Source organism: Patiriisocius sp., assembly GCF_051252435.1.
Classification (GTDB): domain Bacteria; phylum Bacteroidota; class Bacteroidia; order Flavobacteriales; family Flavobacteriaceae; genus Patiriisocius.
Genome location: NZ_JBPOFW010000002.1, coordinates 403701 through 461371 on the forward strand (window position 1 = coordinate 403701; position 57671 = coordinate 461371).

A 57671-nucleotide genomic window follows, 5' to 3' on the forward strand; every position below is an offset into this window, starting at 1 on the left:
ATACAACAGCCAATAAGTATGATTTTTATATCTATAATGACCAAACGCTTTCTCCCAGCGTCGTTCCCAGTCTCACATTCGATAATGGCCGAATTTGGAATTACAAAGCAATAGGAAATGAAAATAATTTTGAACTTTCGCAAAATGAAGAAAAATGGCTGTTCAAACAATTAACCGAAAAAATTCAATACGTAGCTTTTAAAGATTTTAGCGCCTACTCAACTGAAAATAGAAACGCGGCCAAAACATTTTTGAAAGAACACAAGAAAAGCTTTACAGCACCCTATCTTATTGTAGATTTAAGAAACAACTCAGGTGGAAGCAAATACTTGTCAGATAAGTTTTTAAAGCCTTTTGAAAAGAGTGGCGCTACGATTTATGTGATTACAAATTCTTTTACAGGAAGCAATGGGGAGCAGTTTGCATCAAAAATTTCAAAAATCGAAAATAGCCTACATGTGGGACAAACAACATTCGGGATTTTAGCCTACGGCATTGATGACGCACCAGAAGGCTTTACTCCTTCAGGTAATTTTTATGTGCAAGGAACCAATATGGACTTCGGAAATGAATATCTCAAATATGAAGGAAGAGGCATTGAACCACAAATAAAATTGGATTTCAAAACAGATTGGATAAACCAAATAGAAACACTAATCAATCAAAATCAATAATTTAGCGTTTTCTGAATCTTTTAAATTTCAGAAAATAAAAATCCCGCAGTTGTGATTAGCTGCGGGATTTATTTTAATTTTTTAATGTCTTTCTTTTAAAACCTTTTCAATATCCTTTAACGAAAATCCCTTGGCCTGCAGTAACATCAAATAATGAAAAAGCAAATCTGCACTCTCGTTCAAGAATAAATTATCATCGTTATCTTTAGCTTCAATAACCACTTCTACAGCTTCCTCACCCACTTTTTGCGCGAGTTTATTAATTCCTTTTCTGAATAGAGACGCCACATAACTATCGGGATTGTCGAGATCATTTCTTCGGTTTTCAATGACTTTTTCTAATTCAGAAATGAAACCAAAACTTGAAATATTCTCTTCGCCCCAACAAGTAGCTGTACCTTTGTGGCAGGTTGGTCCTTTCGGATTTACTTGAATTAATAATGCATCATTATCACAATCCACAGCCAAAGAAACTAGGTTTAAAAAATTTCCACTCTCTTCACCTTTTGTCCATAAACGCTGTTTGCTTCGGCTAAAAAATGTCACTCTTTTTTCTTCCGAAGTCTTTAAATACGACTCTTCATTCATATATCCTAACATCAAGACATTTTTGGTCGTAGCATCTTGAATTACCACCGGCACAAGACCGTCACTATATTTTTTAAAATCTATTTTCATATCCATCTCCCACGGAATGGGAATTTATTTAAATTATTCTTCGTTTTAATTGCTTCGGAAATAGTAGCCAAACATTAAATCTTAGATTCTCAATTTAACTACAATCGCACCGAAACTCCCGCCGTTGCCAGTTCTCTTTTTAGTTCTTGAATCCCTATTTCTTTAAAATGAAACACACTGGCAGCTAATGCCGCGTCTGCTTTTCCGTTAGTAAAAGTATCTGTAAAATGCTGCACCTTCCCTGCTCCACCCGATGCGATTATAGGAATATTCAATAACTCCGAAAGTGTTGCCAAAGCTTCGTCTGCAAAACCATTTTTGGTTCCATCGTTATCCATTGATGTAAATAGAATTTCGCCAGCACCACGAGTTTCAACTTCCTTAGCCCAATCAAAAAGGTTGAGTTCGGTTGGAATCTTACCTCCCATTAAATGTACAATCCATTCTCCATTAATCTTTTTTGCATCGATAGCAACCACAATACATTGCGAGCCAAAAATGGCAGCCAACTCATTAATCAACTCAGGTCGTTTAATGGCAGAAGAATTTATGGAAACCTTGTCCGCTCCATTTTGTAACAGCAAAGCGACATCCTCCACGCTAGAAATTCCACCTCCCACCGTAAAAGGAATATTGATAGTTTTTGCCACATTCAACACCAAATTAGCCAAAGTTTTACGTCGTTCCTCCGTTGCCGAAATATCAAGAAATACCAATTCGTCCGCGCCTTCTTCGCTATATAATTTAGCAAGCTCCACGGGGTCACCCGCGTCTCTCAAATTAACAAAATTTACGCCTTTTACAGTACGCCCATTTTTGATATCCAAACATGGAATTATTCGTTTAGTTAAACTCATTGATAAAATTTTCTAGCTGTTTTAAAGTAATTCTATTTTCATAAATGGCTTTTCCAATAATTGTTCCTTCGCATCCCATTTCAGCCAATTTTGGTAATTCAGCAAACGTTGAAATTCCTCCCGAAGCAATCAATTTAATTTTTGAAACCTTACAATCGTTTAAAATTTTTTGATACAATTTATAAGAAGGACCTTCCAACATACCGTCTTTACTAATATCTGTACAAATTACATACTCAATTCCTTCTCGCTGATACTCTTGAATAAACGGAATCAACTCTTTATTACTCTCTTCCTGCCAACCACTAATTGCTATTTTTTCATTTTGGGCATCTGCCCCAAGTATGATTTTTTCGGCACCATATTTTGAAATCCAACTTTTGAAAGTTTCAGCATCCTTAACTGCAATGCTTCCTCCAGTGATTTGATTTGCACCACTTTCAAAAGCAATTTTTAAATCAGCGTCGGTTTTTAAACCTCCGCCAAAATCAATTTTTAAATTGGTTTTGGTTGCAATTTGTTCTAATACTTTATGGTTAACAATATGTTTGCTTTTCGCACCATCTAAGTCCACAAGATGCAGGTATTCAATACCGTGCGCTTCAAATTGTTTGGCAACCTCTAAAGGATACTCATTATATATTTTTTTTGTGTTGTAATCTCCCTTGGAAAGTCTAACGCACTTTCCGTCAATGATATCTATTGCTGGTATTATTCTCATCTTTTGCCCGTAAAAGCGGGCACCTTTATTTGTCTGGTTGAGCGCAGTCGAAACTTTACTGAAGCAGTATAATTAATAAATTACAAAGAGTTAACTTTCATTATATTTCTAATTTCATCACATCTTCAAAAAATTATGCAACACGTTCTCCCCTGCATTTCCACTTTTTTCGGGATGAAATTGGACTCCATAAAAATTATCCTGTTTTAATGCTGCTGAATAGTTTCCGTTGTAATCTGTTTCGGCAATTGTGTTGTTGCATACTGGCGCGTAAAAACTGTTAACCGTGTACATATATTCATTTTCTGAAATTTCAGAAAAAAGACCACTTTTTAAATTTGAAATAGTATTCCAACCTATCTGTGGCACTTTAACTTTTGAAGTGAATTTAATAACATCGACATCAAAAATTCCAAGTCCTTTTGTGGCGCCCTCTTCTGTGCCGTTACATAATAATTGCATGCCCAAACAGATACCCAAAACAGGTTGCTTTAAATTTGGAATCAATGTATCCAACTCAGAAATTCGGAGTTTTCCCATAGCACTACTTGCCTCGCCGACGCCTGGAAAAATAACATAATCGGCTTCTTTTATTTGGTCAACATCGCTAGTCAAAATACCTTCGTATCCTAAACGTTGCAGCGCAAATTGAATGCTTTTTATATTTCCCGCGCCATAATCTATAATTGCTATTTTTTTCATTTTATATGTTTACAGCATCCCTTTTGTACTTGGCAAAATCATTTTGTCTGCGTCTCTTTTAACCGCAACTTTAATCGCTTTTGCAAAGGCTTTAAAAATAGCTTCGATTTTGTGGTGCTCGTTTGTGCCTTCGGCTTTTATATTGAGATTTGCTTTTGCTCCGTCCGTGAAACTTTTAAAAAAATGGTAGAACATTTCGGTTGGCATTTTCCCAATCATTTCGCGTTTAAAATCGGCTTCCCAAACTAACCAGTTTCGGCCTCCAAAATCAATAGCAACCTGCGCTAAACAATCATCCATTGGCAAACAAAAACCGTAACGTTCAATGCCCAATTTATCACCCAATGCTTGACTGAAAACTTCACCCAAAGCAATAGCGGTGTCTTCAATAGTGTGGTGCTCATCCACTTCTAAATCGCCTTTTACGGAGATATTCAAATCCATTTGCCCGTGTCTGGCAATCTGATCAAGCATGTGATCAAAAAAAGCAATTCCAGTGTCGATATTTGATGTTCCTTTTCCGTCTAAATTGAGTTCGATTTTTATATCTGTTTCGTTCGTTATTCTTTCAATGGTAGCGACACGATTTTTCAGCTTTAGAAATTCATAAATCTTTTGCCAGTCATTGGTTTCAACGGAAATATATGTATCTAAATCATCTCGTTTTACAGTAATTTCCGAAGTACCTAAATTTGTTTCATCATTGATAAAAATTCCTTTTGAACCTAGATTTTTGGCCAATTCCATATCAGTCAATCTATCACCAATGACAAAACTGTTTTCAAGGTCATATTCCTCCGAAAAATACTCGGTTAAAAGTCCTGTGCCCGGTTTACGGGTGTTTGCATTTTCATGCGGAAATGTGCGATCCAAAAAAACTTTATCAAATTTTACTCCTTCATTTTCAAAAGATGTTAGGATAAAATTATGAACGGGCCAAAAGGTTTCTTCTGGGAAAACCTCTGTTCCTAGACCGTCTTGATTGGTAATCATTACCAATTCGTAATCCAATTCTTTTGCAATTTTACCAAGATATGTGAATGCCTTTGGGTAAAAAATCATTTTTTCAAAAGCATCGATTTGTTCGTCGATTGTCTCTTTTATGATGGTTCCATCTCTGTCAATAAATAATACTTTTTTCTTCATAATACAGTCCGCGAAAGCGAATATGTTATACCCTATTGAAATAGGTAATTTGTTAATCTAAATCTTTTAAAATTTGTATCAATTGCTCATTCTCGTTTTTAGTACCAACAGTAATTCGCAACGTATTTTCACAAAGTGCTTGTGTACTTCTATTTCGCACCACAATTCCCTTTTTAATTAATTGCTGATATCTTTTTGTGGCATCGTCTACTTTCAGCAAGACAAAATTGGCATCAGACGGATATACTTTTTCAACGAATGAAATTTCGTTTAAAGCATCCATTAAAATTTCTTTCTGCTCTATAATTGCTTCCACTTCATCCATCACATCTTCAATATTTACAAGTCTTTCAAAAGCGCGTTGTTGTGTAAGTTCATTTACATTATACGGTGGTTTTATTTTATTGAGAACTTTAATGATTGGGGGAGAGGCATAACAAATACCCAACCTAATTCCTGCAAGGCCGTACGCTTTTGACAATGTTTGAGTTACAACAAGATTTGGATATTCGCTCAATTTTGACATCCAACTTTCATTGGGTGAAAAATCAATATAAGCCTCGTCGATTACAACTAGTCCATTAAATTGTTCCAATAATTGTTTGATTGAAATTTCAGAAAAACTATTTCCCGTGGGGTTATTTGGAGAACAGAGAAATAATAATTTTGACTTGTTGTCTTGATTACTTAAAATTTCAGCAACATTAGGTTCAAAATTACTTGTCAATAAAACTTCTCTGTTTTCTATGGCATTGATTCCCGCAAGCACATTGTACATTCCATAAGTTGGTGGTAGCGTAATGATGTTATCTTTGTTGGGCTCGCAAAAAGCTCTGAACAATAAATCCAGCACTTCATCGCTTCCATTTCCTAACAAGATTTGTGTGGGGTTTATTCCTTTTTGAGCGCCCAAAATAGCTTTCACATCTCGCTGTTGTGGGTCTGGATATCGATTGACTTCACTTTCAAAAGGATTTTCGTTAGCGTCGAGAAATACCATATCGCCATCCATATCTTTGTACTCATCACGAGCACTGCTATACGGTTTTAACGCTGCCACATTGGGACGAATTAGCTTAGCGATATCAAACTGTTTTGTTTTCATACTCATTTTTTTAAGCTTTTTAATCGCAAGGTCACAGCATTTTTATGCGCTTGTAGTCCTTCAGCTTCTGCAATTATTTCGATGGAATTTCCAATATTTTGAATTCCTTTTTTTGATATTTTTTGAAATGTAATCGCTTTCAAAAAACTGTCAAGATTAACACCACTATATTGCTTAGCGTAGCCATTTGTGGGTAATGTATGATTCGTCCCCGAAGCGTAGTCTCCAGCACTCTCAGGAGTATAATTTCCTATAAATACTGAACCTGCATTTTCAACGCATTCTAAAAAATAACCTTCGTTTTCCGAAACTAAAATGTAGTGCTCCGGCGCGTATTCATTGATTAAATCAATTGCTTCATCTTCTGTTTCAACAAGAATTAACTTTGACTTTTCAATCGCTTTTGTGGCGATTTCTTTTCTTGGCAGTTTTTCTAGTTGCTTTAAAATTTCGGTCTCCGTGGCAACCATCATTTTTTCTGAAATTGTCACTAAAATCACTTGACTATCTGCACCATGCTCCGCTTGACTCAATAAATCGCTGGCAACAAACGCTGCATTTGCGCTGTCATCTGCGTACACTAACAATTCGCTGGGACCCGCAGGCATATCTATTGCTACTCCAAATTTAGTGGCGATTTGTTTTGCGACCGTGACAAATTGATTTCCGGGACCAAAAATTTTAGATACTTTTGGGATAGTTTCAGTACCAAAAGTCATCGCTCCAATGGCTTGAATTCCACCTACTTTAAAAACTTGAGAAACGCCGCAAAGTTTTGCTGTATAAACTATTGCAGGATTTATAATTCCGTTTTTATCGGGTGGTGTGCATAATATAATTTCTTTGCATCCGGCTAATCTTGCAGGAATGGCAAGCATTAAAATGGTTGAAAATAAAGGTGCAGTGCCGCCGGGAATATACAATCCCACTTTTTGAATGGGTCGCTTTTCTTGCCAGCAAACAACGCCTTCCATTGTTTCGACCATAACTTTCTCGGTCTTTTGAGCGTTATGAAAACGTTCGATATTTCCTTTTGCTACTTGAATGGCTTTTTTTAATTCTTCGGAAATTTCTGCTTCATTAAATTCTTTTTCTGAAACCATTAAATCATCCAACTGAACTCCGTCAAAGCGCTTTGTGTATTTGTGGACAGCAGTATTTCCGGTTAGTTTAATATCATTAAAAATTTCTAAAACCGTTTGTTCAATATCGCTTACCTCCTGTGTGGGGCGCTTTAACAAACTGCTCCAATTTTCTCTCTTAGGATATTTTATTTTTTTCATTTTGCCATCCCATCGCTTTTGATGGACTCCTTATTTCTGAATTATCTTAATTTTTAAATCTAAAGTCTTTTTATAACACCATCTTTTCAATGGGACAAACGAGAATGCCTTCGGCACCTGCTGCTTTTAATTGTTCTATGATTTCCCAAAATTTATCTTGGTCCACTACGCTATGGATACTGCTCCATCCTTCTTCGGCTAATGGCAAAATTGTTGGGCTTTTCATTCCTGGCAAAATTTTGGTGATTTCTTTTAATTTTTCGTTCGGAGCATTCAATAAAACATATCGTGAATTTTTTCCCTTTAAAACGGATGCTATTCTAAATTGCAGCGTGTCTAATATGGTAGAAATTTCCGAAGTTATTGAAGGGGATGCCGCTAACACAGCTTCACTTTTCATTAATACTTCAACCTCTTTAAGATTGTTTTTAAAAAGTGTACTACCACTACTCACTATATCGCAAATGGCATCTGCAAGACCTATATTTGGTGCAATCTCCACGCTTCCATTTATTACGTGTATTTCAGCTTCAAGGTTGTTTTTAGTCAAATATGCTTTTACTGTTTCGGGATATGAGGTCGCGATTCGTTTTCCATTTAAATCTTTACTGTTCTTGTATTTTGCTCCTTTTGGCACCGCTATAGAAACTCTGCATGTTGAGAATCCTAATTTTTCCTTAATTACTATTTCTCTTCCTTTTTCTACCAAAACATTCTCTCCAATGATGGCACAATCTACGACGCCGTCTTTTAAATATTGTGGTATGTCTCCATTGCGGAGATAAAAAACTTCCAACGGAAAGTTGCGCGCGGAAGCTTTTAATTGGTCTTTTCCATTATCTATTGAGATGCCGCAATCCTTAAGCAAATTAAGGGAGTCTTCATTGAGTCTCCCCGATTTCTGGATTGCAATTTTTAATTTTTTCATTGTATCATTTTTTTTAAAAACAAAAAACCCGTTTGAATGCTCAAACGGGTTAGAATATATTGTTGCTTTATGCAAAATCATTTCCTCCTCGCTAGAGCGTGGTTGTGAAAATGATGATGTGTAGTAAATAGTTTCATATTTTAAATGCAAACTTATGATTTTATTGTTGATAGTCTTGTAAAAAACATATTAAATTTTACAAAAAGTTAGCTTTTGATTTATTATGTTTGTTAATCATCCTCAAATTTTATTTCGATTGTCGCGTTTAGCAAAAAACCATGAAAAACTTTTTAGTAGCTTTCTTAATCTTTTTAGTCTGGGCCCTTTTTGCGCTTTGGCTATTTTCTTGGTTGGTCCCTTCAAGTAGGTTAATTTCTGAAAACGTTACTTCTACTTCGGAAATTGAAAAAATCAAAGATTTAAATAAAAGCGATTCTACCTTAATTGAAGAAGAAAAAAATACAGGTGGTGAAATTTCGGAAGACACCCTCGCAAGAATAAAAAATATTGCACACGTTGTTACTGGAATCAAGGCGCTAAATGAAGACAACGATATAATTTTTGCATTCGATGAAGGTATATCATTTAAAAAAAATCATAACACAATACTTTCTAATCCAAGTATTGTGGATTATAAGTACAAAGTGAACTCATATCTTATAGAACACCCTGATCAAGAAGTGCACATCAACTCTCTTTATAGTGCAGATGAAAATATTAAAAACCCCAATCTAGGTGTCCAGCGCGGAATGCTAATCAAAAAAATATTAGTGAATACGGGAGTGCCAGCTGAAAAAATTGTTGTTAAATCTATAATCAAAAATCTTAAATTTGACAACGATAGTATCTACAAGAATGCAATAGACTTTCAATTTGCCAAATTAAATAAGGATAGAATTGCTAATCAAGTTGAAGAAGTTACCGTAATGGACGTTCCAGATTCAATGCTGTTTTATCCCAACTATTCTTATGAAGGCCTTTTGGCAGATAAAAAACTTCAAGAACTTGCAACCAAAATCAATCAAATTACAACACAAAACCCCTATTTAAAAGTTATCATCGTTGGTTATACAGATAACCTCAATGATGCAAATGAAAATTACAGAATGGGCTTGGTTTACGCACAAGAAATAAAAGCATACCTTGTAAAAAAAGGATTTGTCAAAGAAGATAGAATTAGTGCAATTTCAAATGGTGAAATGTATCCCATACATAGTAATAGTACCGAAGAGGGACGCAGGTTAAATAAACGTATTGAAATAAAATTTAAGTAAGATATGAACTTAAAGTCATTTATAGAACTTCTTACAAGTCCTGCTTATTTAAGTATTCTACTACTTATGTTCAGTACTTTTATAATTGGGTATTTTTTTGGGTTGAGATTAACGAATTTCAAGAATAGAAAATTAATTGATAGGCTTAAAAAGGAGGTCAACAGTTTAAGGGCTTCAGATAAACCGCTCAATGAAATCGAAACACTTTTTTCTGAAATCAAACCGAAAAAAATTGATATTATTGATTCCGCGATCAAGGAAAAAGAGAAAATTAAAATTCCTCAACCTAAACAAGTTGTAGCCGAAAAGACAAGAAGCGAATATGTAAACTACTCCTCTGAAAAGCCACAATTAGATTTTGAAAGTTTTGGGTATGGAGACCCTTTAAATAGTGACCGACTTACAAAAATCAACGGTATTGGTCCTTACATTGAAGAAAAACTAAATGAAATAGGTATCTATAATTTTGACCAAATAAGTCGTTTGCAAATCAACGATATTCGTCTTATAACTACCCTCATAGATTTCTTTCCTGGACGTATAGAGCGTGACGATTGGATAGGTCAGGCAAAAGCTCTCAAATCCATACATTCTTAAATTATGCAGTTAGCCACCTTCGACTGGATTTTAATTGGTTCTTTTTTTATAATTTTCTTGGTCGTTGGGATTGTTGTTTCCAAAAAAGCTGGGAAAAGCTCGCAGGAATTTTTCCTTTCCGGAAGGAACATGCCTTGGTGGCTATTAGGAATTTCAATGGTCGCAACCACTTTTGCCGCAGATACTCCTGGATTAGTTACAGAGCTTGTGAGAGTGAACGGGGTCTCAGGAAACTGGGTGTGGTGGGCTATGTTGCTTACAGGAATGCTAACTGTTTTTTTCTATGCGAAATTATGGAGACGCTCAGGAATCAATACCGATTTAGAATTTTATGAACTCCGTTATTCTGGTAAATCCGCAAGTTTTTTAAGAGGATTTAGAGCAATTTATCTAGGCGTTATTTTCAACGTTATCACAATGGCTGGAGTTTGCCTTGCTGGTGCTAAAATTGCACATATTTTATTAGGTATTTCCCAATGGGAAACGTTACTATATTCATCTATTATTGTTGTAATATATTCTTCCCTCGGAGGGTTAAAAGGAGTTTTGATAACGGATATGATTCAATTCTTTATAGCAATGATTGGTTCTATCTGGGCAACGATTTATATCATTAATATGCCCGAAATTGGTGGACTTCAGGAATTACTCACTCATGAAAACGTAGCAGGAAAATTAAATATATTACCAGATTTCTCAAATAAAGAAATGCTCATCACTTTATTCATAATTCCATTTGCCGTACAATGGTGGAGCACATGGTATCCTGGTGCAGAGCCTGGTGGTGGTGGGTATATCGCGCAACGAATGCTTGCCGCGAAAGATGAAAAAAATGCGACTTGGGCGACGCTATTTTTTAATTTTGCACATTACGCTTTGCGTCCTTGGCCTTGGATTATGGTGGGATTAGCTTCTTTAGTTTTGTTCCCAAATTTAGATAGTTTGAGTACCGCATTCCCTAATTTAGAAAGCAACATGCAAGGTCATGATGTTGCCTATGCCGCAATGATGACGTATTTGCCCGCTGGACTTATAGGTATTGTTTTAACTTCTTTAATAGCCGCATTTATGAGTACTATTTCAACGCAGTTAAATTGGGGAAGCTCTTATATAGTAAATGATTTTTATGGTAGATTCATAAATGAAGATGCTACCGAAAAACAAAAAGTATTAGTCGGTAGAATTTCCACTGTATTATTAATGATTTGCGCTGCGTTATTTTCTTTTTATATCAAAAGTGCGAAAGATGTTTTTGATTTGTTACTTCAAATTGGAGCAGGTACAGGATTGCTATTTATTCTTCGCTGGTTTTGGAATCGTATTAACCCATATAGCGAAATTGCGGCGATGGTCATTTCGTTTATCATTGCCATTTTTTTCTTTATAAATAAAAAGCTAGCAACACCACTATTCGAAATAGAAGGGTATTGGCAATTGATTATTGGAGTAGCTATTACAACTGTTGGTTGGATTATTGTAACGCTGCTCACAAAGCCTACTGATGAAAAGACCATCAACAGTTTTGAATCTTTGATATTTGGTTCAGAAAGCAAATTTCATAATATCCAATATAAAATTTTAGGGTTTTTACTCGGTATCATCGCTACTTACAGCTTTCTTTTTGCCACAGGATATTATATCTACGGAAATGTAACTTATGCAGTATCTCTAACTGCTGTTTCCATAATCTGCACAGCCATATTAATTAAAATTTGGAAAAAAATTGTATAAAAAAAGCATCGTGAATTTCACGATGCTTTTTAAATTTTTATAAGTTCCTTAAAATTATTTATGGTGCATAAATGCTTGCTTTCCAAGTAATACCTCTTCTGTTTCTACATTATCTTCATCTGGCACACAACAGTCTACAGGACAAACGGCAGCACATTGTGGCTCCTCGTGGAACCCTTTGCACTCGGTACATTTATCTGCTACGATGTAGTAAATTTCATCGCTTACCGGTTCTTGCGTTTCACTTGCATCTACCGCTTTACCATTTGGTAAAACTACATTTCCTTCTAAGTCTGTTCCATCTGCGTATCTCCAGTCGTCTGCGCCCTCATAAATTGCCGTATTAGGACATTCTGGTTCGCATGCTCCACAGTTAATACACTCGTCTGTTATAATTATTGCCATTGGGGTTTCTTTTTCTAACTTTGCGCAAATTTAACGCCTAAGAACGGTAACTGCAAACGAAGTATGAAATTACAAGAAAGAATTAACGATTTTGCTAAATTAAGCAGTCAGTTAAAGATGCTAGTTTCTAACCCAGATAACGAAACATTTCAATCTGTTTTAAATTTGGCCAAAGCCAATAACGGTTGGTTTATTGAAGAAAATATAATACATGCTTTGAATAGCTGGAGTGAGGTGTTACAAAAAAATAACCTTGAAAAATGGGTTTCTAACTATCAAATTAAAGATGGTATGGTTCCCAAAACGATTGCTATTGTAATGGCAGGAAACATTCCTTTGGTAGGATTCCATGATTTTCTTTCGGTATTGATTTCAGGTAATCGCGTGTTGGCAAAGTTGTCTTCAAACGATAAAATATTGTTGCCTTTTTTGACTTCGGAAATTTTAAAAATCGAAGCTCGGTTTGCTGATTATATAACATTTACTGACGAAAAGTTAGAAAATTTTGATGCTGTAATCGCTACTGGAAGCAATAATACAGCGACTTATTTCGATTATTATTTCAGCAAATACCCTCACATTATTCGTAAAAACCGAAACAGTGTAGCCATCATTTCGGGAGAAGAAACTCCACAGCAAATGGAAGCATTGAGTGAAGATATCTTTAGGTATTTTGGACTGGGTTGTCGCAACGTTTCAAAAATATACGTGCCAGAAAAATATGATTGGAACCACTTTTTTAACAATATGTTTGTTCAAAAGCAGATTATAAACAATCATAAATACGCTAACAACTATGATTATAATAAAGCCGTGTATTTGATGAGTAACATTAAACTGTTAGATAATGAGTTTATGTTATTGAAAAACGATAAAGGGTTCTCCTCTCCTATTTCGGTGGTTTTCTACGAAAATTATGAATCAAAAGAAACGCTAAGGGCAAAACTCCTTTCAGAAAAAGAAAAGATTCAGTGTGTGGTTTCGGCAACAGATGTTCCTTTTGGAGAAGCTCAAAATCCGCAGCTGTGGGAATATGCAGATGGCGTTGATACGTTGGATTTTTTAATTAATCTTTAATATTTATATCATTAATTTTACTTCAAAGTATCCAGGTATTAATTTCTGTAACCCCTTTAATCAAAAACATCTCGTTTTTGTTAAAAACCTCTTCAATTGTTTAATAACTTAAAATAGATTTAACGAAGTTTCATCTTCAATTTACAATCTTTGTATCCTTAAAATTTCAGCAACATGAAAAAACATAATTTTAGCGCAGGTCCCTGTGTTTTACCTCAGTCGGTTTTACAAAAAGCAAGCGAAGCAGTTCTTAATTTTGACGGGTTAGACCTATCATTAATCGAGATTTCGCATCGTAGTAAAAACTTTGTGAATGTCATGGACCGTGCTTGCGAATTAGCTTTGGAGCATTTAGGCTTACAAGATCAAGGATATAAAGCGTTATTTTTACAAGGTGGTGCGAGTATGGAGTTTTTAATGGTTGCTTATAATTTTTTAGAAAAAAAAGCAGGATATCTCAATACTGGAACTTGGTCAGACAAGGCTATAAAAGAAGCCAAATTATTTGGGGAAGTTGTTGAAGTGGCTTCTTCAAAAGATGCTAATTTTAATTTTATACCAAAAAACTACAGCATACCTTCTGGTTTAGATTATTTTCATTGTACGAGTAACAATACAATTTTTGGAACGCAAATGAATAGTTTTCCAGAGGTTGATTGTCCACTTATTTGTGATATGAGTAGCGATATTTTTTCCCGTGTGTTAGATTTCAGCAAGTTTGATTTAATTTATGCAGGCGCTCAAAAAAATATGGGTCCCGCTGGCACAACGCTCGTTGTTGTAAAAGAAGAAGTGCTTGGGCAGGTTTCAAGAAAAATACCATCAATGATGGATTACAAAGTGCATATTTCAAAAGAAAGTATGTTCAACACACCTGCGGTATTTCCCGTGTATGTATCTATGTTAACGCAGGAATGGTTGAAAGAATTGGGCGGTGTTGCGAGCATTGAAAATTTGAACAATAAAAAAGCCGAAATAATCTATAATGAAATTGATCGTAATCCATTATTCAAAGGATTTGTGGCAAATAAAGAAGACCGTTCAAAAATGAATGCAACCTTCTCTTTAGTAGATGAAACTCATAAATCAAATTTTGATGTACTTTGGGCCGAAGCCGGCATCAATGGATTAAATGGACATAGAAGCGTGGGCGGTTACAGAGCATCTATGTACAACGCATTATCCATAGAAAGTGTAGAAGTACTTGTTGATGTAATGCAACAATTAGAGAAAAAAGCTTAATTCAATAGTAACTATAAATAACTAAGATTTGAAAGTATTAGCAAACGACGGAGTATCACAATCAGGAATTGACGCACTTGAAAAAGCGGGTTTTGAAGTAATTACAACCAAAGTTGCTCAAGAGCAATTGGTATCGTTTATCAATGAAAATAACATCGATGTTTTATTAGTGAGAAGTGCAACTACTGCTCGCAAAGAACTCATTGACGCTTGCCCTAGCCTAAAAGTCATTGGACGTGGCGGTGTGGGAATGGATAATATAGATGTTACCTATGCCCGCGAAAAAGGACTGGACGTAATCAATACTCCAGCAGCATCTTCATCATCTGTAGCAGAGCTTGTTTTTGCACATCTATTTGGTGGAGTTCGTTATTTACACGATGCTAATCGAAATATGCCACTTGATGGCGATTCGAGATTTAAAGACCTTAAAAAAAATTATGCAAAAGGAAGTGAGCTACGCGGAAAAACAATAGGGATTATTGGATTTGGACGCATAGGTCGCGAAGTTGCAAAAATTGCTTTAGGTTGCGGTATGAAAGTAATTGCGAGTGATAGCTATGTAGGTGAAGCAGATATTACATTAGACTTTTACGATGGACAAAAAGTGACTTTAAAGATTAAAACAGCCCCAGTTGACGAATTAATACAACACTCAGATTTCATTACACTGCACGTACCAGCACAAAAGGATTACATTATAGGCAAAGCCGAAATTTCTAAAATGAAAGACGGTGCCGCAATTATTAATGCTGCACGCGGTGGAGTAATTGATGAAGTTGCCTTAGTCGAAGCACTAGATAGTGGAAAACTTTCATTTGCAGGATTGGATACCTTTGAGCAAGAGCCAACACCAGCAATCAAAGTTTTAATGAATCATCGTATTTCTTTGAGTCCGCACATTGGTGCTGCCACCAATGAAGCGCAGGATAGAATAGGGACAGAACTCGCATCTCAAATTATTGAAATTCTAGGGTAGAAAACCCTTAAAATATTCCCTTAACCGAAAACAAGCTATTACAGCCTGTTTTCGGTTTTTTTGTGTAATGAATTTGTCATTTTTTTTAGTAAATTACAGTTCAATTTTTTAAAGAAAACAACAATGTCAGGAATTTTAGACTTATTGAATAGTGACATGGGACGCCAAATGATTGGTGGCCTTAGTCAAGAAACAAATCAACCAGCAGATAAGACTGCATCTGTATTAACAGCTGCGCTACCCTTGCTCATGGGTGCCATGAAACGTAACGCAAATAGCCCAGAGGGAGCCGCAGGATTAATGAACGCTATTAAAAGCAAACATGATGGAAGCATCTTGGATAATCTTAGCGGCCTTTTTGGTGGTGGTGTTAACGAAGACGTCAAACAAGATGGTTTGGGAATTTTAGGACACGTTCTTGGAGGTTCTCAGGATAACGTAGTTGGTGCAGTTTCAAAAAAATCTGGTGTTGATACTAATGGAGTGATGCAAATTCTTCAAGTGGCTGCTCCTATTTTGTTGGGAATGATTGGAAAACAATCAAAACAACAAAATGTAAGTTCATCTGGTGGTATAGGTGATTTACTTGGTAATCTTATGGGAGGAGGCAAACAACAGCCAAAACAACAAAGCTTGATCGAATCTATTCTTGATGGAAATAATGACGGTAGTGTTATTGATGATATCGCAGGAATGGTTTTAGGCGGAGGAAATAAAAGTAAAGGCGGAGGTCTCGGTGGATTATTAGGCGGATTTTTTGGAAAATAAATCTATACATTAAAGTAGTATAGGCTGTTTCATTAACTTGGGGCAGCTTTTTTTTATAAAACAAAGTTAAAAACAATCCCTCGCCTTTTTGTTTTGCTAACTTTGTTGAAAAACAATCTTATGAAATATTTAGTCACTTTAGTACTTGTTATTTGTGCATTCGTAAGCTGTGAGTCCAATAAAAAAATTATTGAAAATACTACTTCTGAAACGGTTGCTACAGATACCATCAAGATTGTAAATGAAGAACTCGAATATGAGATTATCATTCTCGAACAAGGCTTTGAGCGTTATTTAAGCACGCAACCCAATGAAGATTTTTACGGCATCTCTTTTTTAGAAGGAAAAAACGCGTTCTATACTTTAGAATATAATCGCCGCGTGAGAGACATCAACTACTCAAGAGATCTATATCCACAAGAAATTAATTACAATATTAATGTTCACTACGGTCAAGAGGTAAATTACTTACTATACATGTATTTCCAGTTTTTCGAACAGAAATATAATCAAAGACTCAAATGAGAAAACTAAAGGAACGTTGGAATATTAACTCAAATTTGCGCTTAATTATAATTTTTGTTGTGTTTGCAATTACAGGAAGTACAGCCGCTAAATTTGCTGCACCAATTACAGATGCTTTCGGGATTACAAAGGAAATGGGGTGGATTGTATATTGGCCATTTAGAATTCTTATTATATTTCCTGTATATCAAGTTTTGTTGGTTTTTTTTGGATGGCTTTTTGGTGAATTTGAATTTTTCTGGGAGTTTGAAAAGAAAATGCTAAAATTCTTAAAATTAGGATTTCTATTTAACGACTAATGATTAAAAAGGTTAAAAGTTAAGCTGAAATATAACTTAACTTTTAACCTTTTTTTTTTAGAATCAAACACTGCTCCCTTATAAAGCCAATGAGTAAATTTATTTTTCTACTATCTCTACTTCAATATGTTGCATTTTGCTGGGAGTTTCTTTTTTCCAGACAAAATTGTACAACCACATAAGTGTAAAGGTTGGAACAATATCTGTAAAAGGAAGAATTTCTTCAATAAATACAATTACGGAAGCTATTTTACCTTCTTTACCTTTGTACATTTCACTCATTTGTCTGGCTGCATAAGGCGCCCAGATAATATCTAGAAATGGACCAATTAATGGAATAAAGCTAGTTGCCATACCAATGACATCATAGATAAGACTTTTTCTAAGTAGGGATGATTTTGAGGTTTGCATGTTGTTGCGTGTTATTAAATTACTGACAAATAGAGAGCAATAAGTGTTCCAAAATTTTTACTAATAGTTTGTAGTTTTTTTGGCGAAATGTTACTGATTTCAAAATGAATATCCCACAAACGAGCATGTTGGAGTTTGTTTCTGAAAGTAAACGTTGCCAAACATCTAATATAAATCACTAACTCCACACAAAATTCCTAAACCTCAAAAGCCTTCCCATCTGCTGCCAACACTGTGGTTTTAAAAATAGTCTGCGCTTCTGCTTTAAAGAGTTCGTAGTTTCCATAACGTCCAGAATAATGGCCTAGGATTAATGTGCCCACATTGGCATCCTTTGCAATTTGCGCAGCTTCTTTAGCGGTACTGTGTTTTGTTTTTACGGCGAGGTCCTGATTATCGTGTAAAAAAGTGGACTCGTGATATAATAATGTTGCATCCTTTATTTGTGGGACTATTTGAGGATAGTATTCTGTATCACTGCAATAAGCGTAGCTTTTAGGAACTGGTGGATCAAAAGTGATTTCTTTGTTTGATATTTTTTTTCCATCTTTAGTAATAGCATCTAAGCCTTGTTTTATCTTACGATAGTAGCTCATTTCCACATTCAGCGCCCTTGCCTTTTCAATATCCAAAATACGTTCGCCAGGTTTCTCTTTGAAAAAAAATCCGTTGGTATATATCCTATGACTTAAAGGAATGGTTGTCACGGTTATTTTATCATCTTCAAAAATAACTTGTGGGGCATCGCTTACCAACTCGTGGAAATAGAGATTATAATTTGTGTAACTCTTACCTAATTTTAATTGGAGCAATATGGCTTCTTTTATTCCCTTAGGGCCATATACGTGCATATCTGCTTCCCTACCCAGTAATCTAAAAGTAGATATCAAACCAACTAAACCAAAAAAATGGTCGCCGTGCAAATGCGAAATAAAGATGTGTTTAATGCGTGAAAATTTAACCTTAAACCTGCGAAGTTGAACTTGAGTACCTTCAGCGCAATCTATCAAAAATAAATGTCCTTTGACTTCTAAAACTTGTGACGTAGGGTTTGCATCCCAGCGAGGGGTAGCAGAGTGACAGCCTAATATTGTTAGTTTCAATAAAGAAGTTTAAAAGTTAATAGTATATGGTTGAAGTTAACTCAGTACTAAAATTTAGCCTTAATTTAAAATTCAAAAAATTTTAAATTCCTGCTTCGTAACCCTTAAATTGCTAAAAGCCTAAATCTCTTTCAATTTCTTCCATTTCCACCACATCTTCTCCTTCTTGCAAGGTGGGAACTACCATAATTTCTGGTGGGACAATATCAATATCCAAATCATTATTTACCAAAATAAAAGACTGTTTTGTCTTTCGGTGCGATGTAGAAATTTTTAAGAACAACAGCAAATCTTGAAGACTCATATTGCTGTACTTCAATAAATTAACTATGATATTTTGGCCTTTGTACGCTTTTGGGATTATGAATTCTAAGTAAGAGGCAAAATCTTTAATATCATCTTTTTCATCCTCAAGAATTACAAACGTATCTGTACTTCTAATTTTCATATTGTTTAATTTTTGAAGCTAATAAATATACCACTGCCATTCGCACTGCAACTCCATTTTGTACTTGGTCTAAAATAATTGCTTGTTTGCTGTCAGCCACATCGCTCGTAATCTCCACTCCCCTATTTATGGGGCCTGGGTGCATTACAACGATTTCTTTATTTAGTGAATTCAATAGTTTTTTATTGACCCCAAACTGTTGCGTATATTCTCTCGTTGATGGAAAATAACTAATGTCCATACGCTCATTTTGAACTCGCAACATGTTTGCCACATCGCACCAATTTAACGCTTTCTCTAAGTTAGGCTCAAAAACAACACCTAAACTTTCAATATGTTTTGGCATTAATGTTTTAGGTCCACATACTTTTACATTTGCTCCTAATTTTTGCAAAGCGAAAATGTTTGACAATGCAACCCTAGAATGCAAAATATCACCAACGATAACCACATTCTTCCCTGCAACATCACCCAACTTTTCTCTAATTGAATAACAGTCTAACAGCGCTTGCGTAGGGTGTTCGTGGGCTCCATCGCCCGCATTTATAATACTTGCGTTTATATGTTTTGACAAAAATACTCCCGCGCCGGGATTTGGGTGACGCATTACAACCATATCTACTTTCATAGATAAAATATTGTTTACGGTATCTACCAACGTTTCCCCTTTCTTCACAGAAGATGATGCTGCCGAAAAATTAACAACATCTGCACTCAAGCGCTTTTCTGCAAGTTCAAAAGATAGTCTTGTACGCGTACTATTTTCAAAAAACAAATTGGCAATGGTTATGTCACGAAGTGATGGAACTTTTTTGATAGGCCGATTTATGACCTCCTTAAAATGGTCAGCCGTCTCAAATATCAACTGGATATCTGCTTCGGTGATGTATTTAATTCCAAGTAAGTGGTTGACACTTAGTTCGCTCATGCTATTTTTTATCGTTTTGCTTTCGCTATTTTTTTCTATCTCTTACGAAATTTTAAAACAATGCTTATTTCTTACATGCTTAAAATTTTCGCGTAAGCTATCTAATTCTATTTTTTACTATCAATCAAATAGACCGCATCTTCTCCTTCGTTTTCTACCCAGCACACTTTCACTTTTTCATCGCCAATAGCGTCCACTTGCCTCCCACGATAATCTGGCTGAATGGGTAAATGGCGACTAAAACGACGGTCAATGAGGGTTAAAAGTTCAATTTCAGTAGGACGACCAAAACTTTGAATCGCCGTTAATGCACTCCTAATGCTACGTCCCGTATAAAGAACATCGTCCACCAACACCACTTTTTTATTTTCTACGATAAAATCAATATGCGTTTTATTTGCCTCTAATGGCGTACCGCTGCGTCTAAAATCGTCACGATAAAAGGTAATATCAAGCTTGCCCAATTGTATCTTTTTAATCTTGTAATCTGAAAAGAGCAGTTCTTTTAACCTTTCGGCAAGAAAAATCCCTCTTGGTTGGATACCAATGAGTACTGTATTTTCAAAAGTGTTGTGATTTTCAATTAATTGACAAGCCAAACGATGCAGTGCGATGTGTACTTCGGTTGCGTTTAATAAAACTTTTTGGCTCATAGAAGTGTTCTGAAATATTTTCAGAATACAAAAATACTATTTTTTATAAGATGGTGTGGAAATTTGGGTTGTGAATTGAAAATTGAATTTTGACTAAACTAGATAGAACTTAATCCCAAATAAAAAGTCGCTTTCTTTCGAAAGCGACTTTCAGTATTGTTTGTTTAAATAAAACTAGTTATTCCCCAAAATAATAGGAAGTCCACCGTCTCCTCCTCCAATTACGATAACTTTAGAATTAGGTGATTCGCTCAATTTCATTGTAGCATCAATACCTTTATCCTGTAAGATTTTATCTGTTAAAGAAGCGCTCAAAATTCGATTTGCATCTGCTTTACCTTGAGCCTCAATAATAACTTTCTCTGCTTCTTTTGATGCTGTTACCAATCTAAACTCATATTCCAAAGATTCCTGCTCTTGCTTTAATTTACGCTCAATCGCATCTTTAATTGTATTTGGTAATGTTACATCACGAACCAATACTTCATTAAGTTGAACATATTGCTTTTCTAAAATTTTCTTAGTTTCAGTAAAAATTTCATCTTGAATGGCATCACGCTTGCTTGAATACAATTGTTCTGGTGTATAACGACCAACAACACTACGTGCAGCTGAACGGATTGCCGGCTGAATTACACGACCCAAATAATTTTCACCCAATGACTGGTGCAAATTTCCCAAGTCTGAATAAACTGGCTCATACCAAGCAGAAGCCTCAATTTGAATTTCAAGTCCGTTTGAAGAAAGTACTCTCATTTTTTCAAAAAGTTCTTGTTGTCGCACTTCGTAAACAAACACTTTGTTCCATGGCGCGATGATGTGAAACCCTTCACCCAATGGTGGCTCGTCGGTTACAACTCCTTCGTCAAAAGTTTTATACAAAACGCCCGCTTCTCCAGAGTCAATAGTAACTGCAGATTTTGCGAGTAAAATAATTAATAGCACTACTACAATGATAATTGGTATTCCAATTTTTGGTAATTTTTCCATAATTTTTGTTTTTATTTTTCTTTAAATAAGTCCGTTATATTTTCTAATAAACCACTCTAATGCTAAGCAAAGAATGATAAGTCCTAGCAGATATTTCCAATCGATTAAAGGTACTACTTTTTGTTCGCTTTTTTGCGTTGCGCGGTAGGTATCATCATTTACTAATTTATCAATTAGCGAGTTTATTTCCGAAGGAAAAAAGGAAGCACCGTTTGTCTTTGCCGCAAGTCTATTTAATTTTGAAATATTAGCATTTAAAAACTGTTTTTCAATATCAAATTCTAGAATTGTAAAATTGCCACTGCGAGCAACTTCTTCATTTTGTACTGATACAGTAAAATTATATTCACCTGAATTTAAACTACTTAAATCCACCTCATAATAGTTATTCTTTAACAGCAAAGGAAATACTTGGCGCTGTTTCGTTTCATCATTTACAACCGAAATTGAAACCGAGGCACGATTGTCAAACACAAAATTTTTATCAAAATACTGCGCCGAAATTTTTAATGGATTATTGTTATAGTAAAACGTTTCACTGCTCACCTCTAACCTACTTCGACGTTTATTTGAGGCCAAATATTGAACCAACTTTCCTATAAAATTATCAAAGTCCTCAAAGCTCTTTTCTCTCAAATACGATTGGGCTCTCCATTTCCATAATTCTTCTCCGTCCCAGATAGCGTGTCGTGTGCCGTTTAATTCCATTGTTGCGAGCATAGGGCTTCCGCTACCAAAACCATCAACCGTTTGTTCTAAAACTATTTCGTGAGGAACGATAACATTCAATTCTCCAAACTGTGATTTTAATGGCGGGAAGTCACCAAAGCCAATAGGGTCAATGGCAAACGTCCCGTAATTTAAATTCAGTCGCGCCGAAACATTTTCAAGTTGATTGGTCATTTCCTTTTTATACAATTCTTGGGCGTTATTGACAAAATTCCAATCGGTTGAGGTACCTGCAATTACAAAAGTGTTTTTATTTAACGTATTGATTTCTTGATAGACCGAGGAGAAAGTTCTGTCAGGCTGGTACAAGATAACCAATTGATAATCATTCAATATACTCGCCGCTTCGCTAGGCTTTTTAAACGTTACCGTGCGTTGTTCATTGGTGGTAATAGACTTTTTAAGCATCCCTAAATCTGGATGTAAAATCTTACTAACGATTAATACATTTGTGGCTTGGTCAATAACCTCAACAGCAAAGCGCTTAGAATTATTTACTTTATTTTTTTCGTCTGCTAATGGTGCAATTGTCGCCGTATATCTTTGTAATCCCACACTCGAAGCTGGTAATGTTACCGAAATCGTCTTCGTATTATCTTGTTCGCTAAAAGAAACCGTCTCGCGATGCACCACAGCATTTCCTTGGCTAATTGTAAATTGTGATTGTTTTGAACCTGTTCCATTATATACCAAAACAGCCTCGACAGGAAATTTATTATTTAAAAATGCATATCGATTGGTGTTCAATTGCAGGATTCTCAAATCGGTATATTTTGTGGAATCCCCTAAAATAATGGGATACACGGCGCCTTTTAAATTTCGGGTGGCAAATTCGTAATCTTCTCCCAAGGTTTGATTTCCATCGGAAACTAGTAACAACGGCACATCGTTAGTATCATACAATTCATTAATAGAAGAAAAAGCTTTTGAAATATTTGTATTATTTTCTGAAAACGAAAGTGAATCAAACGCATTAAATCCATTCCCAAATTGGAAATATGAAACATCAAAACGTTCGTTTAAAGCTTCAGAGTTTTTAAGGATGTTTATTACTTGGGCTGCATTTTCGGCTTGTCCCAATTCAGTAATTGAAGAAGAATTATCTATCACCACTGGTAATTGTGGCTTTACAACAGTATATGTTTCCGATTTAAATTTCGGATTGATAAGCAACAATAAAATACTAAAAAGCGTAATGAACCTAAGCACACCAAACAACCACCTTAAATTTCCTGTATATTTTGACTTATAGCCATACATAAATACCGAAATAATCAAAGAAATTACTGCGGCGATAATTATGTAAAGAATGGTTTCTGGAGACAAAGAGGGAGATTAAGGGTTAAGGGTTGAAAGTTGGAAGTTGGAAGTTGGAAGTTAAATTGTGATACATTTTAAATTATTTTGCAATTCAAAACACTCTACCGACTAAAAACTATCGACTATTTTTACGTTAGCATTCCTCCATCAACGTTTAAGACTTGTCCCGTTACATAAGCTGACAAATCACTTGCCAAAAATACACATGCATTTGCAATATCTTCTGGCGAGCCACCTCTCTTTAACGGAATGGCATCTCTCCAAGATTGGACAGTTGCTTCGTCGAGTTTTCCAGTCATTTCTGTTTCAATAAAACCTGGTGCAATAACATTGCTACGAATGTCACGTGATCCCAACTCTAATGCTACAGATTTTGAAAAACCAATAATACCAGCTTTTGATGCTGCATAATTGGTTTGACCAGCATTTCCTTTGACACCAACGACAGAGCTCATATTAATGATTGAACCTTTGCGCTGTTTTAACATTGTGCGCTGTACGGCCTTCGTCATATTAAATACCGACTTTAAATTTACCTCAACGACCGTATCAAAATCGGCTTCGCTCATTCGGATTAAAAGATTGTCTTTTGTAATTCCTGCATTATTCACGAGGATATCAATACTTCCAAAATCTTCTAAAACCGCAGCTGCTAATTCTTGCGATGCTTCATAGTTTGAGGCGTCACTTTTATACGCTTTTGCTTTAACGCCAGTCTTACTTATTTCTGCCGCTAGTGCATCGGCAGCTTCGGCTGAGGAGTTATATGTAAATGCAACATTGGCACCGTGCTTTGCAAATACTTCCACGATACCCTTTCCTATTCCACGACTTCCGCCTGTGACAATTGCTGTTTTTCCTTCTAATAATTTCATAATAAAACAATTATAATGAGCTTTTATAACAGCTCTGTAACTATTTATAGTTGGTTTTGACCACTACGTTGGCTATCTTCAAATTGCTTGTCGCAATTCTCAAATTATCCTCAAATATACTAAAAAGCCCCGCTAAAATAGCAGGGCTTGATATGGTTATTATCTAAAAGTTATCCTAAAACTTCGGCAACTTTCTTTCCTATTTTTGCTGGAGAGTCCACAACATGAATTCCGCACTCTCTCATAATTTTTTTCTTCGCTTGTGCTGTATCATCGCTTCCGCCTACAATAGCACCTGCATGTCCCATGGTACGACCTGCTGGAGCAGTTTCACCCGCGATAAATCCAATCACTGGTTTTTTACTTCCGCTGGCTTTATACCAATTGGCAGCATCGGCCTCCAATTGACCTCCAATTTCCCCAATCATTACAACCGCGTGCGTATCTGGGTCGTTGATTAGCATTTCAACAGCTTCTTTCGTTGTAGTTCCAATTATTGGGTCACCTCCAATACCAATTGCAGTTGTAATTCCTAATCCTTGTTTTACAACTTGATCAGCCGCTTCATACGTCAATGTTCCAGATTTTGAAACAATCCCCACATTTCCTTTTTTGAAAACAAACCCTGGCATGATACCCACTTTTGCTTCACCCGGAGTGATTACCCCTGGACAGTTAGGTCCAACCAATCTACAATCTCTACTCTTAATATAATTTGCCGCTTTAATCATATCGCCAACGGGAATACCTTCGGTAATTGTAATAATTACTTTGATACCTGCGTCTGCAGCTTCCATAATTGCATCTGCAGCAAATGCTGGCGGTACAAAAATAATAGAAGTGTCTGCCCCAACTTTTTCTACAGCTTCAGCAACAGTATTAAAAACGGGTCTGTCAAGATGTTTTTGACCACCTTTTCCAGGTGTCACTCCACCTACTACATTAGTTCCGTATTCAATCATTTGCTCAGCGTGAAAAGTACCTTCACTCCCTGTAAATCCTTGAACGATAATTTTTGAATCTTTATTTACTAAAACACTCATTGCGATGTATTATATTGATTGTTATTATTTCTTTTCTATTTCGTCCTAATTTCTGAATTTTTTTAATGCAAAGCCGAAATTTTAAGCAACTCAATTAATTTAATGTAAGTCACATTTCCGAAGCCTTTAAAAGATTTATATTTCTGCGGAAAATTAAAAAAACTCCAACACAATTCAGCTCTTTAAGAACGATTGCAAAGGTAGTTTTTTTTAACTAAAAAATGCTGTGAAATTAAGATTTAACCTTGTGGTACGTTCCGGTAGAATCGTCTGCCGACATTACTGGTTGGCTTATTTGATGGCCGCGGTATAATTTTTCATCTTTCACTTGCCAAATAGAGATAAAGTGAGCTATACCTAGCTCCTCATCTTCATTTTCTATGGTTCTCACATAGTATTTGTAGCGCACGGTTACATAGTCATCATCCTCTAAAATATGGCTAATTTCAACCCTAAGGTCTTTATAAGTACGTTGAATTTCTTTGAAAGTATCTAGGATTTCACTGTGATTCATAATGGTCAAGCCATCTGTGCTATTCCAAATCAACTCAACATCATCATGTATTAATGACAGTACTTTTTCGGGTTCGGTAACTAAATTGCAGTTGTAAAATTCTTTAACAACATTTTTTGCGCTCTTGCTCATTATAGGTTATCTAATTTTTCAATTATATCTGGTATCAGCCTTATTGATGCCAACTCTTTATATTTTTCTCTGAATTCACCTGCGGGCGAACCAAAGTAACTTTTATGCCCAGCTAAGGATTTACTCACACCACTCTGTGCAGAAATCACTGCTTTCTCTCCAACGGTAACGCCACTTGTAACAGCAGATTGCCCCCAAAGCGTTACAAAATCTTCAATCAATACACAACCAGCAATACAAACTTGAGCCGCGAGCAAACATCTTTTGCCTATAATAGTGTCGTGACCAATGTGAACTTGGTTATCTATTTTTGTTCCTTCACCAATAGTGGTTGAGCCAGTCACTCCCCTATCGATAGTACATAGTGCCCCTAGATCTACATTGTCTTTGATGACTACATTTCCGCCGCTAAGCAATTTATCGAACTTTTCGGGTCTGTTTTTATAGTAAAAAGCATCTGCTCCAAGAATAGTCCCTGCATGAATGGTCACGCCATTGCCAATCACCGTATTATCATAAAGCACCACATTGCTATAAATCAAACAGTCATCACCAATGGTCACATTGTTTCCAATAAAAACATTGGGCTGTATTAAAGTATTCTTTCCAATGGTAGCAGAATCTGCAATAACCGCTCTTGCTTGATTAAAAGGATTAAAGTGGTTGGTTAGCTTATTAAAATCGTTGAAAGGCTCATCACTAATAAGTAATGCTTTACCTTTTGGGCAATCTACTTTTTTATTTATAAGTACAATGGTAGCGGCTGATGCCAATGCTTTGTCGTAATACTTTGGGTGATCTACAAAAACGATATCTCCAGGTTGCACAACGTGAATTTCGTTCATCCCCAAAACTGGAAAATCTTCACTACCCACAAAGTCACAGTCCAATAACGTTGCGATGCCTTGAAGTGTTTGTGGTTGCTTGAATTTCATAGGGTGTAGATTTGGTTATCAAATATAAAAAATCCCAACACATTTATAGATGTGTTGGGATTTTTAATTTTACTTGTAATTGCTTTGGAAATGTTATTTCAATTTTAAATACTACAATTACCATCAATAATGTCTTGTTGGGTTGGGTTGTAGGCGTTGCTATCAACTGTATAAGTAGGAATTGGTTGAGTTATATCTTGAAAAGTATTTAAAACTGCGCAAAAATCTTCCAAATTGTCATTAGCTCTTATGGAGAATTCTACAATGCCAGTTGACAAATTTTCAAGACCGTTTAAAGACAAAAGGGAGTCATTAGACCATATATATAAACTGCCGTTCTCATTTGCTATTTCTGTATTAGAAAGCGCTTCAATTGATGTTAAGGATATATTATTAATAATATTAAGATTATAGATAACTGGAATACTATTTAATGCATCAAGATTGGTAAGATTCGGAATACCGCTAATATCTAGATTAAATAATGGTGATGATAAATTTGAAAGTCCATTAATATTCTGTAGCAATGGATTATTTATAATGTAAAAGCTAGAAAAGGCCGAATTTTCAATTGAACTTAACCGATCAATATTTTCTAATTGAATATTTTCTCCTATGTAAATTGTTGTAGATGAAACATCAATTAAATTTTCTAATCCATTAATGTTTGTTAATAATGGATTTTCGGTAATAGTAATTTGACCTTCTAACCATTTTTGAATGCCCGAAAGTCCATTAATGTTTTGCAATACCGCATTTTGATATATTTCAATTGAAGATACAGCTATATCTTCGGAAGCCGATAAATTAGAAAGTCCATCAATATTTTGAATATTTGGATTAAATGAAACCCTTATTCTCGTTACGGGAGATGTAATGTTAATCAAACCATCTATATTTTCAATGTTGGCATTTTGATATATTGAAATGAAATCTGCCTTTTTTAGATTTATCAACGGATCAAGATTGTACAATAAAGTATTGTCAACGATTAAACCTTTGACTTTAGTTAAAGTAGAAAGAGAAGAAATATCAGTGATCAAATTATCGTTGTTTAATATGTTTCCTATTTTTAAGCCTCCTTCAATTTTGCAATATTCCATTGCGCCGAAAGCCTCTACATCATCTTGAGTTTCTAGAAATACATCTCCTGTAAAAATATTTTGAGCACAACTATCAGTAGTAATAAAATCACTACCCCCACTATAACTCGCATCACCACCCACAATAAAATAAGACCTCACAAAATATTGAGTTGCCGATGACAATCCAGTAATATTTGCACTAAATGTATTTTGACTACCAGTATCAATAATTTTAGTATCATCAACAGTTGGATTATTTTCTAACCCATAGACAACTCCGCGCTCCGTAATTGTATTTGAAGTACCGTTTTCCATCAATACATTTACTTGCGCTTCAAAATCTGTGATGTTAGTGATTTCAGTAATAGTTGTTGATATTGCTTGCGACTCTTCTATTTGCGTATCGTCATCTCCACCACAGCTTGATAGTAATCCTAATAGGTTGACAAATAATAATATTCTGTATTTCATTTTCTTTTATATTAATTTGATTACAACCTTTTAAATACTACAATCACCATCAATAATGTCTTGTTGGGTTGGGTTGTACGCGTTGTCTGAAACATTGTATTGCTCAATATTTATATTCTGAAATGGAATGACTAAACTGCAAAAATTTGATAATGAGGCGTTAGATTTTACACGAAATAAGGACAAATTTGAACTTAAAGAATTTAAACCATTCAAATTTAAAATATTATTATTTTCATTAATTATGATAGATTGTAAATTTTCTAAATTAGACAAACCCTCAAGACTAACTAAACCATCATTAGATGAAATATTGACGTTGCTGATAATAGTAGTATTACTTAATGGGGTTAGCGAAGTTAATAAAGGTAGATTTCTCAAATTAAGTGAAAGAATTGAAGTCATACCCGAAACACCATTTATATTAGTCAAAACTGGGTTATCACTAATATTAACATCAATAACTTGTGAATTTGTAATATTTGACAAAGCGTCTATACTTAATAATGCATCGTTGTTAAATATAGAAATACTGCAATCATTAACATTTATTAAATTTGATAAACCGTCAATATTTGTTATTAATGGATTTTCAGAAATTGTAATTCCTCCTATATTGAACGAACTTAAATCTTTAAAACCACTTAGACCGTCTATATTTAAGAGGCTTTCATTTCTTGATATCGAAATATATTCAAAAAAATCTCCATCAAAATATAAATTAGAAAGTCCATTGATATTTTCTAATGCTGGATTATTTGAAATTTGAACATTACTTACAGATGTGTTTAAGTTTTCTAAACCATCAACATTTAACAAATTATCGTTATAATTAATAGAAACTACATCGGTCTCAGTCAAGTTTTCGAGTTGATCTAGATTAAATAAAAGTGTGTTATTGACTCTAAGCCTATGAACCTCTCTAATTGAAGATAAAGAAGAAATATCTGTAATTTTATCATCATCTTCTATAATAGTGCCTAGCAACAAATTTCCGTTTATTTTACAATATCCCATTGCACCAAAAGCTTCAACTTCAGCTTGAGTTTTTAAATATGCAAGACCCTCAAATACATTTTGCCCACATAAATCAGTGGTCACAAAATTATTACCCCCACTATAACTCACATCACCACCCACAATAAAATAAGATCTCACAAAATATTGAGTTGCAGATGTCAAGCCAGTAATATTAACGCTAAAATTATTTTGATTCCCGCTATCAATAATTTTAGTATCATCAACCGTAGGATTATTTTCTAATCCATAGACAACTCCACGCTCTGTAATTGTATTTGAAGTACCGTTTTCCATCGATACATTTATTTGTGCTTCAAAATCTGTGATGTTTGTGATTTCAGTAATCGTTGTTGAGATTACTTGTGACTCTTCCATTTGAGTATCGTCATCTCCACCGCAGCTTGATAGTAATCCTAATAGGCTGACAAATAATAATATTCTGTATTTCATAGTATTAAAATTTTAACAATTATCACTTACTGACTACAATTACCATCAATAATGTCTTGTTGGGTTGGGTTGTAGGCGTTGTCATTTACAATATAGTTTCCTAATAGTCCTCCAGATGTAATTAGATTAGTAATTGAGCAAAAATCATCTAAATTAGAATTGTTTCTTACCTCAAACTCAAATTCAATTTCTACAAGGTTATTTAATCCATCTAAACTAATGAGCGAATTGTTACCTGAAATCCTAGCCGAAAACAATTTACCCACAGATTCTAATCCATTAATGTCCAATAGATTGTTGTTGTTTGTAATTACCAAGGCAGCACCTTCACCAATGGGGATATTTGTTTGCAAACTATTTAGGCTATCATTATCCTCTAAAAAGAAAGAATATAAATTCTCAAATCCACTTATACCTTCTACACTAACAAGGGCATCATTATTTTCTATATTTATTGAAAAACAATCTGTAATGCTTGAAATACCATCTATATTTTCTAATGAATCATTATTACTTATATTTATACTTATTCCAAAATCAGATGTCACATTTTCTATATTAGATAATGCATCGATGTTTGTTAAATTTTGATTTCCATCAATAAAAACAGACCCAAGACCTCCGATAGAAATCAGGTTTTGTAATCCATCAAGATTTTCAAGCAAATCGTTATCTCTAATTAATAGTTCTGGGTCGCCAAAAGATGTTGACCCTAAACTATTAACATTTACAAGACCATCGATTGATGTTAAAATAGGATTCTCGCTAATAATTAATTGACCTAGCGCAACAAAACTTATATTATTAAGTTTGTTTATGTTCGTCAAATTTTCATTTTCCATAACTGAAAGAAGTCTACCCAAAGATGTGATTTCTATGTCATCAAGATTTGAAACTAAAGTGTTAACAATTAACAAATTTTGAACTTCTCTTATAGATGACAACGAGCTCAAGTTTGATATTCTATCATTGTCATTGAGTATAGTGCCTATTCGCAAAGTACCGTCTATTTTACAATATCCCATGGCGCCAAAAGCCTGTAATTCTGCTTGAGTTTCTAATCTTACATCTCCTGTAAACACATTTTCCGAACAAGAATCTGTAGTTTCAAACTCACTACCCCCACTATAACTCGCATCTCCACCCACAATAAAATAAGACCTCACAAAATATTGAGTTGCCGATGACAATCCAGTAATATTCGCACTAAATGTATTTTGACTACCAGTATCAATAATTTTAGTATCATCAACCGTTGGATTATTTTCTAACCCATAGACAACTCCGCGCTCCGTAATTGTATTTGAAGTACCGTTTTCCATAGATACATTTACTTGTGCTTCAAAATCTGTGATGTTAGTGATTTCAGTAATCGTTGTTGTTACCCCATCTTCTGTCTCGTCTTCGACCATAGGAGCGTCATCTCCTACACAGCTTGATAATAGTCCTAGTAAGCTGACAAATAATAATATTCTGTATTTCATTTTTAATTTTTTTTGACGAAAATAAAACATCCAATACCTTTTAATTAGTATTGGATGTTAAAATTTATTAATTATTATTCAAAATCAATTACTCCTTAACACGCTCTTTATAAGTGCCTTTTTCTGTTTCAATTTTTATCTTGTCGCCTTCGTTAATAAATAAAGGAACGTTTACCTCTGCTCCCGTTTCAACTACTGCCGGTTTTGTTGCATTTGTAGCCGTGTTTCCTTTAACTCCTGGCTCTGTTGAAGTAACTTCCAGAATTACACTTGCAGGTAATTCAACGGATAGTGGCGCATTGTTCTCTGTGTTGATGATTACAGTTACGACCTCACCTTCTTTCATTAACTCTGGCTTATCAAGCGCAGCCTCAACTAATCTAATTTGCGTATAATCTGCTTCATTCATAAAATGATAGAAATCTCCGTCACTATACAAAAATTGAAATTTATGTGTCTCAACACGTACATCGTCAATTTTATGCCCTGCTGAAAATGTGTTATCAATCACTTTTCCGTTGGTCACACTCTTTAGTTTTGTTCTTACAAACGCTGGCCCTTTTCCTGGCTTTACGTGTAAAAACTCAATCACTTTGTAAATATCGTTGTTGTACTTTATGCACAATCCGTTTCTAATATCTGAACTTGTTGCCATAGCATTTCCCCATAAAAGGGTATATTTTAATTATTATTTAGAATCCCAAAGTGTTTTTAGGAAGTCATATTGTTTCTATTTCTGAAATGTGCTAGTTATTACTAAAATAACCTTTCATAATGCCCCGTTTTGCGTTTTTGATAAATTGTAAAATTTCATCACGCTCCGGAGTTGCTTCAAATTCGGCCTCAATAATTTCCGAAGCTTGGGTAGTATTATAGTTTTTTTGATATAATAATCTATAAATATTCTGAACTTCTCCAATCTTATCCGAACTAAAACCTCTACGTCGTAAACCAATAGAATTGATACCCACATAAGATAATGGCTCTCTTGCAGCCTTTACAAATGGCGGTACATCTTTACGCACTAACGATCCCCCTGTTACAAAAGCATGATTACCAATAGTGCAAAACTGATGAACCGCTGTCATACCGGCAAGGATTACAAAATCACCCACCGTGCAATGACCCGCGAGGGTGCTACTATTTGAAAAAATACAATTATTACCTACGATACAATCGTGTGCAATGTGGCAATAAGCCATAATCAAACAGTTATTTCCTACTACTGTTTTGCCCCTATCAATAGTACCTCTATTAATAGTAACATATTCTCTAATGGTAGTGTTATCTCCAATTACAGCAGTAGTCTCTTCATCTTGAAATTTTAAATCCTGCGGTATTGCTGAAATTACTGCGCCTGGAAAAATATTACAATTTTTACCTATACGAGCACCTTCCATAATAGTCACATTTGAACCTATCCAAGTTCCTTCACCGATAACCACGTTATTATGTATCGTGGTAAAAGGTTCAATAACTACGTTCTTTGCAATTTTTGCGCCCGGATGGACGTAAGCTAGTGGCTGGTTCATCTAGTTGTTTTTAGTTTTTACAATCTGAGCCATCAGTTCGGCTTCAGTTACTAACTTGTCGTTAGCATATGCGTTCCCCTTCATATGTACAATACCTCTGCGAATTGGCGTGATTAATTCGAGCTTAAAAATCAAGGTATCTCCCGGGTTTACTTGTTGTTTAAATTTGGCATTGTTTATTTTCATAAAGAATGTCAAATAATTTTCGGGATCTGGAACTGTGCTCAAGGCGAGTATTCCACCGGTCTGAGCCATCGCCTCTACAATGAGAACACCTGGCATTACTGGAGTCCCTGGAAAGTGACCCACGAAAAACGGCTCGTTCATGGTCACATTTTTTAATCCGATAACATGTGTATCACTCAACTCCATAATTTTATCCACCAATAAAAATGGCGGGCGATGTGGCAACATTTCCATAATAGCGTTTACATCTTTTACGGGAGTTTTTGTAATATCATACTTAGGGATTCCTTGTCTCTTTTCGGTTTTAATAATTTTAGAAAGTTTTTTTGCAAACTCAGTATTGACGTGGTGTCCTGGTTTGTTTGCAATTACTTTTCCTCTAATTCTTGTTCCCACAAGTGCCAAGTCGCCAATTACATCAAGCAGTTTGTGACGTGCAGCTTCGTTGGGGTGATGTAATGTTAAGTTGTCAAGAATTCCATTTGGTTTAACTGAAATTTTATCCTTCCCAAAAGCATGGCGTAATTTTTCCATAGTTTTTGGTGATAATTCCTTATCAACATAGACAATGGCATTGTTTAAATCACCGCCTTTAATAAGCCCACGATCTAGCAACGTTTCAATTTCATGTAAAAAACTAAAGGTTCTTGAGTCTGAAATTTCGGCTTTAAATTCTGAAAGATGCTTTATAGAAGCATTTTGAGTTCCCAAAACTTTAGTGCCAAAATCAACCATCGTAGTTACTTGATAGTTTTCAGAAGGTATTAAGGTAATCTCACTTCCTGTTTCTTCATCAAGATAGGTAATCACTTCAGTAATAATATATTCTTCTCGCTCGGCATCTTGTTTTTCAATGCCAGCTTTTTCAATAGCTTCAACAAAATATTTTGACGAACCGTCCATTATGGGAGGCTCAGCAGCATTGATTTCTAAAATACAATTATCAACCTCTAAACCCACTAACGCAGCTAGCACGTGTTCTGAAGTCTGGATTTTAACTCCGTTTTTTTCTAGGTTAGTTCCTCGCTGAGTATTTGTCACATAATTAGCATCTGCCTCTATTTTAGGGGAACCATCTAAGTCCACGCGAACAAATACATACCCCGTATTAACAGGCGCGGGTTTAAATGTAAGTGTTACTTCATTACCCGTGTGTAATCCTACACCAGTAAGCGAAATTTCTTCTTTAATCGTACATTGTTGTACAAGGGGTTTACTCATCTTTTAATTGTTTTTCGATAGCATTAAATCGTTCCATTGTTTTTGGAAGATTTCTGAAATGTACATAGCTTTTACTAAAACTACTATAATTGAATGCTGGTGAACCTTGTAAAGTTTCTCCGTCTTTAATATTTCTACCTATACCACTTTGGGCTTGAATGCGAACGTTGTCTCCAATAACTAAGTGACCGGCAAAACCTACCTGGCCGCCAATAAGGCAATTCTCACCAATTTTTGTCGAACCTGCTATACCAGTTTGTGCAGCTATTACTGTATTCTTTCCAATTTCTACATTATGTGCAATCTGGATTTGATTATCCAGTTTCACTCCTTTTCTTATAATGGTTGAGCCTAAAGTAGCTCTATCAATCGTAGTACCAGCACCAATATCAACATTATCCTCTATGACAACATTACCTGTTTGAGGTACTTTAGTAAATTCTCCTTTTTCGTTCGGTGAAAATCCAAATCCGTCAGCACCAATGATAACGCCGCTATTGATAACACAGTTGTTTCCTATTTCGGTTTCAGAATAAATCTTAGCACCCGCAAAAATAACAACGTCATTTCCAAGCGTTACATTATCTCCTATATATACATTGGGATAAATTTTTGCGCCTTTACCTATGGTAACATTCTCGCCAATATAAGAAAAAGCGCCAAGATAGATGTCATCACCCATTTTTGCGCTTTCTGAAATAAACACAGGTTGTTCAATTCCTGTTTTATTCATCTTTACTTGGTTGTAATATTCTAAAAGTTGAGAAAACGATTTGTAAGCATCCTCAACTCTAATCAATGTAGTTGTTAAAGGGTTTTCTGCAACAAAATCCTTACCCACAATAGTTATCGAGGCCTTTGTAGAATAGATGTAAGAAGTATATTTCGGATTTGCTAAAAACGTAAGTGAGCCCGTTACGCCTTCTTCTATTTTAGCTAGTTTTGACACTTCGGCTCCATCGTCACCATCCACTTCTCCCTCTAAAATGCCCGCTATTTGTTGTGCTGTAAATTTCATTTATTGGTTACGTTAGAACGCAATGTTGCTGTTTGAAACATTTTAATGACTATACTATTATTGCCTTGAACGTTCATTTGCAAAAATAGGAAAAAAGTGCAATTAATTCTTTTTAGGATAACATAGATAATATTTAACTACTTCGTTTGACAACGCTTCAAGATTTAGCTGGTCGCTAGCCTTTGCTACGTCTATCACTTTGCCTGTTTTGGTCACTAAATTAATGGTGTCTTTATCCATTCTATAGGCTTGATTAGAGATAGAACCCGTAAACACAAAATAAGATGCTTCATGAGCAGAAAGGTTGTGTTGGTGCATCACTTTTTCTTTTTCTGCGGAAATTTTAACTTCTGAAATCTTCTTCTTTTTTAATTTCACTTTCAGCAAATCTCTATTTAAGAGCATTAACGAAAGTTCCCGAAGCACAAAATCGTCATGGTATTGCCAAGATTTCATTGCTCCTATAATATCGTAATCGTCCAATTTTGAAAATTTCCGAAGGACTTCATCATTAAAATCAGTAATCTCCACCGAAGTATTTAAAAAATAATCCAAATCTGTACTTGCTTTTAGCGAAACTCCATTTTGTGTTAATTCCTTGGCCCTTTTAAGGACGCGCATCAACAACTGCTCTGCTACTATTCCCGTTTTATGCAAATACACCTGCCAATACATCAAACGCCGAGCAACAATAAATTTTTCAACCGAATATATCCCTTTTTCCTCCACAACTAGCGAGTCATCAACCACATTGAGCATAGCAATCAAACGCTCACTATTTACAGAGCCCTCGCTCACCCCCGTGTAAAAACTATCACGACGCAAATAATCTAACCGGTCCATATCGAGTTGCCCAGAAATTAGTTGATGTAGAAAATTGCGGTGGTATTCGTTTTTGAAAATTGCAATAGCCAATGTTAAACTCCCGTTAAATTCCTTGTTTAGGGCCTCCATAAATAGGAGCGAAATTTCCTCGTGAGTAATGTTTTCAACAATGCTATGTTCCATTGCATGGGAGAAAGGACCGTGACCAATATCGTGCAAAAGTATGGCGATGAGCAAGGCTTCTTTTTCTTCTTCTGAAATTTTAATCCCTTTAAAAATAAGTACTTCAACAGCTTTGTTCATTAAAAACATGGCACCGAGCGCGTGATGAAAACGTGTGTGATGTGCACCGGGATAAACGATATAAGACATCCCCATTTGCGAAACACGACGCAACCGTTGAAAGTATGGGTGCTCAATTAATTTAAAAATGAGCCTGCCAGGAATAGTAATAAAACCATAGATTGGGTCGTTTACTATTTTAAGTGAATTTCTTTTTCCCAACTATTAACTAAGTTTTATGAATGATGATGATTACTACTGAATTTTTCGGCAGTAATTTTGAGGTAAATTTAAGGAATCGGTTGTTATAAATGAAGTTTTATGGCTTCGGAAATGTTATATAGAAAACAACTAAACTTCTGTTTTCAAACAATAGCAACTAAAGTGACTGTTTTAAATTTCCGAAGAAATATTTAAGGATTAAACAACAGCAAAAAGAACCAGATAAATATAAAATTATGAGCGAAATAAAAATACTATGGGTAGATGATGAGATTGATTTGTTGAAACCACATATTATGTTTCTTGAAAAAAAGAATTATAATGTGACGACTGCCCAAAGTGGAACCGAAGCGCTCGAAGAAATACGAGAACAAAATTTTGACATCGTTTTTCTTGATGAAAATATGCCAGGTCTTACGGGTCTTGAAACGCTTCAGGAATTGAAAGAAATAAATGCTTCGCTTCCCGTAGTGATGATAACGAAGAGTGAAGAAGAATATATTATGGAGGAGGCGATTGGATCGAAAATTGCCGATTATCTTATCAAGCCGGTAAATCCAAATCAGATTTTATTGAGCCTTAAAAAGAATCTAGATCACTCTAGGCTTATTTCAGAAAAAACAACTTCAAATTACCAGCAGGAGTTCAGAAAAATTGCGATGGATCTTTCTATGGTAAATACCTTTGAGGAATGGGCAGATATGTACCAAAAATTGGTGTATTGGGAATTAGAACTTGAGGATATTGAAGATAATGGAATGTTCGAGATTTTAGAATCCCAAAAAACAGAAGCAAATACGCAGTTCTGTAAATTCATCGATAAAAATTATCCTAAGTGGTTTGATGGGAGCGCAGATGCACCTACGATGTCACACACGCTATTTAGAGAAAAAGTAGTTCCGCATATTTCAAAAGAAGCACCTACGCTGTTAGTTGTCGTTGACAATTTGCGTTACGACCAATGGAAAGCTTTTGAACCTTTTATAGCAAACAGCTACAAAAAGAACACAGAGGAAATGTATTACGGCATTCTACCAACAGCAACTCAGTATGCGCGTAACGCTATTTTTAGTGGGCTTATGCCGAGTGATATGGAAAAATTACACCCTAGTTATTGGCTGAACGATACTGAAGAAGGTGGAAAAAACATGTATGAGGATAAATTTCTTGAGGCGCAGTTAAAGCGTTTGGGAATGGATATCAATTGGAGTTATCACAAAATTTCAAGCTTAAAGCAAGGAAATAAATTAGCAGACAATTTTAAGAGCCATAAGGACGAAGATTTGACTGTTATTGTTTATAATTTTGTTGACATTATCTCTCACTCTAAAACCGAAATGGAAGTAATTAAAGAATTAGCTTCCACCGACAAAAAATATAGATCTTTAACACAGAGCTGGTTTAAAAATTCGCCGTTGATGAATATTATTCAGCAGGCAGCCCAACTAGGCTTTAAATTAATTATCACAACAGACCACGGAACGATTAATGTAAAAAATCCGTCGAAGGTAATAGGTGATAAAAACACAAGTCTTAACCTTCGTTACAAAACAGGAAAGAGTCTAACCTACGAAGATAAAGATGTATTAGCCGCAAAAGATCCTGGGACGATACATTTACCTAGAATAAACATGAGTAGCTCCTTTATATTTGCAAAAGGAGACTTATTTTTTGCATATCCTAATAATTATAATCACTACGTGAGTTATTACAGAAACACCTACCAACACGGTGGAGTGAGCCTTGAGGAGATGATTATACCGTTTGTTACATTGTCTCCAAAATAAAAATTATGTAAGATTTTTCTTATTAACGTACATTTAACCTGTAAAATCGTGCATGTTTTACATTAAATCTTATATTTGTGTCATTTAATCGATGAAATTGATATTTACAGCTCACGAAATCCCCAGCGTTGCCAAACAAGTAATAGATGCATTACCATCTAAAACTGTTTTGTTTTATGGACAGATGGGAGTTGGAAAAACAACGTTGATTAAAGAAATAGCAAAACAACTTGGAGTTACAACCACACTCACAAGCCCTACCTTTTCAATTGTAAATGAATACGAAACAGCATCAAATGATATGTTATATCATTTTGATTGTTACCGTATAGAAGATGAAAATGAAGCTTTGGATTTTGGAATAGAGGAATATTTAAGTTCTGGAAATTATAATTTTATTGAGTGGCCAGAAAAAATTTCTAGTCATATTCCAGTGCAACACACAGTTATAAAACTAATAAAAAATACAGACGGAAGTAGAACTTTAACCCTTGAGCCAGTGAAATAAATTGCTACACGACACACATAATAGTACGTATTCTCTAAGTAATAGTCCCAAATCTTATATATATCTTAGGTATTTTCCATTTGAGTTATGAAAAACCCATAAAGATACGCCAAAGGTATTTTAGCGACTTGTGTTTTTTTAGGATAGATTTGTGGTATAAACCTCACAAATTAATAATATTAACCTCACAAAAACAAACTATTATGAGAACCCTAAAAACTTTATGTATCGTAGCAATTTTCGGAATGGGATTATTTGCATCTTGCACTCCTGAAAATCTTGAAAATGACAACACAGAACAACAAGTCGATAACAAACTCAGACCAGCGCAAAACGGGTAAAAAATCCCTTTTTGTTGGGGGTATTGTGGTTCTATTAATTGCTTTATCTCCTGTGCTTTTTTACAGTTATAAAAGTTTCCCAGATAAACAAATTTGGGAAACTTCTTATTTTTTATGGAAAACTGAATTTCCAGATTGGATTAGCTATGCCTGGTATTTAGCAAATAAAATCATACCCTTTTACCTTCTATTATTATGGTTTTTCACATGTAAGCATTGGTGGCATTGGATTTTATTAGTCCCAATTGCAATGTATGCATTTCAAATTTGGGGATTAGTTAATGAGAATGGCGGCTATGATGAACTTGAACTTATATATATATTTCCATTAATGATGGTTCTTGTACCATTTGTCTATCTAATTAGAGCCAAGTTGTTCTCCAAAATTAGAGGTAATGATTTAGAGGCTTTCGAAGAAGAACTTCTTAGAAAAAGAACTATCTGGCAACAAATAAAAGATTTATTTAGATAGATTTCCAAATTTCATTTTTACATTTTTAATCCGTACATTGACTGTTATTAACCCAACTATCAATGGCAAACCCAACCTCTCCATTTACTAAGGAACAATTGCTTCCGCAGGAAGAAATGCTCGAAATCTCTAAACAAAAAGGAGAATTATACATCGGGCTTCCAAAAGAAATCTATTTTCAGGAAAAAAGAATTTGTTTAACACCAGATGCAGTTGGTGCCGTTGTGGCTAATGGACATCGCGTATTGGTTGAACGTGGAGCAGGTCTTGAAGCTGGATTTTCGGATAAAGAATACAGCGAATCTGGAGCAGAACTTACAAATGACACTAAAAAAGTGTTTGGCTGCCCCATCATTTTAAAAGTAGAACCACCTACTATTGAAGAACTTAAAATGATCAATCCAAAAACGGTTCTCATCTCAGCGCTCCAACTCAAAACACGCCAAAAAGAATATTTTAAAACTCTTCAAAGAAAGAAAATAACGGCACTCGCTTTTGAGTTTATCAAAGATGAAGACCACTCCTACCCTGCTGTCAAAGCACTTAGTGAAATTGCTGGAACCGCATCGGTTCTTATTGCGGCCGAGTTGATGGTAAATGCAAAAAAAGGAAAAGGTTTACTCTTCGGAAATATTAGCGGCGTTCCACCTATTGAAGTTGTTGTTATAGGCGCAGGTACGGTAGGTCAATACGCAGTGCGCTCTGCTTTGGGGCTTGGTGCAAACGTTAAGGTTTTTGACAGCTCTATTACAAGATTGAGGCAACTCCAATCAAATGTTGGGTGTACGCTTTACACATCCACCATCCAACCAAAAAATTTATTAAAAGCATTACGACGCTGCGACGTAGCCATTGGAGCAGTAAGAGGCAAAAATCGCTCTCCAATAATTGTCACTGAGGATTTAGTAGAAAAAATGAAAGAAGGCGCAGTGATTATTGATGTGAGTGTTGATATGGGCGGTTGTTTCGAAACTACACAAATGACAACACACGACAGCCCAACACATATTACTCATGGTGTGATTCATTACGGTGTGCCTAATATCCCAGCTCGTTATCCTCGAACCGCATCAATCTCAATCAGTAATATTTTCACTCCCTATTTACTTGAAATCGCAGAGTCCGGTGGACTTGAACAAGCCATTAGATTTGATCAAGGACTTAAGTGCGGCTTGTATTTCTACAGGGGTATTTTAACCAATGAACAAGTGGGTAATTTGTTTGATATGCCGTACAGCGATTTAAACTTATTGATGTTTTAAACCCTCTTCCCTATTTTTATTTTCTTTTTCTCTTCGGAAATATTAGACTTAAACTTACTTTGGAATTAAAATGAAAGTATCTTTGCCTTTTTAATTTTCAGAAAGCGATTTTCATTCGTTATTTTAATTTGTTACTTCTATGAATTTGATTAAGCGTATTTCATTTTACGGTGTAGGATTTGCAATCGGTATTGTGTTGCTCATGTTTTTTTTAGGTGGAAAGAAAACCGGGTGCGATTATGGCCCTAATTCAAGAACACTAAAAAACATAAGAATTAAAGAACGCAAATTTTCTGAAGCTACCGTTTCCGCTTTGCGAGCTAATGACTTAGATACCTCGGCTATTTCTAAATTACTTAAAAATGGCGACGTCCTTTTTTCTGAAAGTAATACAAAACTAGATTCCTGCAAACAATATGTTGTTGTGGGTGTAGTTTCAGAAAAAAACCTAAAACTTCGCATTGAAAATTGTGATAGTATTGCGACTGTATTGCAGGCAGAGATTAGTAAAAGGTAAATAGTTTAAGACTTGTTGCTGAACGCTCAAAATTTTAAATTTTGCGTCTTTCTTTTTCTTTTTTAAGCAAATTAAGTTCTCTACTTGTTTGCCCTGCGACCGATGTATTTTCCTCAGCACGTCTTATCAAATAAGGCATCACATCTTTCACAGGTCCAAATGGAATGTACTTTGCAACATTGTAACCTTCGGCCGCAAGGTTAAAACTAATGTTATCACTCATACCATATAATTGCCCAAACCATATACGCCTGTCGTTTATGAGCAATCCTTTTTGACTCATTATTTCCATCGCCATATAACTGCTTATTTCGTTGTGAGTACCTAGAAATAAGGAGATGTCCTCTAAGTTGTCTAGGATATAATTCATCACCGCGTTAAAATTATCATCCGTAGCGCTTTTACTGGCACAAATGGGCGTGGGGTATCCTTTATCTTCCGCACGGTCATTTTCTTTTTCCATATAAGCACCACGCACTACCTTAAATCCCAGCTTATAGCCACCTGCTTTTGCTCTTGCATGTTGCTCCTTCAAATAGTCAAGACGGTCCCAACGATAACATTGTAAGGTGTTAAAAACAATAGCCTTATCAGTATTGTATTTTTGCATCATTGTTTCACACAAGTCATCAGCTGCATCTTGCATCCAGGACTCTTCTCCGTCAATCAACAATGCAACATCGCAAGTGTGAGCAACTTGGCAAACATTTTCATAACGTTGTTTAATCGCTTCCCATTCTTTTTCTTCAGTGGGTGACAATGGTTGATTTTCAGTTACTTTTTGCCAAATTTTAAATTTTCCGAAGCCAGTAGGTTTAAATACTGAAAACGGCATTGCACTTTTATTTTTCGCAAACTTGGTCAAATCTATCACTTTTTGCATTGTTGCATCAAAAGAAGCCTCATCTTCCTTTCCCTCTACCGAATAGTCCAACACTGAAAAAACACCGGCTTCGTCAAGCGCATCCACCGTGGGCATACAATCTTTTTCGTTGATACCGCCACAAAAATGGTCAAATACTGTAGACCTAATAAGCCCTTCTACCGGTAAGTGTAAATTTAGAGCAAACCTTGTTGCTGCTGTGCCAATGCGCACCAAAGGTTCCATTGAAATCATTTTGAACAAAAAATAAGCGCGCTCTAATTCAGAATCACTTTTAAGAGTGAACGCGGTTTTTGTATCATCAAAACAAGAATTTGTTTTCATATTTAAAATATAATGTAGACAAATATAGTTAGTTTTGATGGCTACCGAAACAACCCTATTAAATTTGTTTATGCTACAAATAGAAAAAGATAAAGGCGCAATATATTTCAATAATGACGATGGATCAGCATTAAAAAAAACGCTTGAAAAACTAGTGCCATCTTCAATTTTCATTTTAGTTGATAGTCACACAAATACGCATTGTCTTCCTCAATTCTTAGACAAAACTGGACTGAAAGACAATGCAACGGTTATACAAATTACTCCAGGCGAAGAATATAAAAACATCACTACTTGTCTAGAGGTGTGGAATATATTATCCCAAAAAGGCGCTGACCGTTCTAGTTTATTGATAAACCTTGGTGGTGGCGTAGTGACAGATTTGGGTGGTTTTGTTGCTTCCACTTTTATGCGCGGTATTGCGTTTATTAATGTTCCCACTTCCCTATTAGCAATGGTGGATGCTTCTGTCGGTGGAAAGAACGGAGTTGATTTAGGAACTTTAAAGAATCAAATAGGGATTATCAATAATCCCGAAATAGTTCTCGTCAATACCTCATTTTTAAATTCACTACCGGATAATGAAATAAATTCGGGTTTTGCTGAAATGCTAAAACACGGATTAATTTCAAGTAAAAAATACTGGAAGGACCTGCAAGATTTCAGTTTAAAAAACAAAGAGATAACCAATCGACTTGTTTGGCAATCCATTCTCATCAAAAATGAAATCGTAACCAAAGATCCTTTTGAAAAAAAGGAGCGTAAGGCTTTAAATTATGGACATACTTTGGGACATGCTATTGAATCATATTGTCTTTCAAATCCATCAAAAGAAAAATTACTCCATGGAGAGGCAATTGCAATCGGGATGATTTTAGCTACTTATATTTCTTCGGAAATTTTAAAATTCGATAAAACGGAACTATCCCAAATCACCCAGATTTTTCTAAAACGATATCCAAAAGTAAACTTTACCAATAACGACATTGAAGCTATCATACAATTATTGAAACATGATAAAAAAAATAGAAATGGACAAGTGCGGTTTGTTTTGTTGAGGGATTATGGAGAAAGCCAAAACGACAGCATTGTAGATAATGCTTTGATATTTAGTGCTTTTGAATTTTATAAAAATTTTACACTAAATTAATTTGGTGTATTTATTTTTTTACTAGTTTTAAAAAATCAAACGAACCCAGTATCATGAAACGTATCATTGTAGATTTCAAAAAATTAACACCCGAAATTCTTTCTATGCTCGTCGATAAATATCCTGATGGATATGATGACGATGCCGTAATTAAATTTAAAAACGCTAAAAACGAAATAGTCGAAGCGGTTGAGGTAAGAACTGAAGACACCATTTATTTAGTAAAAGTAAGTTCAAGACTCGAAACGTCGATGGCAAATTTTGACGTTGATGACTACGAAGACGATGAATTGAATGAACCTATAGTAGAACTTCCAGAGAAAAAACTAGATGATGACGATGAGCCATCGGAAGAATTAGACGATGATTTTTAAACATAAAAAAAAGCCCCTTAATGGGACTTTTAAATTTATCTATAGTTTTGATTATGCGTGTTGCATATCATGTTTACCTTCTTTTATCTCTTCGATAAGTTTAGCATTAAATGCTGGCAAATCGTTTGGATTTCTACTTGTAACGAGTGCTTCATCACAAACCACTTCTTGGTCAACCCAATTAGCGCCTGCATTAATTAAATCATCTTTTATAGATGAGAATGAAGTCATTTTTCTACCTTTAACAACATCCGCAGAAATTAGTGTCCATGGTGCGTGACAAATTGCTGCTACTGGTTTATGTTGCTTAAAGAAATCTCTAACAAATACTAAGGCGTTTTCGTTTCTTCTTAGAGTATCTGGATTTATTACTCCTCCAGGTAATACTAATGCGTTGTAATCTTTTGCGGTAACTTCACTCAAAGTTTTATCAACTGTGTATTCGTTACTCCAGTTACCATCACTCCAACCTTTAATTTTTCCTTTTTCTAAACTCACGATTTCAACTTGAAAACCTTCAGCTTCCATAGCTTCTTTTGGTGATTTTAATTCAGATTCTTCAAATCCGTTTGTTGCTAATATTGCTATTCTCTTATTCATGATAGTTTCTTTTAAATTAATTTTCCTTTTTACTTATACCAAAGATAACGCTAAAGCCCAGCTATGACTAGGATTTAAAGCTAAGGTTATATTAAACTTTGTTAAGAGAAGTATAATGAAACTCAATCTGTTTCTTGATCATGTTGCATTTCGGCCGCTGCCTTAAAAGATTGAAGTTCGGCAAGTTCGCGTGCATAGGAAATCGTAGCATCTTTTGTTGGCTCTACGATAATGTTTTGGTAGTTTGTCCAAATTACCGTAAATGACGCGCCAAAGAATAAAATAAGACAGGAATAATAAACCCACAACAAAACAAGTACTACACCACTCGCGGCGCCAAATACAGATGCCGGATTTGAATTTGCAAAATAGAATCCAATCGCGTATTTACCCAATAGAAAGAGCAAACTAGTCACAGATGCACCTAGAAGCGTATATTTCCATCTAAGTTTAACATCTGGAAGAATACTGAAAATACTTGCAAAAAGCGCTGTAATTATAAGTTGCGAGAGCACAATATTTATAGCTTTCACGATAACCGCAGAGGTTTCAGAATAATATCTACCCAAATAATTACTAAAAACATCAATAACAGCAGACGCTCCAAGAGAAACCAATAATAAAAAGGCGATAGCAGCAACAAGTCCAAAAGCAGTCATTCGGCGTTTTAGGGTGTCAATGATTGAAGAACTTTTAGCACGAACGCCCCAAATAGCATTCAATGCTTTTTGAAGTTGGAAAAAAACGGCGGTTGCTCCAAAAACGAGCATCCCGATTCCGATTACATACGTCATTACGCCACTATCTTCCAGCATAGCGTTTTTAATCATGCTTTCAATCGCCTCGGCACTTCCCTGTCCCATTAATACAGATAGCTCTCTTGTAAGGCTTCCAGTGACCGCTTCGGTACCAAAAAAAATTCCAGCAACCGAAACACTTATCATTAAAACCGAAGGCATAGAGAAAAGTGCATAATACGCAATAATGGCGCTCGTAGCCCACGGGTCAATGCTGTCCCAATGGTTGTAGGTGTCTTTTAAAAAAGTAAAGATTTTTTTCATAGATAACGTTCTTTCATCACATTACAGTGATGTATTTCGTGTCCGCTTATAATAAACCCAGCTGCAGCCACCGAAAGGTCTCCCCCATTAGCAATACCCTTTTGCCTCAAGACAGTCTCACTCATTCCTTTAAACAATAAAATTGTCGCAGCTCTATTTGCTACATATTCTTTGATTAAATAATCCATAGAACTTTTATTAGCAAAGCTATTAGCTACATACATATCTTGATCAAAACCTGGCAAAGTCTCTCCTTGATTACGCGCAAACGCAAGTGCCCTATATGCAAAAACACGTTCTGTATCGATAAGGTGCAATAAAATTTCTTTCGGGGTCCACTTCCCTTCTCGATAGCGATATTCATGCTTTTCAGCCGGAATATTCTCAAAAAAAGTTACGGTTGCCAGCATGCCATCAGCTAATAATTCCGCTAATGTCGCTTCTCTATTTAAAGAAATGTAATTTTTGTAATAAGATATATAATCTGTGGTTTGTAGTTGAGATGGTTTCATTTTTAAGCGTTAATTATGAAATACGCTAAGATAGAAAAACCCTTTGCTGTTATGCAAAGGGTCCCAATTTAAATATATGTTAATTATGCTATAACGTTCTAAAAATTGAATGCATCAATCTCTTTTTATCGTTGATGCTTTCCTCTAGAGAAATCATGGTTTCGGTTCTCGTAACTCCTTCTATATCATCAATAGCATAAATTATATCTTTTGCATGTGTTGTGTTTTTAGCACGTATTTTACAAAAAATATTGAACTTGCCTGTAGTAACATGCGCAACAGTTACAAATGGAATTTCTGCAATTCGTTCTAAAACAAATTGTGTCTGCGAGGTTTTATTCAGGTATATTCCCACATATGCAATAAAGGAATACCCAAGCTTTTCATAATCTAATCGCAATGAAGACCCTGTAATAATCCCTGCTTCTTCCATTTTCTTTACGCGAACATGTACCGTTCCTGCAGAGATACCATGCTGCTTTGCAATATCGGTAAATGGGGTTCTTGTATTTTCTATGAGCATGTCAAGTATACTCTGGTCTGTTTGGTCTAATTTGAATTTCATTTGTAGGTTTTTAGTGACGTCAAATTTATTCAATTTACTCAAGTTCTAAGATGTTATAGATGTTAAATTAACATCAAATTGTTCTTTTTATCGAAAATAGATGTCACTTTTTGACCAATATGGAAATTTCCTTGCGAATTTATCAAAATTTCTTCACCGTCTAACTCAAACGTTTGATGTCCCAATTTTTCTGTTTCGTTATAAATCCCATCAATGGTCAATTCGAACGCAACAGCATTATCTTTTAAAATTTCCTTGTATTGCAAACACACTTGACACGCTGGTTTTTCTTCTGAAATAAAAACCCCATTCAAAACAACATCATTGAAAATCTTTTCATTCTCAGGAATATCAAAATAGGTAATGTCTTTATTTCTTTCAGAAAATTGACTAATATCAAACATCGCAATCAAAGCAAAAAAGATGTAACTACGCGAAACCTCTCGTTCGTAGTCGCCTGGCGAGTGTCCCGCCTCAAATAAGATAGTGGGAACTCCCGCTGTTGTAAATGCATCTCCTACGCAATTGGGGTTATAACCATCATCAAAACGACCTATTTTATTCGGAATCATTTCATTCAATCCAGCAATTGCTCTATCAATATAAGAAATGGCAGCATTCCTTGCAGGAGTTATGGTCCGTTTATTATTTGCGGCAGGAGCCAAAAAAGAAATCGTAGCTGGAAATTTTCCCTTTAAACCAAAAATACTTCGTTGGTCGTGCATGTTTAGACATAAATCTGGTTTTTCCTTATTAAATATAGTTCGCAAAACTTGACTTTCCTTTTGCGTAAGATTATTTGCATCTCGATTTAAATCAACTTTATTCGCATTTTCGCGCGTATATAATTTTGCACCATCCGGATTCAAAATGGGGATAATTGTAAATGAATATTTCTTTAAAAAGATTTCCACCTGTTTCTGAAATGGGCCAAGGGATGAAATAAATTTAAAAAAATCAAAAATTGCCTTCGTCGTTGTAGATTCGTTTCCGTGCATTTGTGACCAAACCAAAACTTTTTTAGGTCCCGTTCCAAATTTAACCATAGGAATTTCAACACCATTTTCTGATGTTCCAGCCACCTCAATTTCAAAAATAACAGCATAGGAATCCAACAAATTTTCAATATGGTTTATGGTCACATATCTACCAGAAAGCGATGCTTCAAAATTCTGTTTGTACCATTCTGTGATGTTCATTGCTCCCATTGTTAATTACAAATGTAAACATAGAATAGTTTACATTTGTAAACTATATTAAAATAGAAAATTGTGTACTGTTGTAAACAAAACAATGAGTGTTTTGCGAAACTTGAAGAGCAGACAATTCAAATTACTAAATATTATATTAAATTATTAATTTTCAGTATTTTAAATATATTCAATTAAAGTTATAGTTGTTACATTATCTTAATAATTAAAAGTTTAATTGTAAGCTATGTAAAATTAATTTACATTTGTAACGTTATTTCAATATAGAGAATAATTACAATGGTCAACAGTGCTCAATTTTCAAAAAGGCTTCAAAAAATACTGGATTATTACGGTGTTTCGGCCACTGCTTTTTCTGAAATGATAAGCTTTAACAGATCCACTATTTCGCATCTATTATCGGGTAGAAATAAGCCGAGTTTAGAATTTGTAATGAAAGTTTTAGAGGCATATCCCGAGGTAGAATTATACTGGTTGCTAAATGGAAAAGGCACCTTCCCTTCCACTCAAAAAACCGAAACGTCAAAAATTTCAGAAGCATTTCAGAAACAAGAAAATCAAAAATCTGAGGGCATAGAAAAAATTGAAAATGATGAAAAACAAAAATTTCATCAAGAACATATTTCCGAAGTAGCAAAACAAAAAACACTTTCTGAAGTTCCTATTTCAGAAAAATCAAAAAACAAAAGTGAAATTGATAGGATTATTATCTTTTATAAAGACGGCACATTTTCCGAATTTAAAAATTGAGAAATAGTTTTGTTTGATTGAAATTTTGGAAATTTGCTTAAAATTATTTTATGCGCTTTCTTTTAGTCTTTCTCTCGTTATTTTTATGTACAAGCTGTTATAACGTAGAACGAAATTGCCAAGATTTTAAAAATGGCTCCTTCGAATTTGAACAATTATTAGGCACCGAAATCATCACCTCCACTTTTACGAGACAGGATGGCATTGCCATTGAGCATTTTCAAAACAAAGTAGATACGTTTAGCGTGCGATGGATCAATGAATGCGAATATATAATGCGGAAATTGCACCCAAAAACTCCATACGATGAAGAAGCCCTACATTTTAAAATTTTAAGCACCACAAAAGATACTTACACATTTGAGTATAAAATGGTCGTCAAGAAAGAAAACCAAGCGCACACAGTAAAAAAAGGGACGGTCCGTAAAGTGAAATAAATCAAAAATGAAACAAGTTTCGGGAGAAGAATACTGGACGAATAGATATAAACAAAACCTTACTGGTTGGGACATCGGTCATATTTCTACGCCTTTAAAAGCATACTTTGACCAGCTCACGAACAAGAGACTAAAGATTTTAATTCCAGGCGCAGGGAATGCTTATGAGGCTACCTATCTTTATAATAATGGTTTTAAAAATGTGTTTGTTTTAGACATTTCAGAAGAACCGCTCCACGCCTTTTCTCAAAGAAATCCCGATTTCCCGAAACACCAACTGATACACGCCGATTTTTTTAACCACAGTAACACATACGATTTAATTATCGAACAAACGTTTTTCTGCTCATTTGTTCCAACGAAACAAAACCGCGAAGCTTACGCCAAGAAAATGAACGAACTACTTGTCAATAAAGGCAAACTCGTGGGATTGTGGTTTGATTTTCCATTGAAGGATGATTTTGAAAAACGACCCTTTGGCGGGAATAGAGCTGAATATCTCAGTTATTTCAAACCTTATTTTGAAGTTCTAACTTTTGAAAAAGTGTATAATTCCATTGGACCAAGAAAAGGACAGGAATTATTTGGGATTTTTATAAAACAGTAATTTACTTCTCTTTACTCTTTAACATTGCATTCTGTTCTTCCATCAATTTTTCAATATTTGAAAGCAATTCAATATTCTTTGGTGTAGAAACCTCCTTGTTTTTAGGGTCTTCCGCTTTGTTCTTGAATCGATTAATAAATTTTATGACGATAAAAATGGTAAAAGCAATGATTACAAAATCAATTAAAACTTCTATTAATTGACCGTAGCCAATTGCAATTTCTTTTACATCTCCTTCCGCAGCTTTGAGAACGTATCTTCTATCTGCAAAGTTTATTCCGTCTGTCATCAATGACAGCGGTGGCATAACAACTTTTTTAACGATTGTATTGACAACGTTATTAAAGGCGGTACCAATAATGATACCCACCGCCATGTCAATCATATTGCCCTTTACGGCAAAATCCTTGAATTCTTTTAATAGTCCAGCCATTGTATTTTTCTACTTAATGTTTTTTTATTTTTTACTTCGGAAATTTGCTGTCCAAAAAACTGTTAAGCTTCCATCATCAAAACTTTTACTTAAAATAATGACGCTTGTCCGTCCGGATCTATTGGGGGCTCTTCTCCATCATCATTAGAAGATTTTTGGGTTGTTGAATTATCCGTTTTGCTAGTAGATTCTTTTTCAGTCTCATTGGCTACTTCCTCTTCTTCCACTACTTCCATTTCTTGAGCTGAAACTTTTTCTGGCTCCTCATAAGGTAATGGTGACAACGCATTTATTTCAAGCACTTTATCTTTTGTCAACTGATTACCCATTGCAGTAATTCCTTTGATAGAAATAAAATCTTCTAGACTAATTTCTAAATTTTCAGCACGGTCCTGTCCTCGCTTTTTCCCAAAGACAATTTCGGCTACCGGACGATAGTCTGTAAAAATTTTCTCTAAGTAAGACTTTGGATGCTCGGTGATAATCAACTCGTCCTTATCGGGATTGTCAATTAAAAAACGTTTGACGTAAAAAATTTCTTTTTCACCTTCCCAATAAATAGCTGATAAAGGTTTCTCAGGAACCCATTTCTCTAAAACAATAACATCATCTGCAAAACGTAATGTCAATTCTGGAACGACCGTTTTTACAATTCCTTTTTGATCAATAATCAACAGTCTGTCTTCACTGGTAAATTCGCCCAGCAACTCGCCTCTTCCGTCAACATTTAAGCGTTGCACCGTATCGTCAAACCAAATCTTCCTCGGCTTCAATGTTGATAAACCCTTCTCTTTTAGCTCAATACGTTTTACGGGATACTTAGTAACAATATTTCCTTTTGAAGCACGTCCTTTTACAAGGATGTCACTAAAATCTAAATCCCATTTTAACTTTTTAATGCTTCCACTTTGACGAAGTAATACTGTTACGACTTCAGCTTCTCCATTGGAGTTTGCTGTAAAATAAAGACATTTAGACCCTTTGCTTCCATTTGTTAAATCATATTCTCTATCGCGGGTCATACTGGTCACCGCAAAACGTTTTACGTACGTTGCACCTTTTACACCATCTTTATAAATCATATTATAAATGGTCCGCTTGTCTTTCTTTTTGAATACGGCGACATGCAGAATATTCTTCCCGATAAAGGTTTTCGCGTCCACTTTCGTGACCATCATTTTTCCTTCTTCGGTAAAAACGATGATGTCGTCTATATCGCTACAATCGGTTACATATTCATCTCTTTTTAGGCTTGTCCCAATAAAACCTTCTTCTCTATTTACATAAAGTTTTGTGTTTCTTATCACCACTTTAGTGGCTTCGATGTCATCAAAGACTCTAATTTCCGCTTTGCGTTCTCTACCTTCCCCGTAGTCTTTTTTCAGCCTGGTAAAATAATCAATCGCGTAGTCAATTAAATGGGCTAAGTGATGCTTTACTTGATCTATGCTTTCATCCAAAGCATCAATCTTTTGCTGTGCTTTGTCAATATCAAATTTTGAAATACGCTTGATTCTAATTTCGGTCAATCGTACGATATCTTCTTCTGTTACTGCTCTTTTTAAGTGTTTTGTAAATGGCTTTAATCCCTTGTCAATCGCAGCGATAACGCCTTCCCAAGTTTCCTCTTCTTCGATGTCTCGATAGATTCGGTTTTCAATGAAAATGCGTTCTAGGTTTGCATAGTGCCATTGTTCTTCAAGTTCTCCGAGTTGGATTTCTAATTCACTTTTCAGCAATGCAACAGTACGGTCTGTGGAACGTCGTAACATTTCAGTAACACCCACAAATAAAGGTTTGTTGTCCTCAATCACGCAGCCCAAGGGCGAAATGGAATTCTCGCAATTTGTGAATGCATACAATGCATCAATGGTTTTATCTGGCGAAATTCCTGGCGCGATGTGAATCATTATCTCCACTTCGGCCGCCGTGTTATCCTCTATTTTTTTAATCTTTATTTTTCCCTTGTCATTCGCTTTTAAAATAGAATCGATAAGTGAACCCGTATTTGTTCCAAAAGGTATCTCGCGAATGACCAATGTATTTTTATCGTGCTGTAAAATACGCGCGCGACTCTTTATTTTCCCGCCACGAAGTCCATCATTATAATCTGTGACATCTACCATTCCTCCCGTTGGGAAATCTGGAAAAATGGTGAATCGCTTGCCTTGTAAATGCTTTACCGAGGCATCAATCAACTCAATAAAATTGTGTGGTAACACCTTTGTGGAAAGACCCACGGCAATTCCCTCAGCGCCCTGAGCCAATAGCAATGGGAACATAACGGGCAAATTAATAGGTTCTTTGCGGCGGCCATCGTAACTGGCTTGCCAACCTGTAATTTTTGGATTGTAAACAACGTCCAGCGCAAATTTAGAAAGTCGCGCTTCAATATATCGAGATGCCGCCGCGCGATCGCCGGTTAAAATATTACCCCAGTTTCCTTGGGTATCAATGAGTAAATCTTTTTGTCCAATTTGCACCATCGCATCTGCAATACTCGCATCTCCGTGCGGGTGGTACTGCATGGTATGCCCCACAATGTTTGCCACTTTATTGTAGCGCCCATCATCGAGGTCTTTCATAGAATGCATGATACGGCGTTGCACTGGTTTAAAACCATCTTCAATAGCCGGCACGGCGCGCTCTAAGATTACATAACTGGCATAATCTAAAAACCACTCGCGGTACATGCCCGAAACGCGTGTAATGGTCTCGGTTTCTATTTCTTGTTCTTTCTCGGGTACCAAGTTGCCTTCGCCATCTGCTTCCAGATTTTCAAAGTTGATATCCTCCGGTTCTAAGTTTTCTTCGTTGTTTGAGTTTTCGTCACTCATAAATTTATATTTCTTCTTTCTGAAATTTTAATTATTAATGTATTATTGTTGCTAAAAAATAATACTGAATGATTTATTTTCACTTGGCACAATGACATCATTAACCTTAACTACATCAAAAACTCGTTGATCAAAACAATCGCCCTCTATTGTTTTAAATTTAATATTGATAATCACAAATTGTGTCCCATCTTCATTGATTACAAATTTAAAATCTTCGTTATCTTCCATTAATAATGAATCAAAGTTGATGGCATTAAAATTACCGGGAAGCTCTTGAAACTCTAGCTGAATAAATGTTGTTTCATTAAAGAATATGAAATTTTGAAATTGAAATACATTATCTGGTCCAATTAATGTATTGCCATTTTGATCTTCAATAAAAATACGTGATACTTGAGATTGTTGTGTGCCATTTTCACAATTTATACCATTATCATCTTCACTGCACCCCATAAATGCAAATAAAATTAATAATAACACTACAGCTTTTTGTAATGGTGTTTTCTTCATAGTTTCAAAGTTGATATCCTCGGGTTCTAAGTTTTCTTCGTTGTTTGAGTTTTCGTCACTCATATATAGTTAATTCTTGTTTTGATATTTTGATTAAATCATCATCTTCAATTATAAATCTCTACTCCTCAACAGTATCCAATTCCACCTTCAAATTCTCAATAATAAACTCTTGTCTATCGGGCGTGTTTTTGCCCATATAGAAGCTCAATAATTCCTCAATACTCATTTGCTTGTCCAGCATCACTGGGTCTAGGCGTATATCTTCACCAATAAAATGCACAAACTCATCAGGCGAAATCTCCCCAAGTCCTTTAAATCTTGTGATTTCTGGTTTTGGTTTTAGTTCTTCCATAGCGTTTCTTCGCTCCTCATCGGTGTAGCAATAGATGGTTTTCTTTTTGTTTCGGACTCTAAAAAGAGGTGTTTGCAAAATATACAAATGCCTTTGTTTTATAAGTTCTGGAAAGAATTGGAGAAAAAAAGTAATCAATAATAACCGAATGTGCATTCCATCAACATCGGCATCTGTTGCGATAACCACGTTGTTGTATCGCAAGTCTTCCATGGATTCTTCAATATTCAATGCGGCTTGTAGCAAGTTGAACTCTTCATTTTCATACACTATCTTTTTTGAAAGTCCGTAGCTGTTCAAAGGCTTACCTTTTAAACTGAAAACCGCCTGCGTATTAACATCTCGACTTTTTGTGATACTTCCACTCGCACTATCTCCCTCTGTTATAAATAATGTAGATTCAAGATTGCGTTCTTTTTTGGTGTCGCCCAAATGTATGCGGCAATCTCGTAATTTTTTGTTGTGTAGGTTCGCTTTTTTCGCACGGTCTTTAGCCAATTTACGAATGCCCGAAAGTTCTTTTCGCTCACGTTCGGCTTGCATGATTTTACGTTGCAATGCTTCGGCGACGTCTGTATTTTTATGTAGAAAATTATCGAGTTGCGTTTTTAGAAAATCGTTGATATATGTCCGTACGGTTGGGAATTCGCCACCCATTTCCGTAGAACCTAATTTTGTTTTCGTTTGACTCTCAAAAACAGGCTCCATCACCTTAATGCTTATCGCACTTACAATAGACTTGCGAATGTCACTCGCCTCGTAGTTTTTACCGTAATGTTCTCTAATTGTTTTAACAAGACTTTCCCGAAACGCGGCTTGGTGCGTACCCCCTTGCGTGGTATTCTGCCCATTGACGAAACTATGGTACTCCTCGCTATATTGCGTTTTACTGTGGGTTATTGCCACTTCAATATCTTCGCCTGTTAGGTGGATAACTGGATAAAGCATGTCCTCTTGCGACATGTTATCTTCCAGCAAATCTTTAAGACCGTTTTCACTAAAAAACTTTTCGCCGTTAAAATCAATTGTCAGCCCCGGATTAAGATATACGTAGTTGCGGAGCATTTTCTCCACATATTCATTTCGGTATTTATAGTTTTTGAAAATGGCTTCGTCGGGATGAAAAACCACTTTTGTTCCTTTACGCTTTCCACTTTCTTCAACCTTGCTATCTACTGTAAGATTTCCTTCGCTAAATTCGGCATATTTTGTTTGATTGTCTCTGGTTGAATCTACTCTGAAATATGAAGACAAAGCATTCACCGCCTTTGTTCCTACCCCATTTAGACCAACAGATTTCTTAAACGCGCGAGAGTCATATTTTCCACCCGTATTCATTTTTGAAACCACATCAACGACCTTCCCTAAAGGAATTCCGCGGCCATAATCACGTACTTTCACTTCCTTGTCTTTGATACGGATTTCAATGGTCTTCCCCGCTCCCATCACAAATTCATCGATACAGTTATCAATAACTTCTTTCAATAAAATATAGATACCATCGTCTGGCGACGACCCGTCTCCAAGTTTCCCAATATACATCCCTGGACGCATGCGAATGTGCTCTTTCCAATCGAGCGAACGTATGTTATCTTCTGTATAATTTGTCTCTGCCATAAAATCGTGTGAATAGTTGTTAAATATAGCGTTTCGCAGTCGGACTTGGAATATATCCAAACAAAAGTAATTAACAATTGTGAGGATAAATTGTTAATTAGTTCAAGTTGTTTTTTGTGTCACATTTCCGAAGAAAAAAGGATAGTCTTTTATTTTACTTCGGAAATTTTAAAGGTGGATTTTATTTAAATGATTAAACATTTAGTGAGAAAATCTCAAATGTGAGAAATTTCCGAAGCCATCTGTAACAATTTAAGCCTTTGGCACGTATCATATAATGTACTACAAACAGAATTATGGGAGGAAGCGGACACGGACAGACAGTTTTAAACAACAACAGAAAACTTTTAGGAAAGCGATATAGCTTATTCTCAAAAGAAACCAATGCCCGCATGCGTGAAACCAAAAGGGGAAACTATCAAGAAGGCATTGTTGATGACAAAAAATTTACTGCTTTTGAACGCCAACAAATTCAACTTACAATAAAGAACCAATCTAAAATAAAAAATAGAATATTGTTTGTTGCCTTAATACTGATCGTATCTGTAGTAAGTTTTGGGTTTTTCAAATTAGTAACCGCTCCCGAGATTGTTAAAACTTCGGACGATATTATTAAGTACGAAAAAGAGTATTTGCGATATATTGAGCGAGGTGATACTTGGATTGAGTACAAAAAATGGGAACCAGCAATACAGCTTTATCAAAAAGCATTAATCTATTATCCTAATGCTTTTGAGCCCAATTATAGATTGGCGCTTGCCTATAGTTACAGCTGCAAATTTCAAAACTTTCATTGTGAAGATGGAAGTCATTTAATTGAAGAATTATCGAATGAATTTCCGGATAATGCTGGTCAATTTTTGGTTTTAGATTCTATATTCAAAAAATACAAGAAGGAACCAATCTTTTTGAGTAATTGAAGATTTATTTGGTAAGAAATTCATTTTGAAGAAATAATTATTTGGTAACATTTTGTTAAACCGAATTCATATTTGCAAAGCAATTATATTTTTGTGGCTATGAAAAAACTCTTTTTACCCTTAGTATTTATTTTAGGATTAGTAACTGCAAACGCACAGAGCGAGTCTCCTTACGAGTGGGACTGGGCTCGTGACGGGATTTGGACCGGCGCAGCCCTTGGCGGATCAGCCTTTGGACTTTACCTCATTGGCGAAAAAGACGATATTGATGAAGCGGAGTTTGCGCGCATTGAAGCTGAACTAGCCGCCGATGCCGTTGACATCAATTTTTTAGACAATTGGGTTGTGGGAAAACATGATGAAAAAGCGAGCGAAATAAGTGATATTCCATTTGCGATTTCCTTTGCAGCACCTTTTGTTATGCTCTTTGATGATAAAATTAATGACCACACAGGTCAATATTTAGGGCTTTATATTGAGAGTCTTGCTACTACAGCTGCAATGTATTCTATTACCGCAGGATTAGTGAATCGTAGTCGTCCATATGTCTATGACAATAGCGGAGATACAGGAATCGATAGGAGAAAAAGTAATAATGGGCAACGTTCATTTTATTCTGGCCACGTTGCTGCCACGGCATCGGCGACCTTTTTTATGGCAAAAGCCTACAGCGATTTTAATCCCGACGCTGCTCCATTAGGCAAAACATTAATTTGGACAGGTGCAGCTGTTTTACCAGCAACCGTAGGTTATTTTAGAATGGAAGC

Annotated in this window: 61 protein-coding genes (2 of these 61 cut by a window edge); 23 read left to right on the top strand and 38 right to left on the bottom strand. The window is 35.4% G+C overall.

Annotation, left to right across the window (positions count from 1 at the left end):
- On the top strand, positions 1–674 hold the 3' portion of the coding sequence (locus ACSHW7_RS06900; protein ID WP_435678598.1) for a hypothetical protein. Its footprint begins 571 nt before the window's first position; only the last 674 of its 1245 coding nucleotides appear in the window; the start codon falls outside the window, past its left edge; it ends in the stop codon at positions 672–674.
- A gap of 81 nt (positions 675–755) precedes the next feature.
- Here ACSHW7_RS06900 and hisIE read toward each other — a convergent pair whose 3' ends face one another.
- The 8 genes from hisIE to hisG form a co-directional block, all read right to left on the bottom strand.
- Complete coding sequence (gene hisIE, locus ACSHW7_RS06905) at positions 756–1352, bottom strand: bifunctional phosphoribosyl-AMP cyclohydrolase/phosphoribosyl-ATP diphosphatase HisIE (RefSeq protein WP_435678599.1); 597 nt, start codon at positions 1350–1352, stop codon at positions 756–758.
- Between the two features lie 98 nt (positions 1353–1450).
- Positions 1451–2209 (bottom strand): imidazole glycerol phosphate synthase subunit HisF, encoded by a 759-nt coding sequence (gene hisF, locus ACSHW7_RS06910; RefSeq protein ID WP_435678600.1) that lies wholly within the window; start codon positions 2207–2209, stop codon positions 1451–1453.
- A complete protein-coding gene (gene hisA, locus ACSHW7_RS06915; protein ID WP_435678601.1) occupies positions 2196–2930 on the bottom strand; it encodes a 1-(5-phosphoribosyl)-5-[(5-phosphoribosylamino)methylideneamino]imidazole-4-carboxamide isomerase in 735 nt (244 codons plus the stop codon). Before hisA ends, hisF begins: the two co-directional genes overlap by 14 nt.
- A 117-nt stretch (positions 2931–3047) precedes the next feature.
- Positions 3048–3632, bottom strand: a complete 585-nt coding sequence (gene hisH / locus ACSHW7_RS06920; protein ID WP_435678602.1) for an imidazole glycerol phosphate synthase subunit HisH — start codon at positions 3630–3632, stop codon at positions 3048–3050.
- Positions 3633–3641: 9 nt separating this feature from the next.
- Positions 3642–4778 (bottom strand): bifunctional histidinol-phosphatase/imidazoleglycerol-phosphate dehydratase HisB, encoded by a 1137-nt coding sequence (gene hisB / locus ACSHW7_RS06925; RefSeq protein WP_435678603.1) that lies wholly within the window; start codon positions 4776–4778, stop codon positions 3642–3644.
- A gap of 52 nt (positions 4779–4830) precedes the next feature.
- The gene (gene hisC, locus ACSHW7_RS06930) at positions 4831–5883 is read right to left on the bottom strand and encodes a histidinol-phosphate transaminase (protein WP_435678604.1); all 1053 of its coding nucleotides are present in this window, start codon (positions 5881–5883) and stop codon (positions 4831–4833) included.
- Between the two features lie 2 nt (positions 5884–5885).
- On the bottom strand, positions 5886–7166 hold the full coding sequence (gene hisD / locus ACSHW7_RS06935; RefSeq protein ID WP_435678605.1) for a histidinol dehydrogenase: 1281 nt from the start codon (positions 7164–7166) through the stop codon (positions 5886–5888).
- 70 nt (positions 7167–7236) lie between these two features.
- Positions 7237–8094 (bottom strand): ATP phosphoribosyltransferase, encoded by an 858-nt coding sequence (gene hisG / locus ACSHW7_RS06940; protein WP_435678606.1) that lies wholly within the window; start codon positions 8092–8094, stop codon positions 7237–7239.
- A 278-nt stretch (positions 8095–8372) separates the two neighbouring features.
- Between hisG and ACSHW7_RS06945 the strand changes: the two genes are divergently transcribed.
- From ACSHW7_RS06945 to ACSHW7_RS06955, 3 genes are read left to right on the top strand one after another with little or no spacing between them, the layout of a single operon-like run.
- The gene (locus tag ACSHW7_RS06945; RefSeq protein WP_435678607.1) at positions 8373–9368 is read left to right on the top strand and encodes an OmpA family protein; all 996 of its coding nucleotides are present in this window, start codon (positions 8373–8375) and stop codon (positions 9366–9368) included.
- Between the two features lie 3 nt (positions 9369–9371).
- A complete protein-coding gene (locus tag ACSHW7_RS06950; protein ID WP_435678608.1) occupies positions 9372–9965 on the top strand; it encodes a hypothetical protein in 594 nt (197 codons plus the stop codon).
- A 3-nt stretch (positions 9966–9968) separates the two neighbouring features.
- Complete coding sequence (locus ACSHW7_RS06955; protein ID WP_435678609.1) at positions 9969–11696, top strand: sodium:solute symporter family protein; 1728 nt, start codon at positions 9969–9971, stop codon at positions 11694–11696.
- 54 nt (positions 11697–11750) lie between these two features.
- Here the strand turns inward: ACSHW7_RS06955 and ACSHW7_RS06960 are convergent, their stop codons facing one another.
- Positions 11751–12101 carry a 4Fe-4S dicluster domain-containing protein gene (locus ACSHW7_RS06960; RefSeq protein ID WP_435678610.1) on the bottom strand — a complete coding sequence of 117 codons (351 nt, stop codon included), beginning with the start codon at positions 12099–12101 and terminating at the stop codon, positions 11751–11753.
- A 63-nt stretch (positions 12102–12164) separates the two neighbouring features.
- On the opposite strand from ACSHW7_RS06960, the gene ACSHW7_RS06965 reads away from it, so the two are divergent.
- From ACSHW7_RS06965 to ACSHW7_RS06990, 6 genes are all read left to right on the top strand, one after another.
- Positions 12165–13178, top strand: a complete 1014-nt coding sequence (locus ACSHW7_RS06965) for an acyl-CoA reductase (protein ID WP_435678611.1) — start codon at positions 12165–12167, stop codon at positions 13176–13178.
- A 174-nt stretch (positions 13179–13352) separates the two neighbouring features.
- On the top strand, positions 13353–14420 hold the full coding sequence (gene serC / locus ACSHW7_RS06970) for a 3-phosphoserine/phosphohydroxythreonine transaminase (RefSeq protein ID WP_435678612.1): 1068 nt from the start codon (positions 13353–13355) through the stop codon (positions 14418–14420).
- 28 nt (positions 14421–14448) lie between these two features.
- A complete protein-coding gene (locus ACSHW7_RS06975; protein WP_435678613.1) occupies positions 14449–15399 on the top strand; it encodes a D-2-hydroxyacid dehydrogenase in 951 nt (316 codons plus the stop codon).
- A gap of 123 nt (positions 15400–15522) precedes the next feature.
- On the top strand, positions 15523–16167 hold the full coding sequence (locus ACSHW7_RS06980; protein ID WP_435678614.1) for a DUF937 domain-containing protein: 645 nt from the start codon (positions 15523–15525) through the stop codon (positions 16165–16167).
- A 120-nt stretch (positions 16168–16287) separates the two neighbouring features.
- Positions 16288–16692 (top strand): DUF6146 family protein, encoded by a 405-nt coding sequence (locus ACSHW7_RS06985; protein WP_435678615.1) that lies wholly within the window; start codon positions 16288–16290, stop codon positions 16690–16692.
- Positions 16689–16991, top strand: a complete 303-nt coding sequence (locus tag ACSHW7_RS06990; protein WP_435678616.1) for a DUF6787 family protein — start codon at positions 16689–16691, stop codon at positions 16989–16991. Before ACSHW7_RS06985 ends, ACSHW7_RS06990 begins: the two co-directional genes overlap by 4 nt.
- A 99-nt stretch (positions 16992–17090) precedes the next feature.
- Here the strand turns inward: ACSHW7_RS06990 and ACSHW7_RS06995 are convergent, their stop codons facing one another.
- From ACSHW7_RS06995 to ACSHW7_RS07085, 19 genes are all read right to left on the bottom strand, one after another.
- Entirely contained in the window at positions 17091–17402 is a 312-nt protein-coding gene (locus ACSHW7_RS06995; protein ID WP_435678617.1) for a hypothetical protein, read from the bottom strand.
- Positions 17403–17599: 197 nt separating this feature from the next.
- Entirely contained in the window at positions 17600–18505 is a 906-nt protein-coding gene (locus ACSHW7_RS07000) for a ribonuclease Z (protein ID WP_435678618.1), read from the bottom strand.
- Positions 18506–18617: 112 nt separating this feature from the next.
- Positions 18618–18953: a ribonuclease Z gene (locus ACSHW7_RS07005; RefSeq protein WP_435678619.1), complete on the bottom strand. Its 336-nt coding sequence runs from the start codon at positions 18951–18953 to the stop codon at positions 18618–18620.
- The gene (locus ACSHW7_RS07010; RefSeq protein ID WP_435678620.1) at positions 18943–19881 is read right to left on the bottom strand and encodes an aspartate carbamoyltransferase catalytic subunit; all 939 of its coding nucleotides are present in this window, start codon (positions 19879–19881) and stop codon (positions 18943–18945) included. Before ACSHW7_RS07010 ends, ACSHW7_RS07005 begins: the two co-directional genes overlap by 11 nt.
- A 107-nt stretch (positions 19882–19988) precedes the next feature.
- The gene (gene pyrR, locus ACSHW7_RS07015) at positions 19989–20534 is read right to left on the bottom strand and encodes a bifunctional pyr operon transcriptional regulator/uracil phosphoribosyltransferase PyrR (protein WP_435678621.1); all 546 of its coding nucleotides are present in this window, start codon (positions 20532–20534) and stop codon (positions 19989–19991) included.
- A 174-nt stretch (positions 20535–20708) separates the two neighbouring features.
- A complete protein-coding gene (locus tag ACSHW7_RS07020) occupies positions 20709–21524 on the bottom strand; it encodes a prohibitin family protein (protein WP_435678622.1) in 816 nt (271 codons plus the stop codon).
- Positions 21525–21545: 21 nt separating this feature from the next.
- Entirely contained in the window at positions 21546–23579 is a 2034-nt protein-coding gene (locus tag ACSHW7_RS07025; RefSeq protein WP_435678623.1) for a VWA domain-containing protein, read from the bottom strand.
- Positions 23580–23701: 122 nt separating this feature from the next.
- Positions 23702–24448, bottom strand: a complete 747-nt coding sequence (fabG, locus tag ACSHW7_RS07030; protein ID WP_435678624.1) for a 3-oxoacyl-[acyl-carrier-protein] reductase — start codon at positions 24446–24448, stop codon at positions 23702–23704.
- A gap of 170 nt (positions 24449–24618) precedes the next feature.
- Complete coding sequence (gene sucD, locus ACSHW7_RS07035) at positions 24619–25491, bottom strand: succinate--CoA ligase subunit alpha (RefSeq protein ID WP_435678625.1); 873 nt, start codon at positions 25489–25491, stop codon at positions 24619–24621.
- Between the two features lie 232 nt (positions 25492–25723).
- Complete coding sequence (locus ACSHW7_RS07040) at positions 25724–26137, bottom strand: nuclear transport factor 2 family protein (RefSeq protein WP_435678626.1); 414 nt, start codon at positions 26135–26137, stop codon at positions 25724–25726.
- Positions 26137–27072 (bottom strand): UDP-3-O-(3-hydroxymyristoyl)glucosamine N-acyltransferase, encoded by a 936-nt coding sequence (locus tag ACSHW7_RS07045; protein WP_435678627.1) that lies wholly within the window; start codon positions 27070–27072, stop codon positions 26137–26139. Before ACSHW7_RS07045 ends, ACSHW7_RS07040 begins: the two co-directional genes overlap by 1 nt.
- Before the next feature lie 104 nt (positions 27073–27176).
- A complete protein-coding gene (locus ACSHW7_RS07050) occupies positions 27177–28628 on the bottom strand; it encodes a hypothetical protein (protein ID WP_435678628.1) in 1452 nt (483 codons plus the stop codon).
- Positions 28629–28658: 30 nt separating this feature from the next.
- Positions 28659–30098: a hypothetical protein gene (locus tag ACSHW7_RS07055; RefSeq protein ID WP_435678629.1), complete on the bottom strand. Its 1440-nt coding sequence runs from the start codon at positions 30096–30098 to the stop codon at positions 28659–28661.
- Between the two features lie 26 nt (positions 30099–30124).
- Positions 30125–31582: a hypothetical protein gene (locus ACSHW7_RS07060; RefSeq protein WP_435678630.1), complete on the bottom strand. Its 1458-nt coding sequence runs from the start codon at positions 31580–31582 to the stop codon at positions 30125–30127.
- Between the two features lie 88 nt (positions 31583–31670).
- Positions 31671–32237, bottom strand: coding sequence for an elongation factor P (efp, locus tag ACSHW7_RS07065; protein ID WP_435678631.1), 567 nt, complete (start codon positions 32235–32237; stop codon positions 31671–31673).
- A gap of 91 nt (positions 32238–32328) precedes the next feature.
- On the bottom strand, positions 32329–33114 hold the full coding sequence (gene lpxA, locus ACSHW7_RS07070; RefSeq protein ID WP_435678632.1) for an acyl-ACP--UDP-N-acetylglucosamine O-acyltransferase: 786 nt from the start codon (positions 33112–33114) through the stop codon (positions 32329–32331).
- On the bottom strand, positions 33115–34521 hold the full coding sequence (locus ACSHW7_RS07075) for a bifunctional UDP-3-O-[3-hydroxymyristoyl] N-acetylglucosamine deacetylase/3-hydroxyacyl-ACP dehydratase (protein ID WP_435678633.1): 1407 nt from the start codon (positions 34519–34521) through the stop codon (positions 33115–33117).
- On the bottom strand, positions 34514–35539 hold the full coding sequence (gene lpxD / locus ACSHW7_RS07080; RefSeq protein WP_435678634.1) for a UDP-3-O-(3-hydroxymyristoyl)glucosamine N-acyltransferase: 1026 nt from the start codon (positions 35537–35539) through the stop codon (positions 34514–34516). The genes ACSHW7_RS07075 and lpxD overlap by 8 nt, the downstream gene beginning before the upstream one ends.
- A gap of 102 nt (positions 35540–35641) precedes the next feature.
- On the bottom strand, positions 35642–36868 hold the full coding sequence (locus ACSHW7_RS07085; RefSeq protein ID WP_435678635.1) for an HD domain-containing protein: 1227 nt from the start codon (positions 36866–36868) through the stop codon (positions 35642–35644).
- A 236-nt stretch (positions 36869–37104) separates the two neighbouring features.
- On the opposite strand from ACSHW7_RS07085, the gene ACSHW7_RS07090 reads away from it, so the two are divergent.
- The 6 genes from ACSHW7_RS07090 (at position 37105) to ACSHW7_RS07115 (ending at position 41755) form a co-directional block, all read left to right on the top strand.
- Entirely contained in the window at positions 37105–38655 is a 1551-nt protein-coding gene (locus tag ACSHW7_RS07090) for a response regulator (protein WP_435678636.1), read from the top strand.
- A 91-nt stretch (positions 38656–38746) separates the two neighbouring features.
- Positions 38747–39163 carry a tRNA (adenosine(37)-N6)-threonylcarbamoyltransferase complex ATPase subunit type 1 TsaE gene (gene tsaE, locus ACSHW7_RS07095; protein WP_435678637.1) on the top strand — a complete coding sequence of 139 codons (417 nt, stop codon included), beginning with the start codon at positions 38747–38749 and terminating at the stop codon, positions 39161–39163.
- A gap of 203 nt (positions 39164–39366) precedes the next feature.
- Positions 39367–39504 (top strand): hypothetical protein, encoded by a 138-nt coding sequence (locus tag ACSHW7_RS07100; protein ID WP_435678638.1) that lies wholly within the window; start codon positions 39367–39369, stop codon positions 39502–39504.
- On the top strand, positions 39449–39976 hold the full coding sequence (locus ACSHW7_RS07105; protein ID WP_435678639.1) for a hypothetical protein: 528 nt from the start codon (positions 39449–39451) through the stop codon (positions 39974–39976). The genes ACSHW7_RS07100 and ACSHW7_RS07105 overlap by 56 nt, the downstream gene beginning before the upstream one ends.
- A gap of 62 nt (positions 39977–40038) precedes the next feature.
- Positions 40039–41238, top strand: a complete 1200-nt coding sequence (locus tag ACSHW7_RS07110; protein WP_435678640.1) for an alanine dehydrogenase — start codon at positions 40039–40041, stop codon at positions 41236–41238.
- Positions 41239–41377: 139 nt separating this feature from the next.
- Entirely contained in the window at positions 41378–41755 is a 378-nt protein-coding gene (locus ACSHW7_RS07115) for a hypothetical protein (RefSeq protein WP_435678641.1), read from the top strand.
- Positions 41756–41789: 34 nt separating this feature from the next.
- Here ACSHW7_RS07115 and ACSHW7_RS07120 read toward each other — a convergent pair whose 3' ends face one another.
- Positions 41790–42962: a proline dehydrogenase family protein gene (locus tag ACSHW7_RS07120; protein WP_435678642.1), complete on the bottom strand. Its 1173-nt coding sequence runs from the start codon at positions 42960–42962 to the stop codon at positions 41790–41792.
- Between the two features lie 70 nt (positions 42963–43032).
- Here ACSHW7_RS07120 and aroB point away from each other — a divergent pair, with 70 nt between their 5' ends.
- Positions 43033–44112, top strand: coding sequence for a 3-dehydroquinate synthase (gene aroB, locus ACSHW7_RS07125; RefSeq protein ID WP_435678643.1), 1080 nt, complete (start codon positions 43033–43035; stop codon positions 44110–44112).
- Positions 44113–44165: 53 nt separating this feature from the next.
- Positions 44166–44486 carry a hypothetical protein gene (locus tag ACSHW7_RS07130; RefSeq protein ID WP_435678644.1) on the top strand — a complete coding sequence of 107 codons (321 nt, stop codon included), beginning with the start codon at positions 44166–44168 and terminating at the stop codon, positions 44484–44486.
- A gap of 51 nt (positions 44487–44537) precedes the next feature.
- On the opposite strand, the gene ACSHW7_RS07135 is transcribed toward ACSHW7_RS07130, so the two are convergent.
- The 5 genes from ACSHW7_RS07135 to ACSHW7_RS07155 all read right to left on the bottom strand — a co-directional run bounded on the left by ACSHW7_RS07135 (position 44538) and on the right by ACSHW7_RS07155 (position 48423).
- The gene (locus tag ACSHW7_RS07135) at positions 44538–45086 is read right to left on the bottom strand and encodes a type 1 glutamine amidotransferase domain-containing protein (protein ID WP_435678645.1); all 549 of its coding nucleotides are present in this window, start codon (positions 45084–45086) and stop codon (positions 44538–44540) included.
- 122 nt (positions 45087–45208) lie between these two features.
- Positions 45209–46147 (bottom strand): YihY/virulence factor BrkB family protein, encoded by a 939-nt coding sequence (locus ACSHW7_RS07140; RefSeq protein WP_435678646.1) that lies wholly within the window; start codon positions 46145–46147, stop codon positions 45209–45211.
- Positions 46144–46659: a DinB family protein gene (locus ACSHW7_RS07145; RefSeq protein ID WP_435678647.1), complete on the bottom strand. Its 516-nt coding sequence runs from the start codon at positions 46657–46659 to the stop codon at positions 46144–46146. Before ACSHW7_RS07145 ends, ACSHW7_RS07140 begins: the two co-directional genes overlap by 4 nt.
- Positions 46660–46747: 88 nt before the next feature.
- Positions 46748–47224: an Lrp/AsnC family transcriptional regulator gene (locus tag ACSHW7_RS07150; protein ID WP_435678648.1), complete on the bottom strand. Its 477-nt coding sequence runs from the start codon at positions 47222–47224 to the stop codon at positions 46748–46750.
- Between the two features lie 62 nt (positions 47225–47286).
- Positions 47287–48423 carry a M14 family zinc carboxypeptidase gene (locus ACSHW7_RS07155; protein ID WP_435678649.1) on the bottom strand — a complete coding sequence of 379 codons (1137 nt, stop codon included), beginning with the start codon at positions 48421–48423 and terminating at the stop codon, positions 47287–47289.
- Between the two features lie 291 nt (positions 48424–48714).
- On the opposite strand from ACSHW7_RS07155, the gene ACSHW7_RS07160 reads away from it, so the two are divergent.
- The 3 genes from ACSHW7_RS07160 to ACSHW7_RS07170 are packed head-to-tail and all read left to right on the top strand — an operon-like array spanning position 48715 to position 50229.
- Positions 48715–49185 (top strand): helix-turn-helix domain-containing protein, encoded by a 471-nt coding sequence (locus tag ACSHW7_RS07160; protein WP_435678650.1) that lies wholly within the window; start codon positions 48715–48717, stop codon positions 49183–49185.
- A 50-nt stretch (positions 49186–49235) separates the two neighbouring features.
- Complete coding sequence (locus tag ACSHW7_RS07165) at positions 49236–49622, top strand: hypothetical protein (protein ID WP_435678651.1); 387 nt, start codon at positions 49236–49238, stop codon at positions 49620–49622.
- Positions 49623–49629: 7 nt separating this feature from the next.
- Entirely contained in the window at positions 49630–50229 is a 600-nt protein-coding gene (locus ACSHW7_RS07170) for a methyltransferase domain-containing protein (protein WP_435678652.1), read from the top strand.
- Position 50230: 1 nt separating this feature from the next.
- Here ACSHW7_RS07170 and mscL read toward each other — a convergent pair whose 3' ends face one another.
- The 4 genes from mscL to ACSHW7_RS07190 all read right to left on the bottom strand — a co-directional run bounded on the left by mscL (position 50231) and on the right by ACSHW7_RS07190 (position 55984).
- On the bottom strand, positions 50231–50662 hold the full coding sequence (mscL, locus tag ACSHW7_RS07175; protein ID WP_435678653.1) for a large-conductance mechanosensitive channel protein MscL: 432 nt from the start codon (positions 50660–50662) through the stop codon (positions 50231–50233).
- 89 nt (positions 50663–50751) lie between these two features.
- Positions 50752–53499, bottom strand: a complete 2748-nt coding sequence (locus ACSHW7_RS07180; protein WP_435678654.1) for a DNA gyrase/topoisomerase IV subunit A — start codon at positions 53497–53499, stop codon at positions 50752–50754.
- A 51-nt stretch (positions 53500–53550) separates the two neighbouring features.
- Positions 53551–54075: a hypothetical protein gene (locus ACSHW7_RS07185; protein WP_435678655.1), complete on the bottom strand. Its 525-nt coding sequence runs from the start codon at positions 54073–54075 to the stop codon at positions 53551–53553.
- Positions 54076–54133: 58 nt separating this feature from the next.
- Positions 54134–55984 (bottom strand): DNA topoisomerase IV subunit B, encoded by a 1851-nt coding sequence (locus tag ACSHW7_RS07190; RefSeq protein ID WP_435678656.1) that lies wholly within the window; start codon positions 55982–55984, stop codon positions 54134–54136.
- 296 nt (positions 55985–56280) lie between these two features.
- On the opposite strand from ACSHW7_RS07190, the gene ACSHW7_RS07195 reads away from it, so the two are divergent.
- Both ACSHW7_RS07195 and ACSHW7_RS07200 read left to right on the top strand, forming a co-directional pair.
- Positions 56281–56904 (top strand): tetratricopeptide repeat protein, encoded by a 624-nt coding sequence (locus ACSHW7_RS07195; protein WP_435678657.1) that lies wholly within the window; start codon positions 56281–56283, stop codon positions 56902–56904.
- 99 nt (positions 56905–57003) lie between these two features.
- On the top strand, positions 57004–57671 hold the 5' portion of the coding sequence (locus tag ACSHW7_RS07200; protein ID WP_435678658.1) for a phosphatase PAP2 family protein. It continues 175 nt past the right edge of the window; only the first 668 of its 843 coding nucleotides appear in the window; the start codon lies at positions 57004–57006; its stop codon lies beyond the right edge, outside the window.

Coding starts and splice junctions, on each gene's coding strand:
- hisIE (WP_435678599.1), bottom strand. CDS start 1,352: ATGAAAATAGATTTTAAAAAATATAGTGACGGTCTTGTGCCGGTGGTA.
- hisF (WP_435678600.1), bottom strand. CDS start 2,209: ATGAGTTTAACTAAACGAATAATTCCATGTTTGGATATCAAAAATGGG.
- hisA (WP_435678601.1), bottom strand. CDS start 2,930: ATGAGAATAATACCAGCAATAGATATCATTGACGGAAAGTGCGTTAGA.
- hisH (WP_435678602.1), bottom strand. CDS start 3,632: ATGAAAAAAATAGCAATTATAGATTATGGCGCGGGAAATATAAAAAGC.
- hisB (WP_435678603.1), bottom strand. CDS start 4,778: ATGAAGAAAAAAGTATTATTTATTGACAGAGATGGAACCATCATAAAA.
- hisC (WP_435678604.1), bottom strand. CDS start 5,883: ATGAAAACAAAACAGTTTGATATCGCTAAGCTAATTCGTCCCAATGTG.
- hisD (WP_435678605.1), bottom strand. CDS start 7,166: ATGAAAAAAATAAAATATCCTAAGAGAGAAAATTGGAGCAGTTTGTTA.
- hisG (WP_435678606.1), bottom strand. CDS start 8,094: ATGAAAAAATTAAAAATTGCAATCCAGAAATCGGGGAGACTCAATGAA.
- ACSHW7_RS06945 (WP_435678607.1), top strand. CDS start 8,373: ATGAAAAACTTTTTAGTAGCTTTCTTAATCTTTTTAGTCTGGGCCCTT.
- ACSHW7_RS06950 (WP_435678608.1), top strand. CDS start 9,372: ATGAACTTAAAGTCATTTATAGAACTTCTTACAAGTCCTGCTTATTTA.
- ACSHW7_RS06955 (WP_435678609.1), top strand. CDS start 9,969: ATGCAGTTAGCCACCTTCGACTGGATTTTAATTGGTTCTTTTTTTATA.
- ACSHW7_RS06960 (WP_435678610.1), bottom strand. CDS start 12,101: ATGGCAATAATTATAACAGACGAGTGTATTAACTGTGGAGCATGCGAA.
- ACSHW7_RS06965 (WP_435678611.1), top strand. CDS start 12,165: ATGAAATTACAAGAAAGAATTAACGATTTTGCTAAATTAAGCAGTCAG.
- serC (WP_435678612.1), top strand. CDS start 13,353: ATGAAAAAACATAATTTTAGCGCAGGTCCCTGTGTTTTACCTCAGTCG.
- ACSHW7_RS06980 (WP_435678614.1), top strand. CDS start 15,523: ATGTCAGGAATTTTAGACTTATTGAATAGTGACATGGGACGCCAAATG.
- ACSHW7_RS06985 (WP_435678615.1), top strand. CDS start 16,288: ATGAAATATTTAGTCACTTTAGTACTTGTTATTTGTGCATTCGTAAGC.
- ACSHW7_RS06990 (WP_435678616.1), top strand. CDS start 16,689: ATGAGAAAACTAAAGGAACGTTGGAATATTAACTCAAATTTGCGCTTA.
- ACSHW7_RS06995 (WP_435678617.1), bottom strand. CDS start 17,402: ATGCAAACCTCAAAATCATCCCTACTTAGAAAAAGTCTTATCTATGAT.
- ACSHW7_RS07005 (WP_435678619.1), bottom strand. CDS start 18,953: ATGAAAATTAGAAGTACAGATACGTTTGTAATTCTTGAGGATGAAAAA.
- ACSHW7_RS07010 (WP_435678620.1), bottom strand. CDS start 19,881: ATGAGCGAACTAAGTGTCAACCACTTACTTGGAATTAAATACATCACC.
- pyrR (WP_435678621.1), bottom strand. CDS start 20,534: ATGAGCCAAAAAGTTTTATTAAACGCAACCGAAGTACACATCGCACTG.
- ACSHW7_RS07020 (WP_435678622.1), bottom strand. CDS start 21,524: ATGGAAAAATTACCAAAAATTGGAATACCAATTATCATTGTAGTAGTG.
- fabG (WP_435678624.1), bottom strand. CDS start 24,448: ATGAAATTATTAGAAGGAAAAACAGCAATTGTCACAGGCGGAAGTCGT.
- sucD (WP_435678625.1), bottom strand. CDS start 25,491: ATGAGTGTTTTAGTAAATAAAGATTCAAAAATTATCGTTCAAGGATTT.
- ACSHW7_RS07040 (WP_435678626.1), bottom strand. CDS start 26,137: ATGAGCAAGAGCGCAAAAAATGTTGTTAAAGAATTTTACAACTGCAAT.
- ACSHW7_RS07045 (WP_435678627.1), bottom strand. CDS start 27,072: ATGAAATTCAAGCAACCACAAACACTTCAAGGCATCGCAACGTTATTG.
- ACSHW7_RS07050 (WP_435678628.1), bottom strand. CDS start 28,628: ATGAAATACAGAATATTATTATTTGTCAACCTATTAGGATTACTATCA.
- ACSHW7_RS07055 (WP_435678629.1), bottom strand. CDS start 30,098: ATGAAATACAGAATATTATTATTTGTCAGCCTATTAGGATTACTATCA.
- ACSHW7_RS07060 (WP_435678630.1), bottom strand. CDS start 31,582: ATGAAATACAGAATATTATTATTTGTCAGCTTACTAGGACTATTATCA.
- efp (WP_435678631.1), bottom strand. CDS start 32,237: ATGGCAACAAGTTCAGATATTAGAAACGGATTGTGCATAAAGTACAAC.
- lpxA (WP_435678632.1), bottom strand. CDS start 33,114: ATGAACCAGCCACTAGCTTACGTCCATCCGGGCGCAAAAATTGCAAAG.
- ACSHW7_RS07075 (WP_435678633.1), bottom strand. CDS start 34,521: ATGAGTAAACCCCTTGTACAACAATGTACGATTAAAGAAGAAATTTCG.
- lpxD (WP_435678634.1), bottom strand. CDS start 35,539: ATGAAATTTACAGCACAACAAATAGCGGGCATTTTAGAGGGAGAAGTG.
- ACSHW7_RS07090 (WP_435678636.1), top strand. CDS start 37,105: ATGAGCGAAATAAAAATACTATGGGTAGATGATGAGATTGATTTGTTG.
- tsaE (WP_435678637.1), top strand. CDS start 38,747: ATGAAATTGATATTTACAGCTCACGAAATCCCCAGCGTTGCCAAACAA.
- ACSHW7_RS07100 (WP_435678638.1), top strand. CDS start 39,367: ATGAGAACCCTAAAAACTTTATGTATCGTAGCAATTTTCGGAATGGGA.
- ACSHW7_RS07105 (WP_435678639.1), top strand. CDS start 39,449: ATGACAACACAGAACAACAAGTCGATAACAAACTCAGACCAGCGCAAA.
- ACSHW7_RS07110 (WP_435678640.1), top strand. CDS start 40,039: ATGGCAAACCCAACCTCTCCATTTACTAAGGAACAATTGCTTCCGCAG.
- ACSHW7_RS07115 (WP_435678641.1), top strand. CDS start 41,378: ATGAATTTGATTAAGCGTATTTCATTTTACGGTGTAGGATTTGCAATC.
- ACSHW7_RS07120 (WP_435678642.1), bottom strand. CDS start 42,962: ATGAAAACAAATTCTTGTTTTGATGATACAAAAACCGCGTTCACTCTT.
- aroB (WP_435678643.1), top strand. CDS start 43,033: ATGCTACAAATAGAAAAAGATAAAGGCGCAATATATTTCAATAATGAC.
- ACSHW7_RS07130 (WP_435678644.1), top strand. CDS start 44,166: ATGAAACGTATCATTGTAGATTTCAAAAAATTAACACCCGAAATTCTT.
- ACSHW7_RS07135 (WP_435678645.1), bottom strand. CDS start 45,086: ATGAATAAGAGAATAGCAATATTAGCAACAAACGGATTTGAAGAATCT.
- ACSHW7_RS07140 (WP_435678646.1), bottom strand. CDS start 46,147: ATGAAAAAAATCTTTACTTTTTTAAAAGACACCTACAACCATTGGGAC.
- ACSHW7_RS07145 (WP_435678647.1), bottom strand. CDS start 46,659: ATGAAACCATCTCAACTACAAACCACAGATTATATATCTTATTACAAA.
- ACSHW7_RS07150 (WP_435678648.1), bottom strand. CDS start 47,224: ATGAAATTCAAATTAGACCAAACAGACCAGAGTATACTTGACATGCTC.
- ACSHW7_RS07155 (WP_435678649.1), bottom strand. CDS start 48,423: ATGAACATCACAGAATGGTACAAACAGAATTTTGAAGCATCGCTTTCT.
- ACSHW7_RS07160 (WP_435678650.1), top strand. CDS start 48,715: ATGGTCAACAGTGCTCAATTTTCAAAAAGGCTTCAAAAAATACTGGAT.
- ACSHW7_RS07165 (WP_435678651.1), top strand. CDS start 49,236: ATGCGCTTTCTTTTAGTCTTTCTCTCGTTATTTTTATGTACAAGCTGT.
- ACSHW7_RS07170 (WP_435678652.1), top strand. CDS start 49,630: ATGAAACAAGTTTCGGGAGAAGAATACTGGACGAATAGATATAAACAA.
- mscL (WP_435678653.1), bottom strand. CDS start 50,662: ATGGCTGGACTATTAAAAGAATTCAAGGATTTTGCCGTAAAGGGCAAT.
- ACSHW7_RS07180 (WP_435678654.1), bottom strand. CDS start 53,499: ATGAGTGACGAAAACTCAAACAACGAAGAAAACTTAGAACCGGAGGAT.
- ACSHW7_RS07185 (WP_435678655.1), bottom strand. CDS start 54,075: ATGAGTGACGAAAACTCAAACAACGAAGAAAACTTAGAACCCGAGGAT.
- ACSHW7_RS07190 (WP_435678656.1), bottom strand. CDS start 55,984: ATGGCAGAGACAAATTATACAGAAGATAACATACGTTCGCTCGATTGG.
- ACSHW7_RS07195 (WP_435678657.1), top strand. CDS start 56,281: ATGGGAGGAAGCGGACACGGACAGACAGTTTTAAACAACAACAGAAAA.